We start from the raw sequence: 57671 nt of genomic DNA, 5'->3' as shown, positions 1-57671 counted from the left end.
CGTTGATAGACACATCTATGGCCCCATCGACCGGAGCGTTAAGCTGTACCTCGGGAAAGTCGTCGTCATATATGTTCAAATCGAAGGTAATGTCTTTCGTCAAGCTGGCCGAAACGGCAGAAATGGTAATGGAGTAAGCGCCTTCTGGTACATTCTCCGTGTTTTCGAGTAGGATATCTACAGGAGTGCCTCCAACCGATGTTGTAGCCGGCGTAAAGGAAATACCCAAATTATCAGGAACGTCAGATGCCTGAAAGGTAACCTCTTCATTAAAACCCGAATATGTTTCGTATATAAAGGGAATGATCAGGTCATCAAAATGGCAAGCCTCATATTCCAATTCGGAAAAGTTCATAATGAAGGGCGAGGCCGCAATACTAAAATCGGCATCGTTGACCGCATAATAAATATTGTCGGCCGCCTTGACCATGATACGGGCCTTGGTGGCGGTTACCCCTGGTAATACGACCTTATGCGTACCATTGTTATCAACCCCTGTCGCCAAAGGTTCGGAAAAGCTAAGCCCCCCGTCTACGGAAAGCATTATATCCACTTTTTTAGTAGCAATGGGCAGCATATCGGTGCCGGCAACATCCCAATCGATTTCAATGACCTCCCCCGCTACGAAGGCTTGGGGCGAGGCCTGTGATGTAACCTTAAACGGTCCGGCACTGTTTACCACCTGAACGTTCATCAATTCCGAAACCACTTGACCCCCACCTGCGGCATTATCGCGTACGGTAAAGGCAAAATTCATATCGCGTTCTACATCCGATACCGTTTCCCAAGCAGAGCCCCGGGTCGGAAAGGTTTCGGTCAACCGACCTTGGATTACCCGCGAAAGCATGGGAAAATACCGAACCGGAACCAAACTGGGCAAGCGTGACCTAAAATTGGCCCCACTGGCGTTATTCGGCCCAAAAGACGAATTGGTAACAATACCATTGTCAATCTGCTCCCAAGTATAGGTTAAAACATCACCGGCATCGGCATCGGTGGCACTTCCCTCCAATACGAAGGGTGTCGATTTCGGAATCACATAATCTTCTAAAGGGGCTACCTCCGGTGGCGTATCGACTATACTAATGACCTCCCCGCAACTCTTCTCCTTAAGGTTGTCAATAATCTGCTTGATGCTGATATAATGAAAATAATCATCTCCCCTAGCCGCTACATCATTGACCCCGGTAATACCGGCATACCCCATGATCGTAGAACCACTACCGGGCTCGACCTGTACTTGGGTACCCTCGTTCTCGTGCGACCAGGTATGGTTGGCCCCTAACTGGTGGCCCAATTCATGGGCTACAAAATCAAGGTCGAACTTATCGCCCTTAGGCACCAAGCTTGAGGAGTAAGCACTCCCTTTTCTGTTATCTACACATACGGCCCCGATAAAACCGGCATTCCCCCCATTTTCCCCTTTATGGAAAACATGTCCCAAATCGTAATTCGCCTCACCGATCTCACTGGTCATGGCATTTTGGGCCTGTTCGCCCAACAAGCTCAACGAACCTGTATACGGATCAGAGCCACTATCGGTATAAATAATTTTATCGGTGTCGGATACCAATTCCAAACGTACGGCCAAATCGGTTTCAAAAACTTCGTTTACACGGGTAAGGGTGGCATTGATCGCCGCAAGGGCATCGGCTACCGTTCCCCCATGGTATTGGGTATACTCCGCCGTTGCCGAAATGGCCAACCTATATTTTCTAAGCACCTGCCCATCTAAAGGCTTGGCCGTCAAATTTGGTTCGGCCTTCATTACTTTATCCGCCGTACTACAAATAAAATCGGACTTATCGACCCAATCAGAAGATTCGGTATACAGCACATAAGTTTGATCTTCGTTCTTTTCAATAAAACTGTTCTTGTGCGTTTTGGCCGAAACGATCATCGCCTGAACATCGTTGTGCGAAATACTAAAACGCACACGATCTTGGCTATCGTTCAAGGCCCGGCCCGAATATGACTTGATTTCCGGGTACTTTTCCGAAAGCTTTGCCGACAAAACAGGACTCTCGTGTACGCGATAAGCCACCATTTCCCCCTTCGAATTTGGAAAATATACGATATGGGAAGCCTTTTTGGAAGTAATGGAAGACTTCAACTCTTCCTTAAAAAGATTCTCACGTAACGTGAAGATTTTACTGTCATTATCCTCGGAACCCTGTAAAACACTTCGTTGTACACGCTTGCTTACCGTAGACGCTTCCCAATATTTACTTTGCGCCGAAGCGTAAAAGGAGAGAAATACTATGGTAATTGAAAAAACAAGACGTAATTTTGTAACCATTAAGGGGGTTTAGAACAGAATCAAATATAAGTCTTTTTATTATTTTTATTAGGTGGTAACAGTCCAAAGCATTTCCAAATACGATAAACTACACCCCACTGCCATTACGATAGGCACTTTCGACGGTGTGCACATCGGTCATCGGGAAATTCTAGAACGGCTTATTAAAACCGCGGCGGCCCTAAATCTCAAGTCTACGGTACTCACCTTTTTTCCGCATCCGCGGATGGTCTTACAAAAAGATACCAACATCAAGTTACTCAACACTATAGCCGAAAAAACAAAAATCCTTGAAGCTTTAGGCCTAGACTTACTTATCATCCATCCGTTCACCCAAGAATTTTCTCGGCTATCGGCCACTGAATTCGTCAGGGACAATCTGGTCAATCAATTGCACACCAAGAAAATCATCATTGGTTACGACCATCGTTTCGGCAGGAACCGCAACGCGAACATCACCGACCTACGGGCGTTCGGCTCTACCTTCAATTTTGAGGTAGAGGAAATTTCGGCCCAAGAAATAGACGCCGTATCGGTAAGCTCCACCAAAATCAGAAAGGCACTCGAAGCAGGGGACATTGCCACGGCAAACACTTATTTAGGCTACAACTATATGCTTACGGGCAGCATCCAAAAAGGAAAGGGCCTAGGCAGGCAGATCGGCTTTCCTACGGCAAACCTCCATATTCCCGAAACGTACAAGCTGGTACCCAAAAACGGGGTGTATGTAGTACAAAGCAACTTGATGGGCAAAACCGTCTTCGGTATGATGAACATTGGGTACAACCCTACCGTAGAAGGAAAGGAAAAGACCATTGAAATCAACTTTTTCGATTTTGACCAAGATCTCTACGGGCAAGAATTACAGATCGACATCTTACACCGCATACGTGATGAACACAAATTTGAATCGGTCGAAGCCTTAAAGCGTCAGCTGGAAAAAGACAAACAGACATCGTTTTCGTTAATCCCTAAATAAATGTTGAATCGTTTTCTTTTTTCGAAAATCGATAATTCCCCCTTGATCATTTTCCGTATATTTTTCGGAATACTCATTTCCTTAGAATGTTACGGTGCCATACTTACAGGCTGGATCAAACGAACCTTGGTCGAACCCCAATTCACTTTCAACTTTATCGGCTTCGACTGGCTACAGCCCCTACCCGGTTACGGCATGTATGTTTATTTTTTTATCATGGGTACCCTGGGCGTTATGGTGGCCCTCGGCTACAAATACCGTTTTAGCATCATCTCTTTCACCCTGCTATGGACCGGCGTCTACCTCATGCAAAAAACATCGTACAACAACCACTATTACCTACTAATACTCATTTCATTCATCATGTGCTTTCTTCCGGCACACCGAAGCCACTCTTTCGACCTACGGAGCAATCGGGGATTAAAAAGTGACAGCATGTTCGCCTATGTTAAATGGGCCATCGTCCTTCAATTGCTTATCGTATACACCTATGCTTCGATTGCCAAGCTCTACGGGGATTGGTTAGATTTCGGGATTATCCGTATCCTGATGCTCAACAAAGCCAGTTACCCGATTATAGGAGAGCTTTTGCAAGAGCCCTTCATTCACAAGATTATGGGCGTTTACGGTATTCTTTTCGACTTACTGGTCGTACCGGCCCTTCTATGGAAGCCTACACGAAAAATAGCGTTTATCGCCTCCGTATTTTTCCATCTGTTCAACTCCATAGTCTTTCAAATCGGTATATTCCCCTATTTATCGCTGGCATTTACCGTATTCTTTTTCGAACCTGAGACCATACGCCGTATTTTTTTCAAGAAGAAGCCTCCCTACCTCTTGCAAAAAATCGAAGTGCCTTCTTTCAGAAACACGGTCTATATCTTGGGAGGCCTATATTTCGTGGTACAATTGGCGCTTCCTATCAGGCATCACTTTATAAAAGACGATGTACTATGGACCGAAGAAGGCCATAGACTCAGTTGGCGCATGATGCTAAGAAGTCGTTCCGGAAGCATCAAATTTCAGGTAGTGGACAAGGAAAACGGAGAAAAAACGACCATCAACACAAAAGATTACCTTACAAAAAAACAACAAAGAAGAATTGGAGGCTACCCCGATTTTATCTGGCAATTCGCCCAAAGGTTAAAAAAGGAATATGCCGAAAAAGGAAAAGACATAGCGGTATACGCCCTTAACTCGAAAGTAAGTGTCAACGGAAAACCGTACCGTGCCTTTATTGACCAGACGGTAGATCTGGCCAGTGCAAAATGGAATTATTTTTGGCATAATGAATGGATTTTACCCTCATCTACCGCAGAAAAAGTGCCTAAAACTTTTTAGCACGCTGGCATAATTGCAAGGGCATGCCCCAAGGATCACGAAGCATTACTAAATGTAGCCCTTCCCTTTTTACCTCTTCGACAAGCGTGGCCCCTTCGGCCACAAGCCTTAGTTTATCGCCTTCGGCATTATCGGAAACGAAGGCTACATGAAAGGTGGCCGGATGCCGCTCCTTGAAATTGCTCAGGGGCTCTTCCTCTTTTTGGTACAGCTCTAACATGACCCTGCCCGTAGTATCGGCCAAAAAGGTCATAAAAGGCGATTTTTCTTGGGCCACCACGACCTGTAGCCCCAAATGCACAACAAACCAGTCTACCCTTTTATGTATTTCGGTAACGTTGAGCGCAAAATGTTCAAAAACCATAAAATAATAAGATTATAACGGCCGTAAATGTATTGGTTTTTAATCATTAGTTTAAATTTGCAGACTAAATTTAAGAGCAATGTTACAGCTACAGGTCGTTAGAGACAAAAAAGACGACATCATAAACGCATTGAAAAAGCGCAATATAGATGCCGCACCATTGATTGATGAAGTATTGGAATTGGACGAAAAGAGACGTTCAACACAAACTGCTTTGGACAACACCTTGGCGGAAAGCAATAAACTTTCCAAAGAAATAGGCATACTCTTTAAAACTGGCAAGGCCCAAGAAGCCAATGCCCTTAAAGAAAAGACAGGAACCCTAAAGGAAGATTCGAAAAAGCTGGGCGAAGAACTCAACACCATTGCCGAAGAACTGCAAAGGGCCCTTTACCAAATACCCAATGTTCCGCACGAATCGGTACCTTCGGGCAATACGGACGAAGACAACGAAGAGGTCTTCAAAGAAGGTGAAATCCCCGTTTTGAACACCGATGCCCTTCCCCACTGGGAACTGGCAAAAAAATACGATATCATCGATTTTGAACTGGGCGTAAAAATTGCCGGCGCCGGCTTTCCCGTTTACAAAGGAAAAGGTGCGCGCTTACAACGTGCCCTGATTTCCTATTTTCTCGATAAAAATACAGAAGCCGGTTATACCGAAATGCAAGTACCGCATTTGGTGAACGAAGCTTCCGGCTTTGGAACCGGACAGTTGCCCGACAAGGAAGGCCAAATGTACCACGTGGGAGAAGATGACCTATACCTCATCCCTACTGCGGAAGTACCGGTAACCAACCTTTTTCGTGGCGAGATAGTCGCAGAAAGCGATTTTCCTATTTGCTATACCGCCTACACCCCTTGTTTTAGAAGGGAAGCCGGAAGTTATGGAGCGCATGTTCGCGGCCTGAACCGCCTGCACCAATTCGACAAGGTTGAAATTGTCCGCGTAGAAAATCCGGCCAATTCGTACCACGCCTTGGATGGCATGGTAGAACACGTAAAAAATATACTTAGGGAACTCAAATTACCTTACCGCATCCTTAGGCTTTGTGGCGGTGACCTAGGTTTTACCTCGGCCCTTACCTATGATTTTGAAGTCTTCTCGACGGCGCAAGACCGATGGCTGGAAATCAGTTCGGTATCTAATTTTGAAACCTATCAGGCCAACCGATTAAAGCTTCGCTATAAAGACGAAAACGGAAAAAGCCAACTGGCACACACCCTAAACGGAAGTTCCTTGGCCCTACCCCGGGTTTTAGCGGGAATTTTGGAAAACTACCAAACTCCCGACGGAATTCAGATTCCCGAAGTTTTGGTGCCTTATTGCGGATTTGACCGTATAGACTAAGCGTATTACAATCGGCCAGGGCATATTTGCTTCTGGCCGATTTTTATTTTTTTCGTTTACATTTCCCCTTCCCCTACTTCTTCTCCTGAAGTATAGACCACATAGGTTTTTCTCGAAGTATTGAACGTAACCCAAATCGGTTTTTCGTTTCTGATCAGATCCAAATAATCGCTGAACCGGTCCATAGGCTCATAACCCACTCCTGATTTTGTACTATCATCATAGCTATTGGCCGGCAGGGCACCGTTTTTAAAAAGAAGATACAGCTTGTTCCCATCGGCACAATACAAATTAATTCTTCCGGAATTACTCCCGTTCGGATATAGAAAGGCCGAGTAACGCTCACAATTTTTTACAAAAACCGCCATGTTTTTAAATTTTAAAAATAAAACAATCAATACATTGATTATAAATATATTACAAATCAAAAAGAGACCATAGGAACATTGTACGAACGGCTTTCAATATTGTACGGAATGGAGTAAATTGCTTTTAAAGCTTAAATATGTCCAAATTATAATCCCCTTAACAGATTCTTTTCCCAGGCTAGTTTAAATTTGTTAAATTTCATACATGAAGGCTCTCTACTTTATCGCCATTCTTCTTATAACATTTTCCGCTGTAGCCCAAGAAGACTTCTTGGCGAAACAGTATTTTAATGATGGTGATTTTGAAAAAGCGGTGATCTACTACGAAAAATTAGTGGAGAAAAATCCGCGTAGAACAGACTACACCGAAGGCCTGATAGCCACCTACCAGCAACTGGAACGATATACGGACGCAGAGGAATTTCTCTTAAAAAAAATTCAAGAACCCCATGTCTACCCCACCTTGTTCATAGAATTGGGATATAACTACACCCTGCAGAACCGTCCTGAAAAGGCCAAGGAATACTACGAAAAAGCCATCTCCCAAATAGACCAAAACCCCAATTACGGTTATGGCATAGGGTATCGCTTTCAAAAATACGCCTTGCTCGACGAGGCCCTCAAGGCCTACAACAAGGCAATGGAACTCAATCCCCAACTTGATTATAATTATCAAATGGCCCGCATTTATGGGGAACAGGGCAATATTGAAAAAATGTACGTTTCGTATTTAAACCTGATCAGCGAGGGAAAAACCTCAAAATCGAACGTACTACGGAGCATTGACGATTTTATTACTGCCGATCCCGAAAACGAGAACAACCTCATTCTCAAAAAAACACTGTTGCAGAATGCCCAGAAAAACCCCAATATCCTTTGGAACGAACTTTTAAGCTGGCTCTTTGTGCAACAGAAACAATACGGCAGTGCCTTTCGGCAAGAGAAGGCTATTTACAAACGTATGGAAGGCGCCAATACCCAACGTCTCAACACCCTCGGAAACATTACCCTAGAGGACAACGAAACCGATACCGCCCAAGAAATTTTTCAATATATAGCCGATAACAGCGCCGATGCCATAACCAAGCTCAACGCCCAGCTCAATCTAATAGACATCCAGCTTTTAGACCCTTCGGAAAAAGCGCTTGAAGAGATACAAAAGCAATTTGACGAGCTGATAGCGCTTCACGGATACAAGGCACAGACCCTTCAGTTACAGGTGGCCTACGCCAACTTTCTCACCTTTAAAAAAGAGAATCCCGAAAAAGCCGTACAAGTCTTAAAACAAAGTCTTGAGCTACCGCTGAACAACCGGGGCAAAGCCTTCGTAAAACTCGCACTGGGCGACATCTTGGTCTTTGACAGGCGATTTAACGAAGCGCTCATCTATTTTTCACAAATACAAAAGAACCTTAAAAACGACGTCTTAGGGCAAAATGCACGTTACAAAGTGGCACAGACCAGTTTTTACAAGGGCGATTTTGATTGGGCCCTTACCCAGTTAAAAGTATTGAGGAGTTCCACTTCACAACTTATTGCCAACGACGCCATGCAATTGAGCCTATTGATTTCAGACAATTCACTGGAAGACTCTACACAGACCGCCCTAAAAAAATACGCCCGGGCCGACCTGCTCGCCTATCAGAACAAAACAAAAGAGGCCATCACCGAACTTGACGATATCTTAAAAAACCATAAAGGCGAAAAAATTGAAGACGAGGCCCTTTTAAAGCAAGGCGAGCTCTTAGAACGCACCAAAGCCTACGAAGCGGCCGAATACAACTACCTAAAAATAATCGAGTTCTACGCCAACGGTATACTGGCTGACGATGCGCACTTTAAACTCGCCGAACTCTATAGAAACAAACTGAACCAACCCGAAAAAGCCAAAACGCACTACGAGAAAATTATCTATAACTACCAAGACAGTTATTATTTTCCACAAGCGCGAAAGAATTTTAGAATGTTGCGAGGTGATGCCGTGAACTGAGATAGTTATCTAAAGCAAACACAAACAATAGAGCATGGGCAGATTCACTTTGATTTTTCTAATTACACTATTTTTTTCGGGTCAGGTGATAGCAAAACCCACCCCACTGAACGAAACCGAAAAACTTGCTTCGGTCGGCAAAGTCTGGGGTTTCCTAAAATATTACCACCCCAATGTAGCCAAAGGAAAATTCAATTGGGACGAGCAGTTATTCACAATTCTGGCTAGAACGGAAAAGACCAATTCCAAGGAAGAACTATCACAAGTATTAATAGATTGGATAGGTTCACTCGGTGAAATAAAACCCTGCAAGTCTTGCCAAACGCCCACATCTACGGCCCGTTTCAATAAAAACTTTGATCTATCGTGGATACAGGATAACCAGCTCTTTTCAAAACAGCTTTCCGATAAACTCCGGTTTATAGAAACAAATAGGTTTCAAGGCAAGCAATACTACGTGACCACAGCTAAAAAGACAACAAAGGCACAAAATATCATTATCCAAAATGAACCTGAATACCCAAACTTCCTATGGAAAGATAAGAACTTAAGGCTACTAGCCTTATTCAGATATTGGAATACGGTTGCGTATTTTTTTCCATACAAGTATCAAATGGACACCCCTTGGAACGATGTATTAACACAAATACTGCCTAAGTTTCTTCACCCCGAATCTGAATTGGATTACCATTTGGCTATGCTAGAACTAGTGGTACATATTGATGATAGCCACGCGGGTTTAAGTACAGACACACTAAATGAATATTTTGGGAATAATTACATTCCCGTGACCCACAGGATAATCGACAATAAAGCTGTAATCGTAAGACCTTTTAACGATTCATTGGCCCGACTAAACGATTTAAAAATTGGAGATGTCATTAGCAAAGTGAACGGACAGAACGTTATTGATGTTTTTGAAGAAAGAAAAAACTATATACAAGGCTCCAACCATGCCGCTAAGCTTGCTTTTGCCCGGAACAAAATTTTTAATGGCAGTACAGATTCGGTCACGGTAGAATTACTAAGGAATGGAAAACCCATTACCAAAAAAATAGGAAGGTACCCGTTTAAAGACTTTAATTACGAGCAACCCACAAAGAAAAAATATAAAATACTCAACAATACTATTGGTTACGTAAATATGGGAGAAGTTACCCAAGAGGACGTCTCGCAAATGATGGATAGTTTAATAGACAAAAAAGCTATCATTTTTGATATCCGAAATTATCCTAAAGGCACTATGTACCTAATAGCAAATTACCTGAACAGCAGTCCAAAAGAATTTGTGAAAATTGTAGTTCCAGATTTGGGTTACCCAGGTAGGTTTAAGTGGACAAAAACACTAAAATGCGGAGGCTCCAATAAAACTAAGGAACACTATAAGGGCAAAATTATTCTGTTGGTCAACTCACAGACAATCAGCCGTGCCGAGTTTACCACCATGGCTTTTCAGACATACGACAATGTAATGACAATTGGCAGCCAAACCTGTGCTGCCGATGGAAATGTTAGCCCAATTGGATTCGTAGGCGGTTTCAAAACAGGAATTTCCGGGACAGGTATTTTTTATCCTGATGGAACAAAAACCCAGAGAGTTGGCGTAAAAATTGATGTAGAAGTAAAACCTACTATCGCAGGTATTCAAGAAGGAAGGGACGAGGTATTGGAAAAGGCATTAGATTTGCTAAAAGACTAAAACAACACTATGTACATATACAATGTAACAACCAATATAGAAGAGTCGGTGCATGACGAATGGCTTATATGGATGCGTGAAGTGCACATACCCGATGTATTGGCCACCGGCAAATTCTTGAACGCCAAGATGAGCAAGATATTGGTAGAAGAAGAAATGGGAGGTATCAGCTACTCGGTTCAGTTCACCACCTTGAGCAAGGAAGTACTGGAAAGCTATTATGCGGAAGACGCACCCAGATTGCGTGAAGATGCCCATAAACGGTTTCCGAACAAATTCGTTTCGTTCAGGACCGAGATGGAAATCGTAAGTGAACACTAACGATTCAGCTCCAGTAAAAATGCCACACCTCTTTACTTACGGAACCCTTCAAGACCCGTATATACAACAACAGGTTTTCGGGCGCAGCCTGGAGGGAAGTCCCGATGTGCTGAACGGTTTTCGTATTTCCCCAGAAAAAATAATGGGCAGATACCTGGTTGCCGAAGAAACAAACAGTACGGAAGACCGTATTGAAGGCGTGGTTTACGAATTAGAACAAAACGAATTGACAAAGGCGGACCAATACGAAGGCGCCGCATACAAGAAAAAGAAAGTCGGTTTAAAATCGGGCAAGACGGCTTGGGTTTATATAAGGGCTTAAAAGAAAAATATGGGCAAAAAAAAGAAGAAACGTTACGAACAACACTCCACAAAGTCTTGGAAAGAAGATAGTCCCGTAAAGGCGAAGAAGCATTTAGGCCAGCACTTTTTAAAGGATGAGGAGATTGCCAAAAAAATTGCGGACACCCTTTCCCTGGAAGGCTATAGAAATGTAGTGGAAATAGGTCCGGGTACGGGCGTGCTCACCAAACATTTGCTCTTGCGCGATATGAACCTTGTTGCCATGGACCTCGATGCCGATTCCATCGTCTACCTTAACCACAGTTTTCCCTTGGAACACCCTAAAGCCATGGCCGGAAAAGGCTCTTTACAAGTAGTTGAGGCCGACTTCCTAAAATACGACCTATCGGATGTATTCGGCAATGAGCCCTTTGCCATAACAGGAAACTTCCCCTACAACATATCTACCCAAATCGTTTTCAAGATGCTGGAACTAAAGGAACAGGTACCCGAGTTTTCAGGTATGTTCCAAAAAGAAGTGGCCCAACGTATTTGCGAAGGGGAAGGCAATAAAACCTATGGCATTCTATCGGTATTGGTACAGGCCTATTACGATGCCGAATATTTGTTTGCGGTACCTCCCCAAGTATTTGACCCTCCTCCAAAAGTGCAGTCGGGCGTACTCCGCTTGGTCCGCAAAAAGGACTTTACCCTTGACTGCGACGAAAAATTGTTCTTCAGGGTAGTGAAAGCCGCTTTTAACCAACGCAGAAAGACCATTCGCAACAGCCTAAAGACTTTCGACCTATCTCCCGAACTCAAGGGCGACACCCTCTTTGACCAACGCCCTGAACAGCTTAGCGTAAACGATTTTATCGCATTGACCAAGAAAATAGCCGCTGATATGGCATAGCGATTGCTTCGGCTATCACTTTCAAGAAGAGATATTGGCATTGCCCTGCACTAAAACGGAATTTTTATTGATAAAGCGTGCTAAGAAATCGTAAAGAGCGCAACGCTTTAGTCGTTTTTCTTTAGCTTTGCGGCAGTTTCTTCTTTACCGTTTTCTATGATAGCATAAAATGACACCGTTTAAACTCACAGATGAACTCCTAGCTGAGATCGAGCAGCTTATAGAATCCCGAAGGGATACCGAATTGGTAAACCTGATGGAAGATATACATTACGCCGATATCGCGGAAATCATCAATGAGTTAAACGAAGACGAAGCTACCTACCTGATCAAGCTTCTTGAAAGCGATAAGACCTCCGATGTTCTGACGGAACTTGACGAAGATGTTCGAGAATATATCCTGAACAACCTTTCGGCCAAGGAAATTGCCGAAGAGCTCGATGAACTCGACACCGATGATGCCGCCGATATTATCGGGGAGCTTCCGAACGAAATTATCCAAGAGGTCATTTCCGAAATTGAAGACCGAGAGCACGCCAAAGACATCGTAGACCTTTTGCGCTATGATGAGAATTCCGCAGGGGGTCTAATGGCCAAAGAGCTCGTAAAGGTCAGGGAAAGTTGGGATGTTCTCAAGTGCGTAAAAGAAATGCGCGCACAGGCCGAGAACGTCACTAGGGTCCACTCCATTTACGTAGTAGATGATGAAGATAAACTCAAAGGCCGCCTTTCATTAAAAGATTTACTGACCACCTCCACCAGAACCCATATCAGCGAGGTGTACATCCCAAAAGTCGATTCGGTAAACGTCAACCAAAAACCCGAAGAAGTAGCCAAGATCATGTCTAAATACGATTTGGAGGCCATTCCCGTAGTTGACGAAATCGGACGTTTGGTAGGCCGTATTACCATTGATGATATTGTAGATGTTATCCGTGAAGAGGCCGACAAAGATTATCAAATGGCGGCGGGTATCTCACAAGACGTAGAAGCCGATGATAGTATTTGGGTACTCACCCGCGCACGGCTTCCTTGGCTATTTTTGGGACTTGTCGGTGGTATTGGGGCCGCAGGTATCATGGGCGGATTTGAGGAACTGATCAGCAAACACGCGGTGCTGTTCTTCTTTACCCCTTTAATTGCCGCAATGGCGGGCAACGTAGGAGTACAATCGAGTGCAATCGTGGTTCAGGGTCTTGCCAACGACGACTTAAAGGGCAGTGTAGGAAACCGTTTGATAAAAGAAATGCTATTGGCCCTTCTAAACGGTACCATCCTAGCTTTGATCTTACTACTTTTTACTTGGCTATGGAAGGGCGACTTCCTTACCTCCCTGTCTATTTGCCTATCTTTGGTAGCGGTCATCCTAGTTGCGGGCTTTATAGGCACCTTTATCCCCTTATTCCTGCACAAACGCGGCATCGACCCTGCAATAGCAACCGGACCGTTTATTACCACCAGCAACGACATATTCGGTATCCTTATCTACTTTTCCATAGCAAAAATGGTGTTGGGCATCTAAGGCAAATCATCTATTTTAGTACCTTCGTAGGCTATTCAATGGAATATAGGACACATCTCTCCTCTCCATTCGAATCAAGACAAAACCATCTTAGGTAAACCGAACACATAGGCTTTCTTCATACGGTGGGGATATAGCTTATACGAACACTTATAAAAAGGCGCAACGCCCATACAACTATGGCTGAAAAAATGAAAATTTTACATGTAGATGTAAACCACCCCTTACTGATAGAACAGTTTAACGAACTTGGTTTTCAAAATGACGAAGACTACACTTCCTCCAAAGCGGAAATCGAAAGTAAAATACATGAGTACGACGGACTTATTATCCGCAGTCGATTTAGCATTGACAGTGGGTTTCTAAACAAGGCCCGTAAGCTCAAATTTATAGGTAGGCTGGGTGCCGGTCTAGAAAATATTGACGTACGCCATGCCGAAGCCAACGATATATTTTTGGCCGCGGCGCCGGAAGGCAACCGTAATGCCGTTGGGGAACATACCTTGGGCATGTTACTTTCCCTATTCAACAAACTCCAAAAAGCCGATAAAGAAGTGCGTTCAGGCAAATGGGACCGTGAGGGCAACCGCGGTATAGAATTAGACGGCAAGACGGTTGGTATTGTCGGATATGGCAATATGGGCAAGGCCTTTGCCAAAAAGCTCCGTGGCTTTGACGTAGAAGTCATCTGTTACGACCTTCAAGGCGGCGTAGGCGACGAAAATGCCCGTCAAGTCGGAATCATGGAATTACACCAACGTACCGATGTATTGAGCTTGCACGTACCCCAGACCGAGCTTACCATCGGCATGATCAACAGTGAGTTTATAGAAAAATTCCACAACCCGTTTTGGTTGTTGAATACGGCAAGGGGCAAGGCGGTCGTAAGCGAAGATTTGGTTTCTGCCCTTAAGTCGGGTAAAGTGCTAGGTGCGGGTCTAGACGTCCTTGAATACGAAAAGGCTTCCTTCGAGAACATGTTCGGAACCACGAATGACGACAATAGCCCCGCAGACCTTAGCGGAATGCCCGAGGCCTTCCAATACCTGATCCAAGCCGACAATGTCGTACTGACACCCCACGTAGCTGGATGGACGGTAGAAAGTCTCGAAAAACTGGCCCAAACGGTAGTCGACAAGATTAAGGCAAAATTTTGCTAACTTAGAAGACTATAATCCACGCTGTAAAGTACCCCCATCGGATTGTGAAACGTTGAGTTTATTCATCATAAAATCAAAAAACGATGCACTTAGGTAACTTTTCGGTAAGCCTGAATGTCAAGGACATTCAGGTGTCAAAACAATTTTATGAAACCTTGGGCTTCTCCGTTTTCGGCGGAGATGCTTCCCAAAACTGGTTGATCATGAAAAATGGTGACGCTACGGTGGGCCTTTTTCAAGGTATGTTCGACAAGAACATCCTCACCTTTAATCCCGGCTGGAATAGCAATGCGGAAAAGCTTGACTCCTTTACCGACATTCGGGACCTGCAAAAACAACTCAAGGCCCAAGGCATCACACTAGATACCGAAGCCGATGAGCAAAGTACCGGCCCGGCAAGTTTTATGCTCAAAGACCCTGACGGCAACCCTATTCTAGTAGACCAACACCTTTAATGATGAAACACAAGGCCGATACGCCGGAAGCATATATCGCCCAACTACCGGAAGACCGTAAAGAAGCCCTTTCCCGACTTCGAAAGACCGTTTTGGACCACCTGCCCAAAGGCTTCGAAGAACAAATGAGCTACGGCATGCTTGGCTATGTGGTTCCCCATTCCGCTTATCCAAATGGCTATCATTGCAATCCTGAACTTCCACTTCCCTTTATAAACCTGGCCTCACAAAAGAACTTTATTGCACTGTACCATTTGGCCATTTATGCCGACCACAAACTATACAGTTGGTTTATTTCCGAATACCCTAAACACTGTAAACGGAAATTGGACATGGGAAAAAGCTGCATCCGTTTTAAATCGATGAACGACATACCTTACGACCTCATTGCCGAACTTTGTAAAAAGATGTCCGTTGACGATTGGATCGCACTGTACGAGAACACCCTAAGGCCCAAAAATAAGTAAGCCCGACCCCAACCGGAGGTTTTCTTAACGAGGCAAAAAAACATATTTACCGACAAGAAAAGCACCCCTAAACAAAGCTAGGAAAACCATTAAACAGGCTTTTTTATAAGTTCATTATCGCGTAATTTTATAGAAACAAACTGCTCAAAAAAAACTATAACCATGTCAGAAGAAAAAAAAGATTTCGGAAAAGATTTTGCAGAGGAAGCAAAAAAAGCCGCCAATGAATTTAAGGAAGAAGTCAAGGAAACTTTTGACCCAAACCAGCCCGAAAGCGGAAAGATTGTAGCCATCATCGCCCATATTACCATAATCGGATGGATCGCGGCGCTGATTATGAACTCACAGAACAAAACAGAGTTCGGAAGTTTCTATATCCGGCAGACCTTGGGCATCTGGCTACTTACCATTCTTTTAGCCTTTATTCCCATCATAGGCTGTTTCGCTGCAGTAATCGGTTTGGTATTGATCGTGATGAGCCTGATCAATGCGGCCAACAATAAAATGGCCCCAACAGCGGTCGTGGGCGAATACTTTCAAGACTGGTTTAAAAGCCTATAATGAACCGAGGGTTAATTTTTAATAGATGTCCGCAATAGAATTAAAACCCATGTGTAAGAAAGACTGGGCCTCGGTATCCGAAATATATGCCGATGGCATGGCCACGGGCCACGCCACTTTTGAATATCAACTCCCCTCTTATGAAGCATGGAATGCCAACCATCTTGAAAGCTGCAGGCTCATTGCTTATTCAGGGGATAAATGCATGGGCTGGGCGGCCCTGTCGCCCGTATCGAAAAGGGCGGTATACCGAGGTGTGGCCGAAGTCAGCATCTATATTGCAAAGGACGCCCGAGGAAAAGGGGTAGGTTCTCGATTGATGCAGTCTTTGATCAAGGAAAGTGAAAAACACGGTCTATGGACCCTACAATCGGGAATCTTCCCCGAAAATACAGGAAGCATCCACCTTCACGAGAAAATGGGCTTCCGCTATATTGGCAAACGCGAACGTGTTGGCAAAAGAGATGGAGTCTGGAAAGACAATCTGTTATTTGAACGAAGAAGTACGGCCGTAGGAAATGATTAAGCCGCTCCCCTAGCGGCTATGAATTTTGTTGCGCTTCCATAAACTTGCGCTCCAATTCGGCCTGAAACTCTTCCATTACAGGTTTTACCGTGCTTTCGGGCAAGTCTGATATTTTAATGTACATCAATCCGTCTACCGCATTGTTGAACAGGGGGTCCACATTAAAGGCCACAACTTTCGCATTCTGCTTGATATACTTTTTTATCAATACGGGCAAACGCAGGCTTCCCGGTTCTACCTCATCGATCAGTTTATCAAATTTATTGAGGTCGGCTTGGGTCTCATCGAAGACAAACTCCTTATCGGCGTCTTTCAATTTAACCTTGAACTCTTTCTTAGGCCTTACATACTGGGCCACGTAGGGATCCCAATAATTACTCTTCATAAACTCGATCATCAGCGATTTTGAAAAGTTCGAGAACTGGTTACTAATGCTCACCCCTCCAATCAGATATTTATGCTCGGGGTAGCGCAAAGTGGTATGAACAATGCCCTTCCATAAAAGGAAAAGGGGCATGGGCTTCTGCTGGTATTCCTTGACGATATAGGCCCTTCCCATCTCAATGGACTGGCTCATCATCCCGAAGAGTTCGGGCTCAAAGCGAAACAGGTCTTGAAGGTAGAAACCATCTATCCCGTATTTGGCGAAAATTTCAGACCCAAGTCCCATTCGGTAGGCCCCCGCGATCACTCTTGCCTCATTGTCCCACAGAAACATATGATGATAATACGAGTCGAACTCGTCAATGTCGATGGAGTTATTGGTTCCTTCCCCAATCTCGCGAAAGGTAATCTCCCGTTGACGTCCAATTTCCTGAAGGGCATAGGGCATTTCATCGGCCGGGGCCAAAAACACCTCGTAATTTTTGCTCTGCACCATACGCCTATCGTTTTCGATAAGCTTTGCGATTTCAGCCTCTATAAGATCGGCCCGAACGGGTTGAACGATCTGCCGGGGCTGTTTCGGTAATTTTAATGTGGTAGGAATCTGGTCGATCAATCGTTCCTTCTCATAAATATTAGAGAGGATGTAGGTTTTTCTCCGTATAAGTTCAGTAAACTCCTCCAATGATTCTTGTTCATTCTGGGTAGCTACCGAAATAGGCTGGCCAATGCGTACCTTAATGGGCCGGTTCCTTTGCGAATATACCTCTGAGGGTAGTTTTGCCGTTCGAAAGACACCGCTGATCTTCGCCAAGCGATAAAAAAGCTTGCTATTTCTCGCGTGAAAATAAATAGGTACCACGGGCACTTGGGCCTTGCGTATCAATTTCATGGCAGTAGGTTCCCATGGCCTATCGACCACCAGTTTTCCTTCCTTAAAAGTAGACACCTCCCCTGCAGGAAAAATTCCGACGGGATGGCCTTCCTTCAAATGCAACATGGCGCTTTTAAAACCGGCCATACTGCTTTTGGCCTCTTTATGGTCTTCAAACGGATTCACCGGAAAAATATAGGAAGCCAAAGGCTTGAACCTTTGCAAGAGAAAATTTGCTATTACTTTATACTGCGGCCGATGTTGAAGCATCAGCTTCAGTAGTATAATACCGTCCATTCCCCCAAGCGGGTGGTTGCTCACCGTGATAAACGCCCCTTCTTTAGGAAGCCGCTTCAAATCGTTTACGGGAATTTCATAATCGATTTCGTACTCTTCCAGAACGGCATCCAAGAAATCGGTACCATTAAGATGGCTCATCTTATCGTACCGTCGGTTCATGTTTGAAATTTTCGTGACCCTTAGCAATATCCAAGCCACGAACGTACCAAAAAACCCGTATTTATCAAGATTGGTAGCATTGGCCACTTCCTTCGCGGTCACTAAACCCATAGTTATATCATCAATTAGGTAACCGCTAAGATAGGAAAAACACGAGAGGCCAACCGCTTTTTAACAAATTTAGACCTACAGCATGAAGATTACTTCACTACTAATTGTAAAGTCTCCTTACCTCTCTGTTCTAAGAGCACTTCATGTCCGTTCTGCAAAGACTCGATCGCTTTTTCGTCAAAATGTCTAATGGTATAAAGGGATACGCCTTCATGGTGTACGACCTTGAACCTGCTTTTCAAAAGGTTTAAAAGATCTTCCAACCGACCGAAACGATTATCGACACAGACCGAAAAACTAATGGCAGAATTCTGGATCAGGTCTACTTTCATTTTATGGTCATGGAACAATTTAAAAAGCTCACTGATGCTATCTTCTACGATAAAAGAAAAATCCAAGGAAGACAATTTCATCAATACCTGGTTTTTCTTAACGATAAAACAAGGCACCTTGGGCTCTATCCCTACACCCTTACCCACCGTAGTACCCGGATCGGAAGGATTCAAGAAAGATTTCACGTGAAGCGGAATTTCTTTTTTCTGCAGAGGCTGAAGCGTCTTCGGGTGGATTACCGAAGCCCCGTAAAACGCCAATTCGATCGCCTCACGATATGATATGTTGTTCAATAATTGGGTTTCCGAAAAATACCGTGGATCGGCATTGAGTACGCCGGGTACATCTTTCCATATGGTAACCGAATCGGCATTTAGGCAATAGGCCAATATGGCGGCCGTATAATCTGACCCCTCCCTACCCAAGGTCGTTGTAAAGTTATTGTCGTCACTACCCAAAAAGCCCTGGGTTATATTGAGTTTGGACTTATCAATGTTTCTAGCAACCCGTTCTTGGGTCTTTTCCCAATTGACCGACACATCGCGATAACTGTCATTGGTTTTGATAAAGTCGCGAATATCGACCCAATTGCTCTTGATACCTACCTCATTGAGGTAAGCATTCAGTATGGTCGTAGATATCAACTCGCCATAACCTACCACTTGGTCATATACAAAGTTATAGTTAGGTGATTTATTCCATGCCAGAAATCCCTGCACCTCATCAAAAAGGCCTTTTACTTGGGAAAAAATCACATGCTTATCATTGTCAAAAAGATCCTTAAGAATAGCATCGTGATAGGCTATGGTTTCTTGAAATGCCGCCGTCAAGGCAGACTTATCGCTAAAATAGGCATTGACCGTAGCCTCCATGGCATTCGTGGTCTTCCCCATGGCCGAGACCACCACAATGGTATTGCTATGCCCCGTTTGTTTTAAAACATTGACCACATTTTTCACTCCGTTGGCATCTTTAACCGATGCTCCTCCAAATTTGAATACGCGCATAAATTTCTCGATTATTCTATATTGTACAAAAGCCTATGATGGCCCTATATTTCCTCTAAAATTGATTGTCCTTTTGAACGGTCGCCTGAGGTCCACACCCAAGTCTCGTGTAATCTCAATTTTCCGTTCCCCATAGTTTCTGGAACTGAAGTACATTCACCTGTCATCAATTCATTATTGACATTGATTTGCTGATAACGCATTTCTATGGTACCGTTATCGGCCACCAATCCGATCAACTGTCCTTTTACGATATTTCCACCGCTGTAATCGGCGGACAAAATTTGACCGGTCTGATGATACTCGAAAATGGTTTCCTGTGTAGTTTCCGAATTGTCAGATCCCGAAATGGGCCTGAATCTTTTTTCGTTATAATTCATTTCAGCGGATTAAACGTTTGCCAAAAATTCCTTGATTCCGTTTTCGTCCATCTGAACCACATCCCAATCCCGCATGACCTTGGCATGGTTTTTTTCGTAAAACGCAATGGCCGGTTCGTTCCAATCAAGCACTTCCCAACAGATCCTGCGAACACCTTGGGCATGACCGTACTTGACCACTTCGGTCAACAAGGCCTTCCCTAGTCCGCTACCCCGCATACGCTCGGTTACGATAAGGTCTTCCAAATGAATGACCCTGCCTTTCCAAGTAGAATACCTCTGGTACACCAAGGCCATACCGACAACCTTGCCTTCGGCCTCACCTACGAAGCAGTGAAATTGCTTTTTCTCCCCAAAACCGTCTTCGATCAAATCGTTTTCGGTTACCTCTACGGCATCCGGTTCCTTTTCAAATACAGCAAGTTCATTGATCAATGCCAATACCTGTTGCATATCACCCGGTTGCGCCTCACGAATCGAAAATTCCATATTGTTACAAATAAAACACGAAGTTATAAATTTAAATAGTCAAATATAAATGAAACGCTCATAGTTTCACAAAATAGCCGATATTTGTTCCTGTAACAACAACCTCCTATTGAAATATGGTCAAAAAGAACATTACTCTTGGCGAATTCATAATAAAAAACCAAGCATCATTCCAATATTCATCCGGCGAGCTATCTCGACTTTTAAACGGACTAAGGCTGGCCGCAAAAGTGGTCAACCATGAAGTCAACAAGGCCGGCCTGGTAGATATCATCGGTGAAGCCGGTGACGTTAACGTACAGGGCGAGGACCAAAAGAAACTGGATGTCTTGGCCAACGAAAAATTCATACAGACCCTCTCGAAAAGGGAAATCGTCTGTGGAATCGCTTCGGAGGAAGAGGAAGATTTTATCAGTATCAACAGTTACGATGAAAAACACCAGAACAAGTATATTGTACTTATCGACCCCCTAGATGGCTCATCGAATATCGATGTCAACGTATCCGTCGGAACCATTTTCTCTATTTACAGAAGGGTAACCCCCGTTGGTACCCCTGTAACCTTGGAAGATTTTTTGCAACCGGGCAGAGACCAGGTCGCAGCGGGATATATCATTTACGGTACCTCGACCATGTTGGTATACACTACGGGCGACGGCGTTCAAGGATTCACCCTTAACCCGGCCCTGGGCACCTTTTACCTATCACACCCCAATATGGAATTTCCGGAAACCGGAAACATTTATTCGGTAAACGAAGGAAACTATGTGCATTTTCCTCAAGGTGTAAAAGACTATATCAAATACTGCCAAAAAGAAGAGGACGACCGACCATACACTTCGCGATACATTGGTTCTTTGGTATCTGATTTCCATAGGAACATGATCAAGGGCGGCATTTATATGTACCCTAAAAGCAGTGTATCTACTAATGGTAAATTACGCTTATTGTACGAGTGCAACCCCATGGCCTTTTTGGCCGAACAGGCCAATGGAAAAGCCAGTAACGGAAAGGATAGAATACTTGACCTTAAACCGACCGAGCTCCACGAACGGGTACCCTTCTTTTGTGGAAGCCGTAAAATGGTAGAAAAGGCGGAAGAGTTCATGGCCGCCCATAACGAATAAAAAAAGGCCGGAAAAACACTTTTGTTCTCCCGGCCTTTTTTCTGATTTTGTCTTAGTGTTTCAGTAGGTAGATATAATCGTCAAATTCGATTTTACCGCTGAAAATCGCCACCGATTTTTCGATGACCTTATCGGCTTGTTCCCCTGAAAAGCCTAAACCAATAGCATACTTCTTCAGTAATAACATTTCTTCTTCATCTATATGATGGTCTGAAAAAATAATACGGAACAAGTCGTATAAACGCTCCAATCTTCTTTCTGAATTATGAGGAGGGTCTATAGGATATTTATTCTCGCGCTTCATTACCTCCTTGTATTCGGCTTCGGTAATGTCGAGCTTAGACGCAAAACGGTCTAACATACTTTTTTCCTCGGAACTAATCTCACCATCTATACTGGCCAAAGTGGCCAATGCTGCAAAATGTGCGAGGTTCCTTCTATGTTCACTGCTTGTATATAAATCTGCGATCGCCATATATATCAATTTTATTGGCAGCAAATATAATTTTTTTAGAGGTCATTCCCCTCTTACAGAATGATTATTTTGAGCTGGTTATTTGCCACCATTCCATATCACCACATACCCATACCGTTTTGGAATATTACGTAACTTTCAATGAACATGAAAAATCCACTTCTCGAATTCACCGATAAAGGTATTTATTGCAGTGTCGCCAAGGTTTATCTAGACCCATGGAGAGCTGTAGATAAGGCCATAATATCCCACGGTCATGCAGATCATAGTAGATGGGGACATAAACAATACATTACGCATCATAGAAATGTACCTATAATTAGTCATCGTTTGGGCGAAATTAATGTGACCGGAAAAGAATGGGGCGAAACTTTTAGCATAAACAATGTAAAATTCAGCTTACATCCAGCTGGCCATATCATCGGTTCTTCCCAAGTTCGCGTAGAACACAAGGGTGAAGTATGGGTGTTTACGGGCGATTACAAAACCGAAAACGACGGTATATCAACTCCCTATGAACCTATTAAATGCCATACTTTCATAACGGAATGTACTTTTGGACTTCCCGCTTTTAAATGGACACCTCAACAAGAGGTTTTCGAGAATATCAACCAATGGTGGGAAGAGAACAAATCTGAAGGCAAAACTTCAATTTTATTCGGATACAGTCTAGGCAAGGCACAGCGTCTCCTAAAATATCTTGACACCGATATTGGAAAAATATATACCCATGGCGCCATTGAAAACATGACCCAAGTATTGCGCCCACTGGTTGATTTTCCAGAAACGACCTTGATTACCAAGGAAACCAAAAAAGAAGAACTATTGGGAAACATTGTTCTGGCTCCACCCAGTGCTCACGGCAGTACATGGATTCGTAAAATGGTGCCCTACGTAACAGCTTCAGCCAGTGGTTGGATGACCTTTCGCGGAGCGCGTCGGCGTCGGGCCATTGATAAAGGTTTCGTTTTGAGCGATCACTGCGACTGGCAAGGACTTTTATCCAGCATTGAAGCCACCGGAGCGGAAAAAATCATTTGTACCCACGGGTATACGGAAATATTTTCTAGATTCCTGCGCGAACAGGGTTATGATGCACGTACCGAAGAAACCCAATATGGAGACGAAGAGGACAATACGGTTCCTGATGAAACAGCAACCCTAGAAAAGCAAACATCATGAAACCACAAACAATATCAGAAATGGATGTCCCAACCTCCATTGCATCAAATGAATTGGGCATGAGAGGATTCGCTGCACTAATAAAAACACTGGACAGCACCAATAAAACTAATATAAAGGTTCAGGCTTTAGCCGACTATTTTCGGGTTGCTAATGATACGGATAAGGTATGGACCATTGCTATTCTATCTCATCGTAGACCACCTAGACCCGTTAACACCACACTGCTGCGCGAATGGGCTTCTGAATTGGCGAATATCCCCCTTTGGCTTTTTGAAGAGAGCTATCACATTGTGGGCGATTTGGCGGAAACCATTGCTCTCATTGTACCATCTAGCAAAACATCCACAGAAAAAACACTGACCCAATTTCTAGAGGAGATGATTGCGTTGAAGAAGAAATCCGACGTCGACAAAAAAACCTACCTCTTTGAGAACTGGAAAGTACTCGATTACTACGAACGTTTTGTTTTTACCAAGTTGATTACCGGAGGGTTCCGTATTGGTGTCAGTCAAAAATTAATGACCCGAGCCTTGGCCAAAGCAACGGAAATAGATGAGGATATTTTGGCCTATAAACTTATGGGAAACTGGGACCCAAACAAAATCACCTTTCAAGAACTTATTTTAGAAGAAAATGAAAGCGACTATCTATCCAAACCCTATCCGTTTTATCTGGCCTACGCCATTGAAAATGAACCAGAGGATTTAGGCGATGTTACCCATTGGTCCGCCGAGCATAAGTGGGATGGTATCCGTTCACAGGTAATCCTTAGAAATGATGAGCTATTCGTCTGGAGCCGTGGTGAAGAATTAGTCACCGATAAGTACCCGGAATTCAACCTATTTATTCAAAAAATACCAAACGGTACTGTAATTGATGGAGAAATATTACCCTATATAGATGGGCAAATAGGCACATTTAATGATTTACAGACACGCATAGGTCGCAAAATGATTTCCAAGGCTTTACTCAAGAAAGTACCTGTTATTTTAAAGGCGTATGATATTTTAGAATGGAAAGGAAAGGATATTCGGAACCAACCTTTTACCGAACGCAGGGCTATCTTAGAAAAATTATTCAAGGAGGTAAACCATACTGACTTACCTTTTCACCTTTCAGAAACCATGCACTTTAATTCTTGGGAAGAGGCAGCCATAGAAAGGGAGCGTTCCCGTGAAATGTTCAGTGAAGGACTCATGTTAAAACACAAAGATTCTCCTTATTTAGTAGGTCGGAAAAAAGGCGATTGGTGGAAATGGAAAGTAGACCCATTAACTATTGATGCCGTACTCACTTACGCTATGCGAGGTCATGGTAGACGCAGTAATTTGTTTACAGATTATACCTTTGCACTTTGGAACACCAACGATGAAGGCGAAAAAGAACTGGTTACTTTTGCCAAAGCCTATTCCGGTCTTACCGATGCCGAGTTTAGAAAGGTAGATGCTTGGATTAAGAAAAACACCTTGGAACGTTTTGGACCAGTGCGCTCGGTTACTCCACATCATGTATTTGAAATTGCCTTTGAAGGCATAGCCTTATCAAAGCGCCATAAAAGTGGGGTTGCCACCAGGTTTCCGAGAATATTGAGGTGGAGAAAAGATAAAACTATTCACGAAGCCAATTCCTTAGGGGATTTAAAGTTGATGATTCCTTAACCCATACATGAATAGAGAAGAACTTTACCATATTGCTCAAAATTGGTTCGACCAACAGAACTGGAAACCCTTCAAGTTTCAAAAAGACACTTGGAAAGCATTTCTACAAGGTAAAAACGGACTATTGAACGCTCCAACAGGCAGTGGTAAGACCTATGCTCTTTGGTTTCCTATTGTTTTAAACTACATCAAAAAAAATCCGCAGTACAAGACCAAGCACAAAAAAGGATTAAAAGCGATATGGATTACCCCGTTACGGGCCCTTTCCCAAGAAATTAGACAATCCGCAGAAAGAGTTACTGCCGATTTGGAAACGCAAATGACCGTTGGTATCCGTACCGGTGATACGACCACAAAAGAACGGGCAAGTCAAAAAAAGCAAATGCCCGATTTGCTGATTACCACGCCAGAAAGCCTGCAACTCTTATTGGCCACAAAAGGCTACGATAAAATTTTTAAAGACTGTTCTGCTATTGTAGTTGACGAGTGGCACGAGCTGCTGGGCACCAAACGTGGCGTTCAGATGGAACTGGCCTTATCCCGATTGAAAACCATTTCAAAAGACCTTCGTATTTGGGGAATTTCCGCTACAATCGGCAATTTAGAGCAAGCTCGGGACGTGCTTCTGGGGCCAGAAACGGAAGCCTTGGAAAATTCTGTAATGATACGGGCTAATATTAAAAAGAAAATTACGGTCAAAAGTATCATTCCAAAAAAGATGGAAACCTTTCCTTGGCGTGGCCATTTGGGTTTGCATTTGCTGGAAGATGTTGTTCCTATAATCAATAACAGCAGAACTACCCTACTATTTACAAATACGCGTAGCCAATGTGAAATATGGTTCCAGAAAATTCTGGAAAAACATCCTGAATATGCAGGAGATATTGCCATGCATCATGGCAGTATTAATAAAGATACCCGCAATTGGGTTGAAAATGCCATTAGAAACGAAGAATTAAAAGCAGTAGTTTGCACCTCTAGTTTGGATTTAGGAGTAGATTTCGCCCCAGTTGAAACCGTAGTCCAGATTGGCGGCCCCAAAGGCGTAGCTCGCTTTTTACAGCGTGCGGGCCGTAGTGGACATAGGCCAGGCGAAGAAAGCGTAATTTATTTTTTACCCACCCACGCCATTGAGCTGATTGAGGCCTCCGCATTACAGCAAGCGGTAAAACACAATGCCGTAGAAGACCGCATGCCCTACCTTAACTGCTACGATGTATTACTGCAATATTTAACTACGTTGGCTATTTCTGACGGGTTTTATCCTGATGATATTTATAAGGAAGTCCGTCAAACGTTCTGTTATCAAACTTTGACCTTAGACCAATGGCAATGGTTACTCAACTTTTTGGTTATGGGCAGTCAGAGTCTACAATCATACGATGAATACAAAAAAGTAGAAGTTGAAGAAGACGGAAAATTTAAAGTAAATAACCGTGGCGTTGCCATGCGGCACCGTTTTCAGATTGGCACCATTGTGGGTGATGTAAACCTAACCGTCCGTTATCAAAAGGGAGGATATATTGGCTCCATAGAAGAGTTCTTTATTTCGAAATTAAATAGAGGGGATGTTTTTACGTTTGCGGGTAGAAACCTTGAATTCATTAGAATAAAGGACATGCAGGTACACGTTCGAAACTCGACCAAAAAGACCAATAAAATTTCTAGCTGGTCCGGAAGTCGTATGACCCTATCGGCCCAGATGTCCAAATTACTACGAGAAGAACTGTATACTTCCAGTGAAGATAAAAAATACCAATCGATAGAAATACGTGCCCTAGCCCATATATTCGAGCGTCAAAGGCGTGAAAGTATTGTTCCCAACCCAAATGAATTCCTGATTGAAACCTTTAAAACACGTGAAGGCTACCATCATCTATTCTATCCTTTTGAAGGACGTTTTGTTCACGAGGCCATGGGCAGTCTTTTAGGCTATCGCATCAGTTTACTATCTCCTATCACTTTTTCATTGGCATTTAACGACTATGGTTTTGAGTTGCTTTCCGACCAAGAGATAGATATTCAACAGGTCATTGACAATGATTTGTTTACCTCTGAATATTTACTGGACGATTTACAAAACAGCCTGAATGCCACGGAAATGGCACGTCGTAAATTTCGTGATATTGCCATTATCAGTGGAATGGTGTTTACCGGTTACCCGAACAAGGGCGTTAAAATGAAACATTTGCAAAGTAACTCCCAATTGCTTTTTGAAGTTTTCCGAGATTACGAACCAGAAAACCTACTCTTTCAACAAGCCTTTACGGAAACCTTTCAGCACCAGCTGGAAGAAGGCCGTTTGCGACTTTCCTTAGAGCGTATTGCGGAACAGGAGATTGTTTGGAAACCCTGTATAAAAGCAACTCCGTTTGCCTTTCCATTAATTACGGACCGTATGAGTCGTGAAAAGCTATCTAGTGAAAAATTAGCTGACCGTATCAAGCGGATGTCCGCTTTATTGATGAAGAACTAAAATGGACAAAAAAAGCCTGCTAAAGCCTAAGTTTTTAGCAGGCCATATATTTTCAAAAACGGAACAACCTGGCTCCATTTAACAAACACTATTTTTTCTTGTAAACGGACGTACGGGTGTAAGCCCCGACATAATCATCAATCCCTTCACTTATAAAAATCAGTTTAGCCCCAGAAACGGAGTAATCCACCATAACGGCCTCATTGTCTTCATCGACAACCAACACTTTGCCCGGCTCTGGTATAGACCATTCGCCCGACATGGTAGCATCGGCGTTTATGACACACTGATTTTCGTTCCCCTCCACTTGATCATAATCAATCAGCTCAAAAGTTCCGCCGGATTTAAAAATAACCGTTTCTTCCAATTCACATGCATCCAGCTCGTACGACCTCCCATTTTCAGATTGCGAAACAAGCTGCCAAGAACCTATCAATGCATCTTCAGGTCTATCTGAACTGTCATCGTCGCTACATGACGAAAATAAACCAAAAGCAATGGCACCGAATAGGATAAAACTTTTTTTCATAAGGTAATAGTTTTAGGTTTTTTTCATTGATTTAAAAAAACGGAGCATTTTTTGATTTATTATTTTTTTTGATTTTCACCAGTAAATCTGTAGTAATACGGAATCAAAATTTCATTACAAACCCAAAAAATTTACGTCCTTTCCCTTAATAACCGACCGTTTAAACCGGGAGAAATTATCCAGTGAAAAATTGGCCGACCGAATCAAACGGATGACCCAAATGTTGACCAAGTAAAGGATTGGATATTTTTTAACTTGTTAACCTAATCTTAAATTTGAGCACACTCTTAACAAACGGTATTTTACAACCTTTGTAAGGTTAAACCCTTTTTAAAAAACAACGCTATGAAAAAAAATTACTTGCTAGTGCTTTTTTTAACCTTGACCCTGGGTGTCTTTGCACAGGACCTAAAAATCACCGGGGTCATAGACGGACCATTGCCCGGTGGCCTTCCCAAGGCCATTGAGTTTTACGTAGCGAACGACATTGCCGATTTAAGTGCCTATGGCATCGGTTCGGCAAACAATGGTGGAGGTAGCGACAGAGAAGAGTTTACCTTTCCGGCCACCACGGCCACTTCGGGCTCGTACATCTACCTTGCCTCCGAAGCGGTCGAATTCAATAATTTCTTCGGATTTGCACCCGACTACGAAGATTCCGCGGCCAATGTAAACGGGGACGATGCCATCGAACTCTTCTACCAGGGCACCGTAATCGACACTTTCGGCGATATCGATGTCGATGGAAACGGACAACCCTGGGAATACCTCGATGGATGGGCCTACCGAAAGAACGGTACCGGACCGGATGGCGCCACCTTTATATTGGACAACTGGGTATTCAGTGGCCCGGACGCCCTCGATACTGCCACCTCGAACGCGACGGCGGCCTCGCCCTTCCCTATCGGCACTTTTGGCGGCGGCGGAACAACGCTTATCGCCAACCCTACCAGCTTTGCCACCACGGTTCAAGGCACCACGGCCATCGATTTGACATGGGCCTTGAACGCCGATAACGACGCCGTTGTCTTGGCGGTCTCTACCGCTCCCATTACCGCCTCCTTGGTAGACGGACAAACGTACACTACGGGTGAGACCCTATCGGACGGCAGTACCGTATTGACCACGGGAAACCCAACCCTTTTTCAACACAGTGGCCTAAGTCCCAACACCGAATATTTCTACAAACTTTGGTCGGTGACCCCGGCCACCGAATACTCCCTGGGAGTGGCAATAAGTGCCCGTACCGAATCGGACACACCGGTCGAAGCGGGGTTGGTGATCACCGGGGCCATAGACGGGCCGCTCTCCGGCGGCACACCAAAGGCCGTCGAGCTCTATGCCGCCACCGACATTCCCGACCTGAGCGTATACGGTATAGGTTCGGCCAATAACGGCGGGGGCAGCGACGGACAGGAATTTACCTTTCCCGCCGATGCCCTACAGGCAGGTCAGTTTATTTATGTAACGTCGGAAACCGAGGGCTTTACCGACTTTTTCGGCTTTGCCCCCGATTATACCACCGGCGCCATGGGCATAAATGGCGACGATGCCGTAGAATTGTTCTTGAACGGATCCGTAATCGATGTATTCGGGGCCATTGACACGGATGGATCAGGCGAAGCCTGGGACCATTTGGACGGATGGGCCTATAGAAAGGACGAAGTTCCCGCCAACAACGGAAGCTTCGATAGCGACAATTGGATTTTTAGCGGGATCAATGCCCTGGACGGTGAACTGACCAATGCCACGGCGGCTACCCCCTTTCCCTTACAATCCTACGGTCCCGATTTGATGATCACCGGTATTGTCGACGGCCCCCTATCCGGCGGCGTACCCAAGGCGGTCGAACTATATGCCCGCAATGCCATTGCCGACCTTAGCCTGTACGGCTTTGGTTCGGCCAACAACGGCGGGGGTAGCGACGGGGAGGAATTTACCTTTCCCGCGGTCGCCGTTCCGGCGAACACCTACATCTACCTAGCGACCGACATCGATGGTTTTACCGCGTATTTTGGCTTTGCCCCCGAATACACGTCAAACTCCGTTTCCGTAAACGGCGACGACGCCGTGGAACTCTTTTACAAAGGCGGGGTGATCGATACCTTTGGCAACATCAACGTAAATGGCTCGGGGCAAACCTGGGACTATCTCGACGGGTGGGCCTATAGAAAGGACGGTACATTGAACAACGGAGCCTTTGTTCTCGACGACTGGACCTATAGCGGCACCGATGTTTTGGACGGAAGCGCCACCAACGGCACGGCATCCTTGCCCTTTCCCATCGGTACTTTTGGCGGCGGGGACGGAGGCACCGAAAATCCGGATCCCATTTCCATCAGCGATGCCCGCGCTGCCGCCGACGGCACCCTGGTCTCCATCTCGGGGATATTGACCGTAGCCGACGAGTTTTCCGGTTCGGCCTACATACAGGACGAAACTGGGGCCATTGCCGTTTTCGACGAAAAGGTTCATGGCAAGGGCGTTTTTCAAGTTGGCGATTCCATTACCCTTGTAGGGGTGCGAAGTTCCTATAACGAACAGCTGCAGATCAGTCCCATTACCGAAGTCATCAACAACGGAACTCCCAACAACCCTATCGAACCTTTGGAAATTACCCTCGATCAGCTTTCGCAATACCCCGGTCAGTTGGTGAAGGTTGCGAACCTATCCTTTCCCAGTCCCGGCAATCTGCTCTTCGGAGATTCGAATTACCTCGTTTCGGATGCCAGTGGTTCCGGGGAACTGCGTATAGATAACGACGTAGAGGCGCTTGTCGGTTTGGCCCAACCCGAATCGTGCGACGAAGTCATCGGGGTAGTCGGCCGCTTTTACGAATTCTATCAATTATTGCCCAGAAACAGGTCGGACCTTGCCTGCGCACAACCCTATGAGGCACCCACCTTGCCGATTGAAGTCGATGCGGACCAGACTTTGGAAATCGCTACGTGGAATATCGAGTGGTTCGGAGACGAGGGCAACTCGCCCGCTGCCGGAAGCCCCGATTCCGATGCGATACAAAAAGACAGTGTAAAGGCGGTCATCCAAAGCATCGCCCCCGATATCATGGCCGTTCAGGAAATATCCGACGACGCATTGTTTGCCACGATGGTGAGCGAACTGGAGGGCTACGACTACATCCTATCGCCCGCAACCTCCTATCCCAATGATCCGGGGGTAAGCCAAAAAGTCGGGTTCATTTACAAAACCGACGTGGTGAGCGTTACCGATACCCAGGTCCTTTTGGAAAGCATCCATCCCTATTACAACGGCGGCGATACTTCCTTCTTGACGGATTACCCCAGCGATGCCGACCGTTTCTACGCCAGCGGAAGGCTGCCCTTTTTAATATCGACCACGGTCACCATTGACAGTACCGAAGTGGCCTACGATTTTGTGGCCCTGCATGCCCGGGCCAACGGCAGTAGTGGTGCACAGGAGCGCTACGATATGCGCAAATACGATGTAGAGGTCCTCAGGGACAGCCTCAACCAATACTACGCCGACAGCAATTTGGTAGTGCTCGGCGATTACAACGATGATGTGGACGAAACGGTGGCCGACGATGTGGCCTCTACCGCCTCTACCTATGAGGCCTATGTTTCCGATACGGCAAATTTCGACATACTCACCGACGTCCTTAGCGAACAAGGCTTCCGGTCGTATGCCTTTCGGGAAAACATGATCGACCATATTTTGGTCACCGACGAATTGGCCGGAAACTATATCGACCAATCGGCCCAGGTGCACTACGAGTTCTACGACAGCGATTACACCCAGACGGCTTCGGATCACTTTCCCGTATCGGTACGAATGCTGGTAAAACCCTTTGTTTTGGACAGCATTGCCAAAACCGACGTAAGCTGCTACGGGGAAAACAATGGTAGGGCCACGGTCTATGTATCCGGGGGCCTTGCCCCCTACACCTATGTGTGGAGCAACGGGGCAAGCACCCCGACCGTCGAAGGACTCGAACCCGGCGAATATTCCGTCCAGGTTAGCGATGCCCTGCAAAACAGTTTTGAGGCCGCCATTACCGTTTATGAACCAAGTGCCTTGGAGTTGATCGTTTCCGAGGATACAACGGTCACCATCGGTTACGGCAACGAAAACTGTACTACCCTTGGCGTTTTGGAGGTTATGGGCGGCGAAGGCAGCTACACCTATGAATGGAGTACCGGTGAAACCACGGAGCAAATAGCGGTATGCCCCGAGGAAACGACCACGTATACCGTTACGGTAACCGACGAAAATGGCTGTTCGGCAAGCAAGGCCATCGAAGTGGCCGTCGACGACGTAAGCTGTGGCAACAACCCGAGAAACCCCAAGGTTCAGGTCTGTTACAAGGGGCGGACCTTGTGCATTTCAAAATATGCCGTATCGTCCTTTTTAAGAAAAGGGGCCAGTTTGGGAAGCTGTGAAGACCTGCCCCCGGTAGACTTGGAAATAAAGGTAAGTCCCAACCCATTCAGGCACAGTACCACCATCGCCTTTTCCGAGCCGACGCCCGACCATTACCTGGCCGTACTCTACAACACCTACGGAAGATGGGTCTACAGCACCTTGATCCCAAAAAACACCAGCGAAAAGAAGCTATACCCGTTTTACCTGAGAAAAGGGGTTTATGTATTAAGCATTTACGACGGCAGGGACCTCGTCGAAAGCTTTAAACTGATCAAGGAATAAAAGTCCCGTTTTACAGGAAGAAAAGGCCGGCGAATTGCCGGCCTTTTTGTTTTCCTTGTCTTCTTAGGACTCGTTTCATGATTTTGTACTTTTGTCCCAATGGCCCATCCCCTCGTTATACAAGATCACCATTTCACCATGCATCCGTCCGGAGTTCTTTTCTGGAAGGAAAAATCAATGCTGCTCATTAGCGACGTGCATCTCGGGAAGATTTCGCATTTCAGGAAATTTGGGGCGGCCGTACCCCAAGCGGCAGTACAAACCAATTTTAAAAAAATGGACAAGGCCATCGACTTGTTTCAACCCCAGGTGATTGTCTTTATGGGCGACCTCTTTCATTCTGCCTTGAACAAGGAATGGAAGTTGTTCGAAAACTGGATTGCCACTATCTCATCCGAAGTCATTTTAGTAGCCGGCAACCACGATATCATTTCCCCCCTGAAATATGAAGCACTGGGAATACAGGTCGTTTCAGAAATATGCTTAGACGGTTTTTTACTGACCCACCACCCTGAAGAGCGGGAGGCTTGCTTCAATTTTTGCGGACACATACATCCTGCGGTTCGCCTACAAGGCATGGGGCGACAATCGATACGCTTAGCCTGTTTTTTTAAATCTGCCCACCAGATGATCTTACCCGCTTTCGGGACCTTTACCGGCACCCACGTACTCGAACCTCAGGCAGACCACGAAATTTACGCCCTGACCGAAGAAGAGATCTTTCAAGTACAGTTTAAAGCATCACGACAACGAAAACGCCCTTAATCAGTCCATTTTTTTTCAGTTCGGGTCAACAGCCCTTTTTTACTTCCCCTACCTTAGCAAAAACCCTCTCCATGAAAAAGAAACTGGCCATACTCAACCTGTTTTCGGTACTGTTCGTAATCGGCGTCAACTACATTTCACAAATGTACAGGCTAAACAACACTACCATTGGCGAAATTAGTAGCAGATACGACAACCTCTTCACTCCTGCCCCCTACGCTTTTGCCATTTGGGGCGTTATCTTCTTAAGTCTTTTGGGCTACGCTATTTTTCAGGTGCGAAGGGCCTTTTTCAGCAAAAAAGAAAGTCTCTTTATCACACAGACCGAATATTGGTTCTATATCACCAACATGCTTAATGCCGCATGGGTATTGGCCTTTGTATTCGATTATACCGGACTTTCCGTTTTAATTATGCTCGGTATTCTTTTTTCGCTCATCAAAATCATTTTAAATACGAACATGGAACGATGGGATGCTCCCGTTGAAGTCATTGCCTTTGTCTGGTGGCCCATTTGCCTGTACAGCGGATGGATTGCCGTGGCGACCATTGCCAACATTTCGGCCTACCTCACCAAATTAGGATGGGAAGGCGCTCCGCTTTCCGAGGTAACATGGACCATCATTCTTATTGGAATTGCCACGGCCATAAATCTCGCCATAACCTGGAAACGGAACATGCGCGAATTCGCCCTGGTTGCCGTGTGGGCCTTTATCGCCATTTTCGTTCGGCACAAAGACAGTTATGAACTAATTGCCTATTCCGCCCTGGTTGCCGCCATTCTCCTATTCGCTTCTTCAATGGTACATGCTATTCAAAATCGAAAAACAAGTCCCGCCCAAAAATTAAAGGAGCGGTTACGGAACCCTTGAGCAAACGAGATTGCTACTACACCATGGATTTAATATCGTTCGACCACGATGGGTAGGTAAAAACCGTCTGTTTAATTTGCTCGGCAGTCATACCTTGGCCTATAGCCATGGCAAATAAATTTATGGTCTCACCGGCATTGGGCCCTAATAGGTGGGCTCCCACAATTTTCCGGGTACGCTGGTTCAAGATGATCTTATAGGCATACACCGGGGCATTCACCCTTCGGGCATTGAACCAAGAAGGTACCGATTCAAATTTGACTTCCACATTCTTGTACCGACTTGTAGCTTCCTCCTCCGAGTACCCTACCGAAGCTAGGTTCGGCAAGGTGTATACCACTGATGGGGTAACCGGCACTTGCATTTTTTCCTTGTTTCCTTCTAAAACATTTATAGCTACCACCTTGCCCTCTATCCCTGAAAGCGGGGTGAGCGGCAATCCCTTATCGGAAACATCGCCACAGGCATAGACACCCGTATTACTAATGCTTTGCAGATAGTCATTTGTCTCAATTCCGTTTTCATTGAAGGCCACTTTTCCTTTTTCAAGTTGCAATGTCGAGATTGCGGGCACACGCCCCGCAGTATTGAATACTACATTGCTTGCTAGCGACTCCAGCTTTCCCTTTTTCCTATAAAAAACCTTTACCTTCTTTCTAGCCTTTTCGACCTTGGTGATTTTGGCATTAAATACAAAATCGATGCCGAGTTCCTTTGAATACGACCTTAACCCTTCTACCAAATCGGCATCGAAAGCTTTAAGCGGCCTTTTCCCCGAATCTATTACCGTCACTTTGGCCCCTGCCCTTGCCGCGATATGGGCAAATTCCATTCCGACATAACCAGCACCAATAAACGTGATTTTTTTCGGGAGCTTCTTTTGGCTTAAAAAATCGTCACTGCTTTTCAAATGTTTGCTCCCCTTGAAATGCAGGTTTCGGGGTTCGTATCCCGTAGCGATTATAATTTTATCGGCCCTTACGGTCTTTCCTTCCACAGAGAGGGTCTGCTCATCTAAAAATTTAGGGGATTGATGGTATAAGCTAATACCGAGCGTTTTTAAATCTTCTTCGGTGGTTCTTGGAACAGCAAGGGTAAATTGACCCTTGTATTGCATCAATTTTTTCCAACTGATCCCTGGAACCGCTTTGATCCCCTTCCCCATAAGATTGGCACTCAACTCTATTACTTCGGTCGCTCCAAGAAGCACTTTTTTCGGATCGCACCCCCTATTGGCACAGGTACCCCCATACTCGCGTTTATCGGCCATTCCCACCGTGAGTCCACCTTTCACACAAGCTTTGGCAACGGTTCGTCCCGCCGCCCCACTTCCGATTACAAAAACATCATACTTTTTTACCTTCATATTCCCATCCTTTAAAAAAATGTCCTAAACGCACATTTAGCATCTACAAGTTGCCGCTTTTACGTAAAATCAATTAACCCAACCCACACGATTATGAACCGTATACCTGATTTCTGCATTTTTTAATGTGATAATGTCCAAAAAACCGATTCATCGGACACAAAAACATAAGATGAGTTCGCTACCTTTGCATTCTCATATATCAAAGCCCCAATTTAATTTGGGCTTTTTGGCAGTATCATCTCGGGCAATTGCATCAAAGGACAAGAGCTCGGGTTCATTAAAAAATTAACGGTTGACGCAGTCTTCAATTCAACAACTGTTTTCCCAGTCTCCGCAAACGCGAAAACTGCGGGACACTATTGCCCAAAATTTTCCGGCAAACACAGAAAAAAACCAAAATACCGTACAGGCCATTGTATTAAAAGGGCTTTCGGGCTCTGCCTTATCATTTGCCTTTGCCAGCGTATTTCAAGATTCAAAAAGGCCCTTCCTTCTAGTTTTTAACGATAAGGAAGAAGCCGCCTATTACCTGAACGACCTCGAACAGATCATAGGCGAAAAAGATGTACTGTTCTACCCTGGCAGTTATCGCAGGCCCTACCAAATTGAGGAGACCGACAACGCCAATGTTTTGCTGCGTGCCGAGGTACTGAACCGTATCAATTCCCGTAAAAAACCGGCTATAATCGTCACCTACCCCGATGCGCTTTTTGAAAAAGTGGTCACCCGACGTGAACTGGAAAAGAATACGCTTAAGATCAAGTTAAACGACACTATTTCGCTCGATTTTCTCAACGAGGTGCTTTTCGAATACAAGTTCAAAAGAGTGGACTTCGTTACCGAACCCGGTGAATTCTCGGTTCGCGGTGGTATCGTCGATGTCTTCTCGTTTTCTAACGACGAACCCTATCGAATAGAGTTCTTTGGCGACGAAGTAGACAGCATCCGTACCTTCGATGTCGACACCCAGCTGTCTACGAACAAAGTGAACAAGATAAACGTCATTCCCAACGTTGCCAATAAATTTTTGGAGGAGAAACGACAGAACTTTTTAGAATACGTCGCTTCCGACACCATTGTTTTCGCCAAAAACACCGATTATATTTTTGACCGTTTGGATGATTTCTTCGGAAAGGCCATCGAAGCCTTTTCAAAGTTATCGCAAGACATCAAGCATTTAGAACCCGAGGCGCTTTTTATGAATTCGGATAGTTTTAGGAAACAACTGGGTGCCTTCGCCCTCATGACCTCGGAGGCCTCTACGACTTCCGAGCTGATCCATGGGGCCGTTACGGTGCAGTTCAACACCAAACCCCAGCCTTCGTTCAATAAAAAGTTCGACCTACTGATCGAAAACCTCAACACCTATAAAGACCAAGGCTACACGAATTATATTTTCTGTGCCAGCGATCAACAGGCCAAGCGCTTTCAGGCTATTTTTGAAGAGGTCAACGAACATGTACACTACCAGACCATAGTAACCCCCATTTACCAAGGTTTCATTGATGACGACCAAAAACTGGTCTGTTATACCGACCATCAAATTTTTGAGCGCTACCATAAGTTCAATCTCAAGAACGGATACGCCAAAAAGCAGGCCATTACCCTAAAAGAGCTCAACAAGCTTGAAATCGGCGATTATGTAACCCATATCGACCATGGTATCGGCAAATTTGGAGGACTTCAAAAAATAGATGTAGAAGGCAAAAAACAAGAAGCCATCAAGTTAATGTACGGTGAACGCGACATTCTCTATGTCAGCATTCATTCCCTCCACAAAATATCAAAATTCAACGGGAAGGATGGAACGGTTCCCAAAATATACAAATTGGGATCTGCCGCTTGGAAAAAACTCAAACAAAAAACCAAGAGCAGGGTCAAGAAAATTGCTTTCGACCTTATTAAGATCTATGCCAAACGACGTTTGGAAAAAGGATTTCAGTACGCCCCCGACAGCTACTTGCAAACCGAACTTGAAGCTTCCTTTATTTATGAGGACACCCCAGACCAGAGCAAGGCTACCGAAGACCTCAAAAAAGACATGGAAAGCGAACGCCCCATGGACCGCCTTATCTGTGGCGACGTAGGTTTCGGAAAAACCGAAGTGGCCATACGCGCCGCTTTCAAGGCCGTAGACAACGGAAAACAGGTTGCCGTGCTCGTACCTACCACCATCCTTGCCTTTCAGCATCACCGCACATTTAGCGAGCGCCTAAAAGAAATGCCGGTATCCGTAGATTACCTAAACCGTTTTAGAACCGCAAAGGAACGTAAGGAGACTTTGGCCAAACTTGAATCGGGGCAGGTAGATATTATCATCGGCACCCACCAATTGGTAAACAAAAACGTAAAATTCAAAGACTTGGGACTGCTCATTGTCGATGAAGAACAAAAATTCGGGGTTGCAGTAAAAGACAAACTGAAATCCATCAAGGAAAATGTTGACGTCCTTACCTTGACGGCGACGCCTATACCCAGAACCCTGCAGTTCAGCTTAATGGCGGCACGCGACCTTTCGGTCATAAAAACGGCCCCGCCCAACCGCTACCCTATTGAAAGTAGGGTCATTCGTTTTGGCGAGGAAGTCATACGCGATGCCATCAGATACGAAATAGAACGCGGCGGGCAGATTTTCTTCATCCATAACCGTATCGAAAACATAAAAGAAGTCGCTGGTATGATCCAACGGCTTGTCCCCGATGCCAAAGTAGGTATCGGCCATGGCCAAATGGACGGCAAGAAATTGGAAAACCTCATGCTTTCTTTTATGAACGGTGAATTTGACGTACTCGTTTCAACCACGATTATCGAAAGTGGTCTTGACGTCACCAATGCGAACACTATTTTTATCAACAACGCCAATAATTTCGGATTGAGCGACCTGCACCAAATGCGCGGCCGGGTCGGGCGTAGTAACAAAAAGGCCTTTTGCTATTTTATAACCCCTCCCTATGAATCAATGACCCCCGAAGCCAGAAAACGGATTGAGGCCTTGGCCCAGTTTACCGAATTGGGCAGCGGTTTTAATATCGCCATGAAAGACCTTGAAATTAGAGGGGCAGGAGATTTGCTTGGTGGTGAACAAAGTGGATTTATCAATGAAATCGGTTTTGAAACCTATCAAAAAATATTGGCCGAAGCCATTGACGAACTAAAAGAGAACGAGTTCAAGGACCTTTATGAAGAAGTGGAAGGCCACCAGCAAAAAGTATTTGTAAAGGAAACACAGCTCGATTCGGACTTTCAACTGCTCTTTCCCGATGACTACATCAACAACATTACGGAGCGACTTACATTGTACACCGACCTGAACGATATTAAGGACGAGGAAAACCTTCAAAAGTTCGAAGCCCAACTGGTCGACCGTTTCGGGGAGCTTCCGACCGAAGCCGAAGATTTACTCAATTCGGTACGTATCAAATGGATAGCGAACAGTATCGGTATTGAAAAAGTGGTCATGAAAAAAGGAAAACTCATCGGTTACTTTATCTCGGACCAAGAGTCGGACTTTTATCAAAGTTCCATTTTCACCAAGGTCCTACGATTTGTACAAAGCCATCCACAGCATTGTAAGATCAAGGAAAAACAGACCCGAAACGGCCTTCGCCTGTTATTGGTGTTCGAGCGGATTACCTCGGTCGACAAAGCACTAAAGGCCATGGCGCCATTTACGGAAACAGTACAATCGGTTTCATAAAATGTTTTAATTCAGCTATATTAGTTTCGGCTAAGGTGGAAAACCTTAAGACCCTAATCATATAATTGACCAAACAACCCACTTTTATGAAACTTAAAATCTACCTTAGCATAGCGGCTACGCTACTTCTGTGCTTTAATTTAAGTGCCCAACCCCGAAAAGAACTTGTCAATGTAATTGTAACGCCCGACCGTACCGATTGGACTTACGACCTTGGCGAACGCGCCGAATTCTCGATTACAGTTTTAAGAAACAACGTGCCCCTAGAGAACATCTCCATCAATTACACCGTCGAAACCGACCCGGGTTACCGCTCCGTAAAAATATGGGACCAAGGAAACCTGACCTTGAAAAATGGAACGGTAAAAGTGAAGTCGCCTAAATTCAATACTCCGGGTTTTCTTCGTTGCACGGCTAGGGTAACGGTAGACGGAAAAGAATACAGTTCATATGCCACGGCCGGCTTTTCCCCCGAGAAAATAAAAGCTACGACCTCCTTGCCTTCAGACTTTGAAGCCTTTTGGAACAAGGGGAAAGAAGAACTTGCCGCCATACCCATGGACGCGGTTATGACCCTAATGCCCGAGCGATGTACCGATAAGGTCAATGTTTACCACGTGCAACTGAACAATATAAAAGGGAAGATCTACGGCATTCTTTGCACCCCTAAAAAAGAAGGGAAATACCCCGCCATTTTACACGTGCCCGGAGCTGGCATCCGCCCGTATTACGGTGATGTTGATGAAGCGGCACAAGGCTTTGTCTCCTTTACCATAGGCATTCACGGCATACCCGTAAACCTCGACCAACAAATCTATGACGACCTAAGATCGGGAGCCTTGGCCGGTTATAACACCATGAATTTAGACGACAAGGAAAACATGTACTACCGAAGGGTATACCTCGGGTGTATTCGGGCGGTAGATTTTCTGGAGAGCGTTTCGAACTTTAACGGCGAGGATATTGCGGTTACCGGAGGAAGTCAAGGTGGCGCCCTGTCTATAGTGACCGCTGCCCTTGATGACCGTATCGATTATTTGGCGGCCTTCTATCCTGCCTTGAGCGACCTCACCGGATTTCTGCAGGGCCGTGCCGGCGGATGGCCACAGATATTTCTTGACGATTTCACCAATACACCTGAAAAGATCGAGGTTTCAAAATACTATGACGTGGCCAACTTTTCACGCTTCGTAAAAGCGGAAGGTTGGTATAGCTGGGGCTATAACGACAATGTCTGTCCCCCCGCTTCCACCTATGCGGCATACAATCTTATTCCTGCCAAAAAAGAGCTCCATGTGTTTCAGGAAACCCAACATTGGACGTTTCCCGAGCAGCATGAACTTAAAAATAAATGGCTTTTTTCAAAATTGGGAGAATAGTAACAATCGCCATAAATAGTTATCTTTAATCCTATCGAAAAAAAACACTACTATGAAATTCAGGTTTGTACTCGTCCTCCTTGTTGCCTTGGGTTGCTTGCCCTTGCAAGCCCAAAACGCCGATTCGCTATACTTTAGACAGCATTATGACCTAAAGGAATACCGTATACCCATGCGTGATGGCGCAGAGCTCTTTACGGCCGTGTACACCCCGAAGGACAAGTCAAAGGACTATCCCATTTTACTGAACCGCACCTGTTACAATGCGAGTAAATATTCCAACTACAACTATAGCAACTATCCTTCAAAATACTTGATCGAAGACGGCTATATCCTAGCTTTTCAGGATGTGCGCGGAAGGTATATGTCGGATGGCGAGTTCGATAATATGCGCCCGAACATTCCCGGAAACAACCGCAGGAACAAAAAGGATATCGACGAAAGCTCAGACACTTACGATACCATCGACTGGATGATAAAACACATCAAAGGGAATAATGGCCGTGTGGGCATGTACGGTATTTCATATCCGGGGCATTACACCGCTGCCGGCATGATAGATGCCCACCCCGCCCTCAAAGCATCATCGCCCCAGGCGCCTATTGCCGATTTTTTCTTTGACGATTTTCACCATCAAGGAGCCTACCTAGAAAGTTATACCGCCGCTTTTGCCGTCTTTGGCTACCAAAAGGATAGCCTAACGAGAGACCCGTGGTATATGGACAAGTTGATGCGCCTCTACGAAGACCCGGCAGCCGATGCCTATGATTTCTACTTGAAATTGGGGCCCCTGAAGAACATCACCAAAAACTACCATCATGACAATTTCTTCTGGAACCAAGTCGTGGAACACCCCAACTACGATGAATTTTGGCAAAAAAGGAACATCCTTCCCCATTTAAAGGATATTGACCATGCGGTAATGACCGTTGGCGGTTGGTTCGATGCCGAAGACCTCTATGGCCCCCTGAACATCTACAAGACCGTAGAAGCCACCAGCCCAAAGGCTAAGAACAGCATTGTAATGGGCCCTTGGGACCATGGCGCTTGGGCGCGCGAAAAAGGAAAGGCCATTCACAACCATATTTATTTTGGAGATAGCATATCTTCCTTCTTTCTTAAGAATATTGAACGAAAGTTCTTTGCCCATCACTTAAAGGATGAAGGCCCCGATACACTACCCGAAGCTTACATGTTCGACACGGGAACCAAAAAATGGGAAACCTTTGATACTTGGCCTCCCAAAGAAATAGAACCCGTAAGTCTTTATTTTGGTGAAAATGGTAAGTTGGGCATCAATAAGCCCATAGACGAAAAAGCAGTATTTGAATATACCAGCGACCCACAAAAACCTGTGCCCTATACTTCCCAAACGGAAGGACTGACCTTTACACCTAGAAAGTATATGTCAGATGATCAAAGGCAGGCTTCAAGGCGCCCCGATGTACTGACATTTCAGACCGATGTGCTTCAAGACAATAAGGTTTTGGCCGGAGAAATCATGGCGAAGCTAAAAGTGGCCATGACCGGAACCGATGCCGATTTTATCGTAAAACTTATAGACGTTTACCCCAACGACCACGAAAACTACGAGCATAACCCCGAAAACATTGTAATGGGCGGATACCAGCAGCTCGTACGTGCCGAAGTATTTAGGGGAAGGTTCAGAAATAGCTTTGAAAAACCCGAACCCTTTGTCCCGGGCGAGCCTAGCGATGTTCATTTTCGCTTACAGGACATACTGCATACGTTCAAAAAAGGACACCGTATCATGATTCAGATACACAGCACCTGGTTTCCTTATATTGACCGAAATCCGCAGAAATACGTAGATAATATTTACAAGGCGAATGAAGACGACTTTATTAAATCGACCATAAAAGTATTCGGCTCTTCTTCGGTAGAAGTTGGGGGCACGCAAGACTGTTGCCCACCGGAACCTTTCCGTTCCAGGAATGAAAATGCAATAAAAGACTAGGGGATCGCTCTAAAACCGGTACTTTTGTACCATCATTTAAGAGCATAGAACCATGAAAAGATACCTTGTCGTATTTGCCTTGCTTACTGCCTTTTGGGTAGAGGCCCAGCATACTATTTCAGGAACCTTCACACCCGCCAACGAATACAAATATATATTGGCGTACCGATTAAAAACGGGCTCGCAGTCCTTTATAACGAATACCTCGATCAAAGACGGTAAATTTTCATTGCAAATACCGGAAAATGCCGAACCGGGAATGTATCGTTTGGTCTATGCCGTTCCACAAGACGAGTTCTATTTTGATGTCATTTACAACGGTAAAGAAGATATTGAACTGGCCTTTGACGCCGACAAAGGAGTCTCCTTCATTTCCTCAAAGGAAAACAAGATCATGACTTCCTATTTTCAGACCATGGCTTCCTTAATGGGCCAATTGGTCGATGTTTACATGAAAAAGAAATTTGACAAAAAGGAATTTCAGGAATGCACCTACCAATTAAAGACGACCCAAGAAGCCTATGAAGCACAGTCTAAAAACCTAATGGTAGAAAATTTTGTTTTAGCGAACCGACCTTATATCCCGACCGAATTTGAATCGGTTGAAGAATACGTCACGCATAAGAAAGAACATTATTTTGACCACCTCAAGCTCGACAATACAATTTTACAAGCTTCCGATTTTTTATCCGATAAGTTAAGAAATTACGTTTTCACGGCGTTACCAATGGAACCTAGGTCATCTGCCGAAACCGAAAGTATCATTCAAGACAACATTAAGAAGGTCGGTGCCAAACTTGCCCCAATATCGGATGCCTACAAATTCGACGTCTTTTATCGTTTATGGAAAATGAGTTCGAGCAGTGGATTGAACGAAACCACCGACTTCATATACAACACCTATTTAAAGTCGCTTGCCTCAGCTTCGAACGACCCGAACAAAGCGCGTGAAATAACGGTACAACACCGTTTACGTATAGGGGCCATTGCCCCTGAAATCGAATGGAAGGTAGGCCAGACCACCAAAAAACTCAGTACCATAAATGGGCCCGAAAATTACCTTTTGGTATTTTGGAGCAGCACTTGTTCGCATTGTTTAAAGGAACTTCCCGCCCTTCACAAGGAACTGAAAAATTATAAATCGACCCAAGTAATCGCCATAGGTCTAGAAGATGACAAGACCACATGGACTCCAGAATCGGCCAAACTGCCCGATTTCGAGCACGCCATTGCATTGGGAAGGTGGGAAAGCGATTACGCACAATTATACGATATTCACCAGACCCCTACCTACTATTTACTAGATTCGGAAAAGCGTATAGTGGGCAAACCCGAGAGCGATAAAGAAGTGGTAGAATTACTGAAAAAGTAATACCACTAAAGGGTTTTTAGGTCTTTAATGGTCTTAAAGGCTACATCTACTTGGGTATCGTCGACCAAAATAGTAAATTCGTTGGTAGTCGAGATGACTTCGTAGAGTACGATACCTTCCCACGCCAATCGTTGAAAAATAAAGTAATAGATACCTGGTACCGATACATTCTCAGCAGGAAGCTTAACGGTAATCGATGATAGGTTCTCTGCTTTTTGTGTGCATTTTTCATGCTTAAAAAGATCTTCTACCGTTTGATCCAAGGCATTGCTTACCACAATGTTAAGCTCATTAACGCCCCTTGAAGAGGTATAGAAGACATCTTTGTTTTTGTTTACGTGCTCGAGCAATAAGGTCTGGTTCTCTAGAATAGACTCCGAAACCAAAAAAGTGAAATCGGTGAGTGAGGAACGTACCGTTATTTCCCCAATATTTTTTAAGACCTTGATAATTTTATGGGTCGCCCTGAACTCAAGGTCATCGGACAAGCGCTTAAGGGCCATGACTATGGCTCCATTACGGATATCCTTACCTAATTCGTTCTCGATTTCGGGTTTTACAATTCTTGAAAGCGAAGTCAGGTTAATAATCCCTTGGGCTAAGGCACTTTGTAAAAATGGTTTCTTTTTAATGTACTGTTCGACTACGGAAGAAATCGTTTTCATGGGTTCATAAGATTGATTGATGAGCAAAAATAACATATTGTTACAAATAAAACAAATTGTGTCGTAAGCTTCTTTCCCAAAAAATTTTAGAATTGTCCCTTTTACCCTTAATACGGGACTTTTGAGCTATACCCCTTCCGAAAAAAAAGCTTTAAAAGTGATAAAATGCGCTTTCCAAATGCTCAATTTTAAAGATTTTCCGGTTCTTTAGAATGGTAATAACATCGAAACGCACCTCTACATCTAAGTCATTTTCAGTAGCGTAGTGATCTGCGGCACTGACCAATAACTTAATTTTTCCTGGCGTGATGGTTTCGGCAATAGGTATAATTTGATCATTGCTTCTCGCCCGTACTTCAACAATGGCCAAAATTTCATCCTTTTGTGCAATAATATCGACCTCCGCCTTCAGGTAGCGGTAATTCCTATGAAGGATACGATACCCCTTATCGACCAAAAAATCGACGGCGAGCTGTTCGCCTTCTTTGCCAAATTCGTTGTGTTTCCCCATAAAATCCTCCTTAAATCTTAATAAAAAGTGCAGTTCATCGAAAACAACAGTAGTGTAACATCAAAAATTGGAACTCGGCCGTAAATAAACGCACCGTATGTCGAAAATACCATAAAAGGCATACTATCCAAAATCTTTGTACGTTAAGAACTTGCCCCAAACACATGAAACGGTTCTTTAAAGCCTACATTTATTATGGAATATTTTATTAACTGTAATACGGCGTCCCTAGCTCCGTATACCACTCCCTTAGACAGAAACAGGGCGGCTCATCTGTACAGAAGACTAGGGTTCAGTGCTTCGGTCGAAACCATCGACCAAGCCGTTGGCGCAAATGCCAGCACCCTTGTCGATACGCTCATATCCCAAGCTTTGGGCGCACCGACTATACCCGAGCCGGAATGGGCCAACTGGAACAACAGCAACTACCCTGAAGACGACGACCTCAGCAATGAAATGAAGCGAACGCAGAAAAACGAGTTTAGCGTGGCCTATGCCAAAAACATGCTGAACAATAACCTGCGCGACCGTTTGAGCTTCTTTTGGAGCAATCATTTCGTTACGCAAATCGAAGTGTACCGATGTAACCCGTTTCTTTATCACTACGTAGAGTGCCTGCAGCGAAACGCCTTGGGCAATTTCAAAACCTTCGTTAGCGAGATCGGGCTTACCGACGCCATGTTGTATTATTTGGATGGCGCCTATAACAACGGTAACAACCCCAATGAAAACTACGCCAGGGAGCTCTATGAGCTTTTCACCCTTGGTGAAGGAAACAATTATACCGAACAGGATATTATTGAAACCGCCCGTGCCATTTCAGGCTATGTTGAACGTGGGGAACTTGGCTGCGAACATGTCACCTTCGACCCTGAGAAACACGATTCCGGCAGCAAGACCATATTCGGTCAAACAGGGAACTGGGGCTATGATGACGTTATCGACATCCTATTCGAGCAACGCCCCAACGAACTAGCTTGGTTTATCTGTAAGAAGTTGTACGAGTTCTTTGTCCACCCCGATTCAAATGACGATGCGGGTAACGCACAAACCATAATTTTGGGTATGGCCGACACCTTTATAGCCAATGATTTTGAAATTGCACCCGTACTGTCCCAATTGTTCAAAAGCGAACACTTTTTTGATGACGAGGCCATCGGTGTAATCATCAAAAGCCCTTACGACCTTTATTTCAACCTATTAAAGGAAAGTAGTTTTAGTTATGACGATACCCTCATTTCCAGTGTGATCAATTATACGGGACTATTAAGCCAGGTTATGTTCAATCCGTTTGACGTAAATGGTTGGCAACGTAACCGCACATGGATCAACACCAATTTTATGATCGGTAGATGGTTGACCTCCGAAGCCCTCATCGAAGAGTTTTTCCAAGCCAACAGCGAACAGTTTAGAGCCCTTGGACTGGCCTTATCCGGTACTGACGGACAAACAAGCAGTAACCCAGACGTCGTTGCCAAGCCTATTATAGATTTCTTTCTTCCTAAAGGCCTACTCAACGAATCGGAATACCAAAAAGCTTATGACATTTTCAGAAGTGACATCCAACCCGAATATTACGAAGGAGGAACCTTTGAGACCTGGACGCTACAAACTTCTTTGGAAGGACCGAAACAAGTATATCTACTCTTGCAATATCTAGCCAGACAACCCGAATTTCAACTAAAGTAAACCTACTGATTATGTGCGATACTCATCACAACGATCCCTATAAAGGCCTAGAACACGATGGCCACGATCAAGAACATAAAGCTTGGAGCAGACGCTCGTTTTTACAGGCCTTGGGCATTGCAGGTTCGGGCTCAATGATGCTAGGAAGCAGTATGCTTTCGGCTTCGGCTCCCTCTCCCCTGACAGCGGCTATTGCCGCGGCAGAAACAGACAAAATTCTCATTCTCATAAGGCTGGCCGGAGGGAATGACGGACTTAGTACGGTAATCCCCATGGAGCAGTACGAGTCGTATGCCAAAGCCCGCCCCAATATATACATCCCCGAGAGTAAGGTTTTAAAACTTACCGATGAATATGGTGTACCCTCTTATATGAAATCATTGGAACCCATGTGGGGCGACGGTAAATTTAAGGCGGTTCACGGCGTAGGCTATGAAAACCAAAGCCTCTCGCATTTTACGGGCTCCGATATTTTTGCCAATACCGACTTGACCACTACAGGTTTTAGCGGACTCAACACGGGTTGGATGGGACGACATTTTGAAAACACCTATCCCGATTATTTAATTTCCCCACCACCAGCACCGGCCGCGATTCAAATCGGACAGTTCGGGAGTTTGGTCTTTCAAGGGGAAGAAACCAATTATGCCTTTGTAACCTCAAACGTAAATCAGCTTGAAGAAATCGCCGAATCGGGCGTACGATATGGGCTTGACGATAGCCTCTACAACGATTGTATGTATGGCGACCAACTTAAATTCTTAAGAGGGGTGGCCAATACCACATATGAATATTCGGGAGTCATCCACGAGGCCTGGTCAAGGGGTAAGAACGATGTTGAATACCAAGAAAACAGCTTTGCCAAACAATTGGCCCTCTTGGCCCGATTGATAAAAGGGAATTTGGGAACAAAGGTCTATATGATTTCCATGAGCGGTTTCGACACCCACGGAAACCAACCGCTGACCCACGAGCGCCTAATGAGCAATCTCTCTATAGCCGTTGACAACTTCTATGAAGATTTAGGCTATACCGAACAAGACAACAATGTTCTTAGTATGACCTTCTCCGAGTTCGGAAGGCGTATCTTCGAGAATGGATCTAAGGGCACCGACCACGGTAAGGCAGCACCTAGCCTGTTCTTCGGACCAGGTTTGCAAGGTAGCGCCTTTGTAGGCGAACACCCGACCCTCGACAATCCTGACGGCAGGGGGAACCTTGAGTATACCATGGACTTTAGGGACTTATACGCTACGGTCTTGGCCGAATGGCTCTGTGTACCCATACCCTTGGTAGAACAACATTTATTGGGCCATACCTATGCCCCTGTAAACCTTGGCTTCAATTGTAGTGGAACGGACTTTCCCGACATTGTCTATAGCGACGGCGAACCGACCATACCGACCACACCCGATGGTGTAGCCGATAAGCCGGTGATACCGAATGCCGAACAATTGAATGCCATTGTCCACAAACCGTTTTATCCTACGGCGAATTCACCACATATTTATTTGGAAATGCCCGTTACGGCCCATGTAGATATTCAGCTGTTCAACATTATAGGACAAAAAGTGGGCACAATCAGCAATGCCATCATGTCCGAAGGTGTGAACGAAATCAATATTAAGGAAAGAATTCCCGGGAATTTGGCCGCCGGTAAGTATATTTATCGCATTCAGGTGCAACAGCACAAGATGAGCAAATCGGTCATGGTAGCATAAATCGCCCCCAAATCACTCTATATATAAAACCTTCGTTATGGGCCTTCCATAACGAAGGTTTGTTTTTTATAGGCGAATAACAACGCCCGGGCCACAGCCCATTTCACAACGATTACTTTCCGCTCTAAATCCATATCCCTTCCCCCAACCTCAAGACCCGCTCCCTTTCACCAAAAATCCCTTCATTTCAACTTTCCACAAAAACCTCGATACATCAACTTGTGTAATGCTAGGCAAAATCAGTACTTTTGCACCCTAATTCGAAATCAATGGCCGAAAAGCTAACACATCCAGAGAGATATACCATTACCGCCGCATTGCCTTACACCAACGGCCCCATACATATTGGCCATTTGGCAGGCGTTTATGTACCCGCAGATATTTATGCACGCTATTTACGCCTCAACGGTAACGACGTTGCCTTCGTATGCGGAAGTGACGAACATGGTGTGGCCATCTCGATGAAAGCAAAAAAAGAAGGGATTACACCTAAGGAGGTCATTGATAAATACGACGGTATCATTCGCAAATCATTCCAAGAGTTCGGTATTACCTTTGACAACTACTCACGTACTTCAAGGGAAATCCACCACAAAACGGCTTCCGATTTTTTTGTAAAGCTTTACGAACAGGGTGATTTTATAGAAGAAACCACCGCACAGTTATACGACGAAGAGGCCAAACAATTTTTGGCCGACCGCTTTGTAGTGGGCACTTGTCCCAAATGTGGACATGAAGAAGCCTATGGCGATCAATGTGAAAATTGCGGTTCTACCCTGAACGCGACCGACCTTATCAATCCGAAATCTACAATTACCGGTACGGTGCCGACGACCAAAGAAACCAAGCATTGGTTCTTGCCCTTGGACCGATACGAAGATTTCTTAAAGGAATGGATTCTGGTCGGGCACAAATCCGATTGGAAACCCAACGTCTACGGCCAATGCAAAAGCTGGATCGATGACGGACTAAAACCCCGTGCGGTAACCCGTGATTTAGATTGGGGCATTCCCGTACCTGTAGAAGGAGGCGAAGGCAAGGTACTCTACGTATGGTTCGATGCGCCTATCGGCTATATTTCGTCTACCAAAGAATGGGCAGAACGTGAAGGCAAGGACTGGGAACCCTACTGGAAAGACGAAAACACCAAATTGGTCCACTTTATAGGAAAAGACAACATAGTCTTTCACTGTATCATCTTCCCTGCCATTTTAAAGGCACACGGCGATTATATTTTACCGGAAAACGTACCGGCCAACGAATTCTTGAACTTGGAAGGAAACAAACTCTCCACTTCAAAGAATTGGGCGGTATGGCTGCATGAATATTTAGAGGAATTTCCAGATATGCAAGATGTGCTTCGGTACACCTTAACGGCCAACGCACCCGAAACCAAGGACAATGATTTTACTTGGAAGGATTTTCAAGCGAGAAACAATAACGAATTGGTGGCCATACTCGGTAACTTTATAAACCGCGTAGTGGTATTGACCAATAAGTATTACGAGGGCATTGTCCCTACTCCTTCGGAGTTCTCACAAGTTGACAAGGAAACCCTAGAACAACTTCGGAAGTTTCCGGAAATCATTTCAAGTTCCATAGAGCGCTACCGTTTTAGGGAAGCCGGCCAAGAATTGATGAATTTAGCCCGTTTAGGGAACAAATACTTGGCCGACGAAGAACCATGGAAGGTCATTAAACAAGATGAAGAGCGTGTAAAGACCATTATGTTCGTCGCGCTTCAGATTGCCACGGGTCTATCCGTATTAAGTGAACCGTTTTTACCTTTTACCTCGGAAAAACTTAAAAATATATTGGCCATTAATTCGGAGGAAGCCGTTTCCTCTTGGGCAGAAGTTTCAACCAAAGAAACATTACTTCCTGCCGATCATAAAATCAACAAGGCCGAGCTACTTTTTAGAAAAATAGAAGACAGCGAAATACAAGCTCAGCTAGACAAACTGGAAGCCACCAAAAAGGCTAACGAAAACGAGAACAAAGAACTTATGCCACAAAAAGACACGATTACCTTTGACGATTTTACCAAATTGGATATGCGTGTAGGGACCATTGTCGAAGCCGAAAAAATGCCCAAGGCCAAAAAATTGTTGGTTCTGAAGGTTGATACCGGACTTGACACCCGAACCATTGTATCGGGTATTGCAGAGAGTTTTACCCCTGAGGAAATCGTAGGCAAAAAAGTAACGGTTCTGATCAACTTGGCCCCACGCGCATTGCGTGGCGTTGAAAGCGAAGGAATGATTTTGATGACGGAAAATGCAGACGGAAAGCTGGTGTTCGTAAATCCTGACGAAGATGGTGTAGGTAACGGCGAAGGCATAAGCTAGCCCGTCGACACCTAAAGGTTTTATATTGGTATCAGCTATTTTCAACGGTCGTTAAAAAAGTCCTATGCAACTCATTCCCTTTCTCTCCAAACACACCCAACTCCCTCAAAAGAGTATTGAGAATACCGTGGAACTTCTGAACGAAGATTGTACCGTACCCTTTATCTCTCGCTATCGAAAAGAACGAACGGGCAATCTAGACGAGGTACAGATTGGGGCCATAGTACAGTTCAAGGCACAGTTCGAGGCTCTTGAAAAGCGAAAAACGGCAGTCATAAAGGCTATTGAAGAGCAAAATGCCCTGACCGACGAACTTCGCCTCAAGATAGAACAGACCGACGAACTCGTTACGCTTGAAGACCTATACCTCCCGTTCAAGAAGAAACGAAAGACCAAGGCGGAAACCGCCCGGAAAAACGGACTAGAACCCCTTGCTAAAATCATTATGGCCCAAAACCATAACGATATTGAATCGGCAGCCCTACAATATACCAACAATGAAGTCGCCGATGCGGACGAAGCCCTTGAAGGGGCCCGGCATATCATTTCCGAGTGGATCAACGAACGTATCTCGGTAAGAAACCAAGTGCGTAATCAATTGGAACGCAGTGCCCTGATCGTCACAAAGGTTATCTCTACCAAAAAAGACGAAGAAAAAGCACAAAAGTTCCGCGATTACTTTGATTGGAGCGAAGCTTTAAAACGTTGTCCCTCACACCGGTTATTGGCCATTTTACGTGCCGAAAACGAGGGTTTTATCCGCGTTAAGATAGAAATCGACTCCGACGAAATGCTTCGGCGTATCGAAGATCGCATCATAAAATCCAATAATTCGTGTACGCCCCAAATACAACTGGCCATTGCCGATGCGTACAAACGCCTACTTTTTCCCTCCTTGTCGAATGAAATCCTCAAAAACGCCAAGGAAAAGGCAGACGACGACGCCATCAAGGTATTCAGCAAGAACCTAAAACAATTATTGCTCGGGGCTCCCCTAGGGGAAAAACGCATCCTGGCAATAGACCCCGGCTTCCGAACCGGCTGTAAGATCGTATGTTTGAGCGCCCAGGGAGAGCTCGAACACAATGAGACCATCTATCCGCATCCGCCTCAGAACAAGAGTTCAGAGGCCATAAAAAAAATCAGTTCGCTTTGCGATGCCTACAAAATAGAGGCCATTGCCATTGGCAACGGAACGGCTTCAAGGGAGACCGAACACTTGGTTAAGCGCATCCATTTCAAAAACCCTATGGAGGTTTTTATAGTGAGCGAAGCCGGAGCTTCAATTTATTCCGCCTCAAAAATCGCCCGTGACGAATTCCCTAATTACGATGTTACCGTTAGGGGTGCCATTTCCATAGGAAGGCGACTCGCCGACCCCTTGGCAGAACTGGTGAAAATAGACCCCAAATCTATCGGTGTCGGACAGTACCAGCACGATGTAGACCAAGGAAAACTTCAGACCTCATTGGATAGCGTAGTGGAAAGCTGCGTAAATTCGGTTGGGGTAAACATCAATACGGCCAGTGTACCCTTATTGAGCTACGTATCCGGTATCGGGCCGAAACTCGCGGAAAACATTGTCGCCTATCGCAATGAAAACGGAGCGTTCAAAAGTAGGACCGACATTAAAAAAGTAGCCCGGCTCGGCGGAAAGGCTTTTGAACAAGGAGCTGCCTTCCTGCGGATAAAAGATGCCAAAAACCCCTTAGATGACTCTGCCGTTCACCCCGAGAGCTATACCATTGTCCAAAAAATCGCAAAGGACCAAGGCATACCCGTCACCGAATTGATAGGAAACAGCAAGGCCCTAAAGAGTGTGGACCTACAAGCGTATTGTACCGAAACTATCGGCTTACCTACGTTAAAGGATATTGTAGAAGAACTTGAAAAACCCGGCCTTGACCGTCGTGAAAAAGCGAAGGTTTTTACTTTTGACCAAAATATAAAAACGATATCCGATTTGAGGGAAGGCCAGTTGTTGCCCGGCATTGTCAACAACATTACCAATTTCGGGTGTTTTGTCGACATAGGAATCAAGGAAAGTGGTCTTATCCACGTATCGAACCTATCGGATACTTTTGTTAAAGACGTAAATGCACATGTGAGCCTGCACGAGCAGATTATAGTAAAAGTACTGCAAGTGGATGTGCCCCGAAAACGCATTCAGCTAAAGCTGCACAAATAAGTAAGCACCATGCTATCTTGACATATCACGCATCATAGCCCCTGTTACTTTTTATCTTTTTGATGATGGAGGCTTCTTCTAGGTTTCCATTGCCAAAAAAGCGAAGAATACCCCGTATTTCAAGGAAAGAAACAAAGCCATATACCTTGCCTTTTCGTTTATAAAATACCGTTACCATACAAGCGCTTCAAAAAATTAACACCTTAACCTTATTTAGATTTATTTAAAATAAGTACTTTTGGACTTCTATTTAGAATCAGTATTGTGTCAAAAAAGAAAAAATCCTCCAAAAAGAAGGATAAAAAAATAAAGAAAGCCGTCCTGCTACAGCAGAAGGTTGAAAAGGCGTTGGCCAGTGACGCCAAGCTCAAGAGCAAGTGCTGTAAAAAATATAAAAAGGGCGAAAACAAAAGGTGCGGACGCTGCCCTTGTTTCGACCTTATGAAAAAAGTGGCCTAACCTCCTTCCCATCCGTTTGCCCTTTATTGATTGCATATAGCCCTATATTTGCAGCATGCTCAAGATTGCCTATCACCCCATTTACAAGCACTCCTTACCCGAAGGGCACCGATTTCCGATGCTTAAGTATGAATTATTGCCCAAACAACTCTTGCACGAGGGCACCTGTACCGCCGAAAACTTCTTTGAACCCGAAATACCGAACGACAAATACATTGTTGCCGTTCACGAGCCCGAGTATTTCTACGATCTCTTGAACTTAAAGATTTCCTCTCGTGATGCAAGAAAAATTGGCTTCCCCCTAACCGAAGACCTTATTGAACGGGAGCGCATCATAGCCGATGGCACCATCCAAGCCTGCCGCTTCGCCATTGAAAACGGCATCGCCATGAATATTGCCGGCGGCACCCACCATGCCTATACCGACCATGGTGAAGCCTTCTGTATGCTGAACGACCAAGCTATCGGGGCCCGATACCTACAGGCGCATCAATTGGCAAAGAAAATCTTGATCGTAGACCTAGACGTCCATCAAGGCAACGGTACGGCAGAAATTTTCGGGAACGACACCTCGGTATTTACGTTTTCAATGCATGGGGCCAGCAACTATCCTTTTAAAAAAGAGCGTTCCGACCTAGACATCCCCCTAGCTAAATACACGGACGACACTACCTACCTATCCCTACTCAAGCAAACCTTGCCCCGATTGATCAGTGAGGAAAAACCCGATTTTATTTTTTATCTCGCCGGGGTAGATATTATCGGTTCGGACAAACTCGGCACCCTAGCCCTTAGTATAGACGGCTGTAAAGAGCGCGATGCCTTTGTACTAGAAACCTGCCATCGATTGCAAATACCCGTTCAATGCAGTATGGGAGGCGGCTACTCCCCAGCCATAAAAACCATTGTAGAGGCACATGCCAACACTTATAGGCTGGCCCAACAAATCTACTTTTAACCTCCCTCCTTTCGCCAATTCACCGGGCCATCTCGAGCTTACTATTCATTTATTTTGTAATTTAATGGGAATCCCCCCCTTAAACCCCATATAAATACACCCCACCTAGCTGGCCGTGTCCATTTTTTTTAAGTAAAACATAGACACTTTACAGAATAGATTTAGTTTTGCCTGTATTATGAAAAAAACCATAGCCCTACTGTTCACCATCTTTACGCTTGGTGTATATGCCCAAGACTCGATCGTATCGGTTCCCGAAAAACGTTGGGACATGTTCAAGTACGATATCGGAAATATGTTCAAAGGTGTAGCTTACTCCTATTCTAGACCATTTCAGTGGAAGGGCCAACAATGGGCACAATTTGGGGGGGTACTCGCAGGTACCGGAGCGGTATATCTTGCCGACGAAGAAACGTCGGAGTTTTTTAAAAGACAAAGGGAAGGGGTACCTAACGTTTTCCGCGAATACGGCGAACTCTATGGAAGCCCCGAAAACAATTACCTGGCAACTTCAGGTGTGTATTTGGTAGGCTTGATTACCAAGAACGAAAAACTTCGTCGTACGGGAGTTCTATTGATATCGTCGGCTACCTCTGCAGGATTTTTGCAGCAAGTTTTAAAATCTGCCGTAGGTCGGGCACGGCCGGTGGCAGAAAGGGGGAAGGATACTTTTGACCCCTTCAATCCGCATAGGAACTACAATTCTTTTCCATCGGGACATGCCTTATTGGCCTTTACTAACGCCTATGCCATCGGTAAACAGTTCAAAAGTCCCTGGGTCAAGGCAGGGGTATATACCTTAGGCGCCATCCCCGGCATTTCACGTATTTGGGACGGTCAACACTGGTTGAGCGATTTTGTATTTGCCGTAGCCATCAGTGTGGCCACGGTAGAATCCATTGATCGCTATCTCGACCGAAAATACGATGAGAAATACAATGACCGATCCAAAAAAATGAGCTGGAACCTCAACTTCGGTCCCGGAACCTTGGGTGTGGTCCTTCAGTTTTAGACGGTAGCCCGTTAAAATATCAGATAGGTACTCAACACTAAAGCCGTAATAACGGCCCCTGCTATAAAGGCATATTTCCAAGGCTCTACACTAACCGCATCGGTTGTCATCGGTTGATAATCCGTATCTCTGGGATAGAGTTTCCCAATAAACAACATAATCGCGATATTGAGCACGAACAAAATAGCCATGACGTGTAAAAAATGCGGGTAGGCTTCGGCCTGGATCACACTCAACGCCTTGGCGTCGCTTATGCCGTTTTGTGCCGCTTCGGCCAGCGCCTTATCCACAAAATAGGGCTTGACCAAAAACTGACTGATCGAATAGAGGACCACTCCCGAAATTACCCCGACCTTGGCAGCAATGGCCGGCACCCGTTTAGTAAAAAAGCCTATTACGATAACCGTTAAAATAGGAATACTATAACAACCATTGGCCTCTTGCAACCACGCGAAAAGCCCCTGTGGCGCATTGGCGATCAGAGGAGCGACAAACATTCCCAAAATACCAAGAACAAGTCCGAACATCTTCCCCGCTTTTACGGTTTCAAGCTCGGTCGCACCCTTCTTGAAATACTGCCGATAAAGGTCGAATCCGAATAAGGTGGCACTACTGTTCAACAGACTGTTGAAGGAACTCAGTATGGCCCCAAAAAGTACAGCGGCAAAAAGGCCGGTAAATGTTGCGGGAAGTACGGTAGCCACCAATTTCGGGTAAGCTTGGTCGGGGTTATCAAGATTGCCCTCGAAAATATGCCAGGCGATGATACCGGGCAATACCACGATAATGGGAATCAAAAACTTGACCAAGGCGGCAAGTATCACCCCTTTTTGGCCTTCCTTAAGGTTTTTTGCCCCAAATACACGTTGTAAAATCACTTGGTTGGTACCCCAATAGAACATCTGTACCAGCATCATTCCCGTAAAAATGGTGCCGAACGGTATGGATGCATCAACATCACCCTTTACATTGAACTTTTCCGGATGGCTTTCCCAAAGCAGGCTTATTCCATCGGAAATACTTCCATCCCCAATGGCCAACAATCCAAAAACCGGAATAAGGAGTCCCCCGATCAAAAGTCCGATCGAGTTGATAAGATCGGAGACCGCCACAGCCTTCAATCCGCCAAAAATGGCATATATGATACCGATAATTCCAATACTCCAAACACAGAGCCACAAAGTAGCCGTATCCGAAAGTCCTAAAAGGGTCGGCAAATCGAACATGGTGCTAAAGGCCAAAGATCCGGAATACAGTACGGAAGGAATGACCACAATAACGTAACCCGATAAAAATAAGGCCGTGAGAATAGCTTTTGTACCGTGGTCGAACCGATCTTCCACAAATTGGGGAATGGTCGTTATACCGCCTCGCATGTACCTGGGAAGCAGGAAAACCGCAGTAATGATCATGGCAATAGCGGCCAGTGTCTCCCAAGCCATAACCAATACCCCCTCGGTAAAGGCCTGTCCGTTCAGCCCCACGATCTGCTCGGCGGAAAGGTTGGTCAAAAGCAAGGAACCCGCAATGGTTATCGCCCCTAAGCTTCTTCCCGCCAAAAAATAACCGTCGGCGGATTTTTCATTGGTACTTCTGGTAGCGTACCAAGCGATTACCGCCACTAAGAGCGTAAACCCCACAAAAGAAATAATTGAAAGCATATCTTTGGTCTTTTAGTTGGTATTGGGCCTATGTAGGCGGGAACTATGGGTTGTCTATATTCTTTAATACGCGACACGGGTTGCCAACGGCCACCACATTCTCGGGGATATCTTTTACCACCACACTTCCGGAACCGATGACACTGTTGTTTCCTATGGTAACCCCAGGATTGACAATTACCCCTCCACCGATCCAAACGTTATCCCCTATCCGTATCGGTTTTGCGAATTCAATTCCAGAGTTACGGGCTTCAAA

Annotated in this window: 47 protein-coding genes (2 of these 47 cut by a window edge); 32 read left to right on the top strand and 15 right to left on the bottom strand. The window is 44.9% G+C overall.

Annotated elements, in window-relative coordinates; all coding sequences use genetic code 11:
• Positions 1–2299 carry the 5' portion of a reprolysin-like metallopeptidase gene (locus ZOBGAL_RS10100; protein WP_013993495.1) on the bottom strand. 1487 nt of this gene lie to the left of the window's left edge, so only the first 2299 of its 3786 coding nucleotides appear in the window; it begins with the start codon at positions 2297–2299; its stop codon lies off the left edge, out of view.
• A 52-nt stretch (positions 2300–2351) separates the two neighbouring features.
• On the opposite strand from ZOBGAL_RS10100, the gene ZOBGAL_RS10095 reads away from it, so the two are divergent.
• Complete coding sequence (locus tag ZOBGAL_RS10095; protein ID WP_013993494.1) at positions 2352–3278, top strand: bifunctional riboflavin kinase/FAD synthetase; 927 nt, start codon at positions 2352–2354, stop codon at positions 3276–3278.
• The gene (locus ZOBGAL_RS10090) at positions 3279–4619 is read left to right on the top strand and encodes an HTTM domain-containing protein (protein ID WP_013993493.1); all 1341 of its coding nucleotides are present in this window, start codon (positions 3279–3281) and stop codon (positions 4617–4619) included. It begins immediately after the preceding gene.
• Here ZOBGAL_RS10090 and ZOBGAL_RS10085 read toward each other — a convergent pair.
• Positions 4606–4983 (bottom strand): VOC family protein, encoded by a 378-nt coding sequence (locus tag ZOBGAL_RS10085; RefSeq protein WP_013993492.1) that lies wholly within the window; start codon positions 4981–4983, stop codon positions 4606–4608. The genes ZOBGAL_RS10090 and ZOBGAL_RS10085 overlap by 14 nt on opposite strands.
• Before the next feature lie 79 nt (positions 4984–5062).
• On the opposite strand from ZOBGAL_RS10085, the gene serS reads away from it, so the two are divergent.
• A complete protein-coding gene (serS, locus tag ZOBGAL_RS10080) occupies positions 5063–6334 on the top strand; it encodes a serine--tRNA ligase (protein ID WP_013993491.1) in 1272 nt (423 codons plus the stop codon).
• Between the two features lie 56 nt (positions 6335–6390).
• Here serS and ZOBGAL_RS10075 read toward each other — a convergent pair whose 3' ends face one another.
• Positions 6391–6702 carry a hypothetical protein gene (locus ZOBGAL_RS10075; RefSeq protein WP_013993490.1) on the bottom strand — a complete coding sequence of 104 codons (312 nt, stop codon included), beginning with the start codon at positions 6700–6702 and terminating at the stop codon, positions 6391–6393.
• Positions 6703–6907: 205 nt separating this feature from the next.
• Between ZOBGAL_RS10075 and ZOBGAL_RS10070 the strand changes: the two genes are divergently transcribed.
• The 11 genes from ZOBGAL_RS10070 to ZOBGAL_RS10020 all read left to right on the top strand — a co-directional run bounded on the left by ZOBGAL_RS10070 (position 6908) and on the right by ZOBGAL_RS10020 (position 16598).
• Positions 6908–8692, top strand: a complete 1785-nt coding sequence (locus ZOBGAL_RS10070; RefSeq protein WP_013993489.1) for a tetratricopeptide repeat protein — start codon at positions 6908–6910, stop codon at positions 8690–8692.
• A gap of 34 nt (positions 8693–8726) precedes the next feature.
• Positions 8727–10391, top strand: coding sequence for a S41 family peptidase (locus tag ZOBGAL_RS10065; RefSeq protein WP_013993488.1), 1665 nt, complete (start codon positions 8727–8729; stop codon positions 10389–10391).
• A 9-nt stretch (positions 10392–10400) separates the two neighbouring features.
• Positions 10401–10712, top strand: coding sequence for a DUF4286 family protein (locus tag ZOBGAL_RS10060; RefSeq protein ID WP_013993487.1), 312 nt, complete (start codon positions 10401–10403; stop codon positions 10710–10712).
• 19 nt (positions 10713–10731) lie between these two features.
• Positions 10732–11034: a gamma-glutamylcyclotransferase family protein gene (locus tag ZOBGAL_RS10055; RefSeq protein ID WP_013993486.1), complete on the top strand. Its 303-nt coding sequence runs from the start codon at positions 10732–10734 to the stop codon at positions 11032–11034.
• A gap of 9 nt (positions 11035–11043) precedes the next feature.
• Complete coding sequence (gene rsmA / locus ZOBGAL_RS10050; protein WP_013993485.1) at positions 11044–11907, top strand: 16S rRNA (adenine(1518)-N(6)/adenine(1519)-N(6))-dimethyltransferase RsmA; 864 nt, start codon at positions 11044–11046, stop codon at positions 11905–11907.
• A gap of 169 nt (positions 11908–12076) precedes the next feature.
• Positions 12077–13429 carry a magnesium transporter gene (mgtE, locus tag ZOBGAL_RS10045; protein WP_013993484.1) on the top strand — a complete coding sequence of 451 codons (1353 nt, stop codon included), beginning with the start codon at positions 12077–12079 and terminating at the stop codon, positions 13427–13429.
• Positions 13430–13620: 191 nt separating this feature from the next.
• Positions 13621–14589: a 2-hydroxyacid dehydrogenase gene (locus ZOBGAL_RS10040; RefSeq protein ID WP_046287855.1), complete on the top strand. Its 969-nt coding sequence runs from the start codon at positions 13621–13623 to the stop codon at positions 14587–14589.
• An 83-nt stretch (positions 14590–14672) separates the two neighbouring features.
• Positions 14673–15044, top strand: a complete 372-nt coding sequence (locus tag ZOBGAL_RS10035; protein WP_013993482.1) for a VOC family protein — start codon at positions 14673–14675, stop codon at positions 15042–15044.
• A gap of 2 nt (positions 15045–15046) precedes the next feature.
• Positions 15047–15511, top strand: coding sequence for a DUF1801 domain-containing protein (locus ZOBGAL_RS10030; RefSeq protein ID WP_046287441.1), 465 nt, complete (start codon positions 15047–15049; stop codon positions 15509–15511).
• 162 nt (positions 15512–15673) lie between these two features.
• Positions 15674–16072 carry a hypothetical protein gene (locus ZOBGAL_RS10025; RefSeq protein ID WP_013993480.1) on the top strand — a complete coding sequence of 133 codons (399 nt, stop codon included), beginning with the start codon at positions 15674–15676 and terminating at the stop codon, positions 16070–16072.
• A 25-nt stretch (positions 16073–16097) separates the two neighbouring features.
• Entirely contained in the window at positions 16098–16598 is a 501-nt protein-coding gene (locus ZOBGAL_RS10020; RefSeq protein ID WP_013993479.1) for a GNAT family N-acetyltransferase, read from the top strand.
• Positions 16599–16614: 16 nt separating this feature from the next.
• Here ZOBGAL_RS10020 and ZOBGAL_RS10015 read toward each other — a convergent pair whose 3' ends face one another.
• The 4 genes from ZOBGAL_RS10015 to ZOBGAL_RS10000 form a co-directional block, all read right to left on the bottom strand.
• On the bottom strand, positions 16615–18426 hold the full coding sequence (locus ZOBGAL_RS10015; protein ID WP_013993478.1) for a GNAT family N-acyltransferase: 1812 nt from the start codon (positions 18424–18426) through the stop codon (positions 16615–16617).
• 89 nt (positions 18427–18515) lie between these two features.
• Entirely contained in the window at positions 18516–19766 is a 1251-nt protein-coding gene (locus ZOBGAL_RS10010; protein ID WP_013993477.1) for an aspartate kinase, read from the bottom strand.
• A gap of 44 nt (positions 19767–19810) precedes the next feature.
• Positions 19811–20146 (bottom strand): hypothetical protein, encoded by a 336-nt coding sequence (locus ZOBGAL_RS10005; protein ID WP_013993476.1) that lies wholly within the window; start codon positions 20144–20146, stop codon positions 19811–19813.
• 9 nt (positions 20147–20155) lie between these two features.
• Positions 20156–20635 carry a GNAT family N-acetyltransferase gene (locus ZOBGAL_RS10000; protein ID WP_013993475.1) on the bottom strand — a complete coding sequence of 160 codons (480 nt, stop codon included), beginning with the start codon at positions 20633–20635 and terminating at the stop codon, positions 20156–20158.
• A 116-nt stretch (positions 20636–20751) separates the two neighbouring features.
• On the opposite strand from ZOBGAL_RS10000, the gene fbp reads away from it, so the two are divergent.
• A complete protein-coding gene (fbp, locus tag ZOBGAL_RS09995) occupies positions 20752–21762 on the top strand; it encodes a class 1 fructose-bisphosphatase (protein WP_013993474.1) in 1011 nt (336 codons plus the stop codon).
• 52 nt (positions 21763–21814) lie between these two features.
• Here fbp and ZOBGAL_RS09990 read toward each other — a convergent pair whose 3' ends face one another.
• Positions 21815–22237 (bottom strand): tellurite resistance TerB family protein, encoded by a 423-nt coding sequence (locus ZOBGAL_RS09990; RefSeq protein ID WP_013993473.1) that lies wholly within the window; start codon positions 22235–22237, stop codon positions 21815–21817.
• Between the two features lie 147 nt (positions 22238–22384).
• Here ZOBGAL_RS09990 and ZOBGAL_RS09985 point away from each other — a divergent pair, with 147 nt between their 5' ends.
• Genes ZOBGAL_RS09985 through ZOBGAL_RS09975 form a run of 3 tightly spaced genes read left to right on the top strand, consistent with a single transcriptional unit; the run spans position 22385 to position 27556 of the window.
• Complete coding sequence (locus tag ZOBGAL_RS09985) at positions 22385–23419, top strand: ligase-associated DNA damage response exonuclease (protein WP_046287853.1); 1035 nt, start codon at positions 22385–22387, stop codon at positions 23417–23419.
• 59 nt (positions 23420–23478) lie between these two features.
• On the top strand, positions 23479–25080 hold the full coding sequence (locus ZOBGAL_RS09980; RefSeq protein WP_046287440.1) for an ATP-dependent DNA ligase: 1602 nt from the start codon (positions 23479–23481) through the stop codon (positions 25078–25080).
• 7 nt (positions 25081–25087) lie between these two features.
• On the top strand, positions 25088–27556 hold the full coding sequence (locus ZOBGAL_RS09975; RefSeq protein WP_013993470.1) for a ligase-associated DNA damage response DEXH box helicase: 2469 nt from the start codon (positions 25088–25090) through the stop codon (positions 27554–27556).
• Positions 27557–27644: 88 nt separating this feature from the next.
• Here the strand turns inward: ZOBGAL_RS09975 and ZOBGAL_RS09970 are convergent, their stop codons facing one another.
• On the bottom strand, positions 27645–28085 hold the full coding sequence (locus ZOBGAL_RS09970) for a lipocalin-like domain-containing protein (RefSeq protein ID WP_013993469.1): 441 nt from the start codon (positions 28083–28085) through the stop codon (positions 27645–27647).
• A gap of 345 nt (positions 28086–28430) precedes the next feature.
• Between ZOBGAL_RS09970 and ZOBGAL_RS09965 the strand changes: the two genes are divergently transcribed.
• From ZOBGAL_RS09965 to ZOBGAL_RS09955, 3 genes are all read left to right on the top strand, one after another.
• A complete protein-coding gene (locus ZOBGAL_RS09965) occupies positions 28431–32771 on the top strand; it encodes an endonuclease/exonuclease/phosphatase family protein (protein ID WP_013993468.1) in 4341 nt (1446 codons plus the stop codon).
• Positions 32772–32870: 99 nt separating this feature from the next.
• Entirely contained in the window at positions 32871–33536 is a 666-nt protein-coding gene (pdeM, locus tag ZOBGAL_RS09960; protein WP_046287439.1) for a ligase-associated DNA damage response endonuclease PdeM, read from the top strand.
• Between the two features lie 71 nt (positions 33537–33607).
• Complete coding sequence (locus ZOBGAL_RS09955) at positions 33608–34408, top strand: tryptophan-rich sensory protein (protein ID WP_013993466.1); 801 nt, start codon at positions 33608–33610, stop codon at positions 34406–34408.
• A 16-nt stretch (positions 34409–34424) separates the two neighbouring features.
• Here ZOBGAL_RS09955 and ZOBGAL_RS09950 read toward each other — a convergent pair whose 3' ends face one another.
• A complete protein-coding gene (locus tag ZOBGAL_RS09950; RefSeq protein WP_013993465.1) occupies positions 34425–35774 on the bottom strand; it encodes a dihydrolipoyl dehydrogenase family protein in 1350 nt (449 codons plus the stop codon).
• A 295-nt stretch (positions 35775–36069) separates the two neighbouring features.
• On the opposite strand from ZOBGAL_RS09950, the gene mfd reads away from it, so the two are divergent.
• From mfd to ZOBGAL_RS09930, 4 genes are all read left to right on the top strand, one after another.
• Positions 36070–39474, top strand: a complete 3405-nt coding sequence (gene mfd, locus ZOBGAL_RS09945; RefSeq protein ID WP_013993464.1) for a transcription-repair coupling factor — start codon at positions 36070–36072, stop codon at positions 39472–39474.
• Between the two features lie 86 nt (positions 39475–39560).
• Positions 39561–40853 (top strand): acetylxylan esterase, encoded by a 1293-nt coding sequence (locus ZOBGAL_RS09940; RefSeq protein WP_013993463.1) that lies wholly within the window; start codon positions 39561–39563, stop codon positions 40851–40853.
• 52 nt (positions 40854–40905) lie between these two features.
• Positions 40906–42831 (top strand): CocE/NonD family hydrolase, encoded by a 1926-nt coding sequence (locus ZOBGAL_RS09935; protein WP_013993462.1) that lies wholly within the window; start codon positions 40906–40908, stop codon positions 42829–42831.
• A 52-nt stretch (positions 42832–42883) separates the two neighbouring features.
• Positions 42884–44203 (top strand): redoxin domain-containing protein, encoded by a 1320-nt coding sequence (locus tag ZOBGAL_RS09930; RefSeq protein WP_013993461.1) that lies wholly within the window; start codon positions 42884–42886, stop codon positions 44201–44203.
• Between the two features lie 5 nt (positions 44204–44208).
• Here the strand turns inward: ZOBGAL_RS09930 and ZOBGAL_RS09925 are convergent, their stop codons facing one another.
• Positions 44209–44868 (bottom strand): aspartate kinase, encoded by a 660-nt coding sequence (locus tag ZOBGAL_RS09925; RefSeq protein ID WP_046287852.1) that lies wholly within the window; start codon positions 44866–44868, stop codon positions 44209–44211.
• A 151-nt stretch (positions 44869–45019) separates the two neighbouring features.
• The gene (locus tag ZOBGAL_RS09920; RefSeq protein ID WP_013993459.1) at positions 45020–45379 is read right to left on the bottom strand and encodes a YraN family protein; all 360 of its coding nucleotides are present in this window, start codon (positions 45377–45379) and stop codon (positions 45020–45022) included.
• 195 nt (positions 45380–45574) lie between these two features.
• Between ZOBGAL_RS09920 and ZOBGAL_RS09915 the strand changes: the two genes are divergently transcribed.
• The 4 genes from ZOBGAL_RS09915 to ZOBGAL_RS09900 all read left to right on the top strand — a co-directional run bounded on the left by ZOBGAL_RS09915 (position 45575) and on the right by ZOBGAL_RS09900 (position 53325).
• Entirely contained in the window at positions 45575–47068 is a 1494-nt protein-coding gene (locus tag ZOBGAL_RS09915) for a DUF1800 domain-containing protein (RefSeq protein WP_013993458.1), read from the top strand.
• Positions 47069–47079: 11 nt separating this feature from the next.
• A complete protein-coding gene (locus ZOBGAL_RS09910) occupies positions 47080–48789 on the top strand; it encodes a DUF1501 domain-containing protein (protein ID WP_013993457.1) in 1710 nt (569 codons plus the stop codon).
• Between the two features lie 269 nt (positions 48790–49058).
• On the top strand, positions 49059–51137 hold the full coding sequence (gene metG / locus ZOBGAL_RS09905; protein WP_013993455.1) for a methionine--tRNA ligase: 2079 nt from the start codon (positions 49059–49061) through the stop codon (positions 51135–51137).
• Positions 51138–51201: 64 nt separating this feature from the next.
• A complete protein-coding gene (locus tag ZOBGAL_RS09900) occupies positions 51202–53325 on the top strand; it encodes a Tex family protein (protein ID WP_013993454.1) in 2124 nt (707 codons plus the stop codon).
• Positions 53326–53350: 25 nt separating this feature from the next.
• Here ZOBGAL_RS09900 and ZOBGAL_RS23560 read toward each other — a convergent pair whose 3' ends face one another.
• Positions 53351–53503, bottom strand: a complete 153-nt coding sequence (locus ZOBGAL_RS23560; protein WP_013993453.1) for a hypothetical protein — start codon at positions 53501–53503, stop codon at positions 53351–53353.
• An 86-nt stretch (positions 53504–53589) separates the two neighbouring features.
• On the opposite strand from ZOBGAL_RS23560, the gene ZOBGAL_RS09895 reads away from it, so the two are divergent.
• The 3 genes from ZOBGAL_RS09895 (at position 53590) to ZOBGAL_RS09885 (ending at position 55754) form a co-directional block, all read left to right on the top strand.
• The gene (locus ZOBGAL_RS09895) at positions 53590–53784 is read left to right on the top strand and encodes a hypothetical protein (protein WP_046287438.1); all 195 of its coding nucleotides are present in this window, start codon (positions 53590–53592) and stop codon (positions 53782–53784) included.
• A gap of 55 nt (positions 53785–53839) precedes the next feature.
• On the top strand, positions 53840–54742 hold the full coding sequence (locus tag ZOBGAL_RS09890; RefSeq protein WP_013993451.1) for a histone deacetylase family protein: 903 nt from the start codon (positions 53840–53842) through the stop codon (positions 54740–54742).
• Between the two features lie 178 nt (positions 54743–54920).
• The gene (locus tag ZOBGAL_RS09885; RefSeq protein ID WP_013993450.1) at positions 54921–55754 is read left to right on the top strand and encodes a phosphatase PAP2 family protein; all 834 of its coding nucleotides are present in this window, start codon (positions 54921–54923) and stop codon (positions 55752–55754) included.
• A gap of 11 nt (positions 55755–55765) precedes the next feature.
• On the opposite strand, the gene ZOBGAL_RS09880 is transcribed toward ZOBGAL_RS09885, so the two are convergent.
• Together ZOBGAL_RS09880 and ZOBGAL_RS09875 are read right to left on the bottom strand one after the other, a co-directional pair.
• Positions 55766–57415 (bottom strand): solute:sodium symporter family transporter, encoded by a 1650-nt coding sequence (locus ZOBGAL_RS09880; protein ID WP_013993449.1) that lies wholly within the window; start codon positions 57413–57415, stop codon positions 55766–55768.
• A gap of 43 nt (positions 57416–57458) precedes the next feature.
• On the bottom strand, positions 57459–57671 hold the end of the coding sequence (locus tag ZOBGAL_RS09875; protein WP_013993448.1) for a sugar O-acetyltransferase. It continues 348 nt past the right edge of the window; 213 of the gene's 561 nt are visible here — the last part of the coding sequence; its start codon lies beyond the right edge, outside the window — the gene reads right to left on this strand; it ends in the stop codon at positions 57459–57461.

Origin of the sequence: Zobellia galactanivorans (assembly GCF_000973105.1) — a bacterium.
GTDB classification, from domain to species: Bacteria; Bacteroidota; Bacteroidia; order Flavobacteriales; family Flavobacteriaceae; genus Zobellia; species Zobellia galactanivorans.
This window is presented reverse-complemented; position numbering and strand designations above follow the sequence as displayed.

Bases quoted from the DNA above. Each gene is read 5' to 3' on its own strand.
- ZOBGAL_RS10090 (WP_013993493.1), top strand. From the start codon at position 3,279: ATGTTGAATCGTTTTCTTTTTTCGAAAATCGATAATTCCCCCTTGATC.
- ZOBGAL_RS10085 (WP_013993492.1), bottom strand. From the start codon at position 4,983: ATGGTTTTTGAACATTTTGCGCTCAACGTTACCGAAATACATAAAAGG.
- serS (WP_013993491.1), top strand. From the start codon at position 5,063: ATGTTACAGCTACAGGTCGTTAGAGACAAAAAAGACGACATCATAAAC.
- ZOBGAL_RS10075 (WP_013993490.1), bottom strand. From the start codon at position 6,702: ATGGCGGTTTTTGTAAAAAATTGTGAGCGTTACTCGGCCTTTCTATAT.
- ZOBGAL_RS10070 (WP_013993489.1), top strand. From the start codon at position 6,908: ATGAAGGCTCTCTACTTTATCGCCATTCTTCTTATAACATTTTCCGCT.
- ZOBGAL_RS10065 (WP_013993488.1), top strand. From the start codon at position 8,727: ATGGGCAGATTCACTTTGATTTTTCTAATTACACTATTTTTTTCGGGT.
- ZOBGAL_RS10060 (WP_013993487.1), top strand. From the start codon at position 10,401: ATGTACATATACAATGTAACAACCAATATAGAAGAGTCGGTGCATGAC.
- ZOBGAL_RS10055 (WP_013993486.1), top strand. From the start codon at position 10,732: ATGCCACACCTCTTTACTTACGGAACCCTTCAAGACCCGTATATACAA.
- rsmA (WP_013993485.1), top strand. From the start codon at position 11,044: ATGGGCAAAAAAAAGAAGAAACGTTACGAACAACACTCCACAAAGTCT.
- mgtE (WP_013993484.1), top strand. From the start codon at position 12,077: ATGACACCGTTTAAACTCACAGATGAACTCCTAGCTGAGATCGAGCAG.
- ZOBGAL_RS10040 (WP_046287855.1), top strand. From the start codon at position 13,621: ATGAAAATTTTACATGTAGATGTAAACCACCCCTTACTGATAGAACAG.
- ZOBGAL_RS10035 (WP_013993482.1), top strand. From the start codon at position 14,673: ATGCACTTAGGTAACTTTTCGGTAAGCCTGAATGTCAAGGACATTCAG.
- ZOBGAL_RS10030 (WP_046287441.1), top strand. From the start codon at position 15,047: ATGAAACACAAGGCCGATACGCCGGAAGCATATATCGCCCAACTACCG.
- ZOBGAL_RS10025 (WP_013993480.1), top strand. From the start codon at position 15,674: ATGTCAGAAGAAAAAAAAGATTTCGGAAAAGATTTTGCAGAGGAAGCA.
- ZOBGAL_RS10020 (WP_013993479.1), top strand. From the start codon at position 16,098: ATGTCCGCAATAGAATTAAAACCCATGTGTAAGAAAGACTGGGCCTCG.
- ZOBGAL_RS10015 (WP_013993478.1), bottom strand. From the start codon at position 18,426: ATGGGTTTAGTGACCGCGAAGGAAGTGGCCAATGCTACCAATCTTGAT.
- ZOBGAL_RS10010 (WP_013993477.1), bottom strand. From the start codon at position 19,766: ATGCGCGTATTCAAATTTGGAGGAGCATCGGTTAAAGATGCCAACGGA.
- ZOBGAL_RS10005 (WP_013993476.1), bottom strand. From the start codon at position 20,146: ATGAATTATAACGAAAAAAGATTCAGGCCCATTTCGGGATCTGACAAT.
- ZOBGAL_RS10000 (WP_013993475.1), bottom strand. From the start codon at position 20,635: ATGGAATTTTCGATTCGTGAGGCGCAACCGGGTGATATGCAACAGGTA.
- fbp (WP_013993474.1), top strand. From the start codon at position 20,752: ATGGTCAAAAAGAACATTACTCTTGGCGAATTCATAATAAAAAACCAA.
- ZOBGAL_RS09990 (WP_013993473.1), bottom strand. From the start codon at position 22,237: ATGGCGATCGCAGATTTATATACAAGCAGTGAACATAGAAGGAACCTC.
- ZOBGAL_RS09985 (WP_046287853.1), top strand. From the start codon at position 22,385: ATGAAAAATCCACTTCTCGAATTCACCGATAAAGGTATTTATTGCAGT.
- ZOBGAL_RS09980 (WP_046287440.1), top strand. From the start codon at position 23,479: ATGAGAGGATTCGCTGCACTAATAAAAACACTGGACAGCACCAATAAA.
- ZOBGAL_RS09975 (WP_013993470.1), top strand. From the start codon at position 25,088: ATGAATAGAGAAGAACTTTACCATATTGCTCAAAATTGGTTCGACCAA.
- ZOBGAL_RS09970 (WP_013993469.1), bottom strand. From the start codon at position 28,085: ATGAAAAAAAGTTTTATCCTATTCGGTGCCATTGCTTTTGGTTTATTT.
- ZOBGAL_RS09965 (WP_013993468.1), top strand. From the start codon at position 28,431: ATGAAAAAAAATTACTTGCTAGTGCTTTTTTTAACCTTGACCCTGGGT.
- pdeM (WP_046287439.1), top strand. From the start codon at position 32,871: ATGGCCCATCCCCTCGTTATACAAGATCACCATTTCACCATGCATCCG.
- ZOBGAL_RS09955 (WP_013993466.1), top strand. From the start codon at position 33,608: ATGAAAAAGAAACTGGCCATACTCAACCTGTTTTCGGTACTGTTCGTA.
- ZOBGAL_RS09950 (WP_013993465.1), bottom strand. From the start codon at position 35,774: ATGAAGGTAAAAAAGTATGATGTTTTTGTAATCGGAAGTGGGGCGGCG.
- ZOBGAL_RS09940 (WP_013993463.1), top strand. From the start codon at position 39,561: ATGAAACTTAAAATCTACCTTAGCATAGCGGCTACGCTACTTCTGTGC.
- ZOBGAL_RS09935 (WP_013993462.1), top strand. From the start codon at position 40,906: ATGAAATTCAGGTTTGTACTCGTCCTCCTTGTTGCCTTGGGTTGCTTG.
- ZOBGAL_RS09930 (WP_013993461.1), top strand. From the start codon at position 42,884: ATGAAAAGATACCTTGTCGTATTTGCCTTGCTTACTGCCTTTTGGGTA.
- ZOBGAL_RS09925 (WP_046287852.1), bottom strand. From the start codon at position 44,868: ATGAAAACGATTTCTTCCGTAGTCGAACAGTACATTAAAAAGAAACCA.
- ZOBGAL_RS09920 (WP_013993459.1), bottom strand. From the start codon at position 45,379: ATGGGGAAACACAACGAATTTGGCAAAGAAGGCGAACAGCTCGCCGTC.
- ZOBGAL_RS09915 (WP_013993458.1), top strand. From the start codon at position 45,575: ATGGAATATTTTATTAACTGTAATACGGCGTCCCTAGCTCCGTATACC.
- ZOBGAL_RS09910 (WP_013993457.1), top strand. From the start codon at position 47,080: ATGTGCGATACTCATCACAACGATCCCTATAAAGGCCTAGAACACGAT.
- metG (WP_013993455.1), top strand. From the start codon at position 49,059: ATGGCCGAAAAGCTAACACATCCAGAGAGATATACCATTACCGCCGCA.
- ZOBGAL_RS09900 (WP_013993454.1), top strand. From the start codon at position 51,202: ATGCAACTCATTCCCTTTCTCTCCAAACACACCCAACTCCCTCAAAAG.
- ZOBGAL_RS23560 (WP_013993453.1), bottom strand. From the start codon at position 53,503: ATGGTAACGGTATTTTATAAACGAAAAGGCAAGGTATATGGCTTTGTT.
- ZOBGAL_RS09890 (WP_013993451.1), top strand. From the start codon at position 53,840: ATGCTCAAGATTGCCTATCACCCCATTTACAAGCACTCCTTACCCGAA.
- ZOBGAL_RS09885 (WP_013993450.1), top strand. From the start codon at position 54,921: ATGAAAAAAACCATAGCCCTACTGTTCACCATCTTTACGCTTGGTGTA.
- ZOBGAL_RS09880 (WP_013993449.1), bottom strand. From the start codon at position 57,415: ATGCTTTCAATTATTTCTTTTGTGGGGTTTACGCTCTTAGTGGCGGTA.